Origin of the sequence: Acidiphilium sp. PA (assembly GCF_026191915.1) — a bacterium.
Classification (GTDB): Bacteria; Pseudomonadota; Alphaproteobacteria; order Acetobacterales; family Acetobacteraceae; genus Acidiphilium.
The window spans coordinates 55,346-111,521 of record NZ_JAIMBY010000001.1 but is presented as its reverse complement, the minus strand read 5'-3'; the positions used below and the strand labels follow the sequence as shown (position 1 = coordinate 111,521).

The window sequence follows — 56,176 nt, the reverse complement described above, 5'->3', positions numbered from 1 at the left end:
ACCGGCGAGATTTTTCCTGCGCGCCTTGCGATCGCCGGGCTCAAGCACCAGGCGCTGCGCTACGGCGAAAACCCCCATCAGGTCGCCGCCTTCTACAAGACCGGCGACCGTCCTGGCGTGGCGACCGCGCGGCAGTTGCAGGGCAAGGAATTGTCCTACAACAATATTAACGATACCGATGCTGCCTATGAATGTGTCGCCGAGTTCGAGCGTCCGGCCGTCGTCATCGTCAAGCACGCGAACCCTTGTGGTGTGGCGACAGGTGCCGACCTCGCGCAAGCCTGGGATCGTGCCCTCGCCTGCGATCCGGTCAGCGCCTTTGGCGGCATCATCGCCGTCAACCGCCGTCTCGATGCCGTATCAGCTGAAAAAATGGCTAGTATTTTCTCCGAAGTGATCATCGCACCCGACGCTGAACCCGAAGCGATCGCCCTGCTTGCCCGTAAGAAAAACCTCCGCCTCCTGATCGCCGGGGCCGTGCCGGACCCCAGTTCCGATGGGCTGACATTTCGTAGCGTCGCAGGCGGTTATTTGGTGCAGACCCGTGATGCCGGCCGCATCGCGCGCGATGACCTGAAAATCGTGACCCAGCGCGCGCCGAGCAATGCGGAGTTCGACGATCTTCTGTTCGCGTTCCGCGTGGCGAAGCACGTCAAATCAAACGCGATCATCTATGCGCGCGCCGGTGCCACCACAGGGATCGGTGCCGGTCAGATGAGCCGAGTGGATTCCTCACGTATCGCCGTCCTGAAAGGGGGGGAGAGCATTGCCGGCTCGGTTGTCGCCTCCGATGCGTTTTTCCCCTTTGCCGATGGCCTGATCGCAGCGATCGAAGCGGGGGCGACCGCCGTCATTCAGCCCGGTGGGTCGATCCGCGATGCGGAGGTGATCGCCGCGGCCGATGCAGCCGGCATCGCGATGGTCTTCACCGGTATGCGGCATTTCCGCCATTGAGCCCGCACCCCCCCGGCAAGATTTTCGGCGAGGCAACGGGTCCCCAGCGCCTCGGCCTGCCTGATCCGGCCCGCATGAGCGAAGCCCAGCGCGCCGCCCATGATGCCATCGCCGCCGGCCCGCGCGGCAAGGTCGAGGGCCCGCTTGCGGTCTGGCTGCACAGCGCCGAGCTCGCCAACCGCGCCCAAGCGCTTGGCGAATACTGCCGCTTCGGCTCCTCCCTGCCGCCGCGCCTGTCCGAACTCGCCATCCTGGTCATGGGTGCCTTCTGGCAAGCCGGGTTCGAATGGCACGTCCATGCCCCGATCGCCGAGGCGGCCGGGATTGCACCTGCGATCATCGCGGCCGTCAAGGCGGGCGATCAACCGATCTTCACCGAACCTGACGCCCAGGCGGTCCACGATTTTGCGCGCGAACTGCTCCACACTCGCGCGATATCCGACGAGACCTATGCAATAGCCCGCCACGCAATCGGCGACCGTGGCGTGGTCGACCTGGTCGGTGTGCTCGGCTACTACGGGCTGATTTCAATGACAATAAAAGCGTTTAGAGTTGGTATTCCGGAATAAGTTATAATAATTAGACAAAATTTTATTATTTAAGTAACGATGTAGAAATTTCTGTCAGTATTTCTTACATCTATCCAGATATGAAACGATTAAGAGTTTGAAAAATAAACATTAATTATTTGGCACGAAGTTTGCTTAGGAATGTCAGGCTTAACCTTCTATAGGACATTCCGATGAAAAGACTTTTGCTCGCTTCCGTATTCAGTGTCGCTTCCATCGCCGGTTTTGCATCGGCCGCCCTGGCTGGTCCAATCGCACCGTTGCTGACCCTGGGTTATTCGATCAACGGCGGATCAATTACCACTCTGGCGTCAGGTTATGGTATCGTAACGACGGGATCAATTAGCAACGCCGTTGTGCAGGCCACCGTTACCGGTCAAACCAACTTCGGCCAGTTCGTCAATTTTGATCTTAATATCGATGGGGGTGGGTCCATCACGGCGCCGGTAACGGTCTACCTGACGGAGAGTGGTCTTACGGGCGCAGAAATTCAATCAATTTCCGGTCAATTGACAAATAATACAAACAACACGCCTGCCGCAGCGTCGCTCGAATATACGCTTTACGGCTCTTCGACCAACGCGATTTACAGCGGTACGGTGCTCGGCAGCAAAACCATCTCCGGTCTCAACGTCGCCAACGTTTATGATGGCGCATACAATACCGGGACTGATCTTTACTCCATCACGCAGGCCATCACCATCACGCCGAACGTCTCTGGCGACACGTCTGTGAGTCTTGACGGGTCTGTGAACGTCCCCGAACCTGGTTCCCTTGCGCTGCTTGGCACCGGTCTGCTCGGCCTGGGCCTCGCCTTGCGCCGCCGTAACCGTAATCGCGCCTGATCAGCCGCGCCAACGCGCGATCCTGGCGCGTGTCGCCAGGATCGCCGCGGCCATGCTCCAGCGCGGGGCCGCGGTGATCCAGTGCATCGTCACACTGCGATCGGCGAGGCTGGTCTTGTACCGGTCATCCCCCGCCAGAAAATCATAACCGTCCAGCCCACGCGCCTGATAATGCCGCATCGCCGCGACGTGGCATACCAGCCCGGGCTTTTCGTGGGGTTGCGCGGGATTGTACGCAAACCCGCTCTGATAGGCGCTGACACGGCCGCGCCAGACGAAATTATACAGATACCCGATGACGCGCGCCCCTGCCGCCACCCGCAACACATCCACCACGCCGCACGCAACACCGCGTGCCACCAGCGCCGTGTGAAACCGCTCAAATCCGCGCGCCGCGAACGCCCCTGCTTTGCCGCGCGCCTCCCACGTCTGCCGGTGCCAATCCGCCAACGCCGCCAGCCAAGCATCGGCCTGCCCTACCGTTGCAGCCCGCGCCACAATGATCGGACCGCTGACCTCATACCGCCGCCACGCCCGATTGATCTGCTGGCGGGTATTGGCCGAAACAAGATCGAGGCAGTCGGCGCCGGTCGCGCGCAACCGCGCAAGGTCACGCCAGGGTGCCACGCGCTGCATCCCGCCATCCGTGACGCCGGCGCGCTGCGCCGCCGCCGCATCATCGGGGCCCACACCTGACAGGCGCAACATCGAGCCTAACCCGGCGTGCGGCCGCAACGCAGCTTCGAACCACGCCGCCCGCGCCGCCGGCCGGTCCCGCACCACCAGGGGCCCGTTATGTTCGATGAAAACGTTGTCTTCATCCGCGACTCCTGTTTCGGCGAGACAATACTGGCTCAGCCCGAATCGCCGTTGGCCATGCCCGAGCAGCCCGATCGCAACGATCCGTCCCTCCGCCTCGATCGTCAGTACCAGCGCGCGGCGAAACCGCTCATCGAACCGGCAGCCCAGCCATAACCACGATTGGAACACCGAACCATCGGCCTCGGCCTCGACCCGCCGCCACAGATCCCCCAATTGCTGCCCGTCCCCAGCTGGGCGAAGCGTCGCCACCATCCCGCCGCCGGTTGTCCATCGCTTGTTCGACCCGGCCATCCATGTCATCGTGTCATCGTATTGGAATTGCCGAAAGCCGCAATGTTCCCGGATATCCTGCCTAACCCCCGCCCCGTGAGCATGCGCAAGCCCATCAGGGTCGCCACCGTGCTGATCGATACGGAGGAAGATTTTGATTGGGCGGACCCCACCGAAGGCACGGACTACGCCACCGCCTACCTGACCCGCATCGCGGATCTGCAGCCGATCTTCACGGCGCACGGCGTGGTGCCGACCTATCTGGTCACCTACCCCATCCTCGAAAATCCCGATCTCGTGCGCCTGTTCGCCCGCTACCGCGATCGCGGTGAAGCGGCGCTGGGCATCCAGCTCCACCCTTGGGTGACGCCGCCGTTCGAAGGGTATGGCACTCCCGCGCAATCCTTCGGCGGCAATCTCGCGCCGGAGGTCGAAGCCCGCAAGCTCGCCGCACTGGGCACGCGCTTCACCGCCTGTTTTGGTGCCGCGCCGCTGGTGTTCCGCGCCGGCCGCTACGGCCTCAGCCGTCAGACCGCTACCCTGATCGAGCAGGCTGGCATCCTGATCGATACCAGCATCGCGCCGCGAACCTCGATGCTCGATGAAGCCGGCCCCGACTACAGCCGGATCGATTTTTCCCCGTTCTGGTTCGGTGCCCGGCGGCCGATCCTCGAGCTGCCGCTCGGCCGCGCCATCGTCGGCTGGGGCGGCAGTGTCGGCAGCCGGCTCTACCGAGCCTTGATCCGTTCGAACGGCGCCTGGGCACCGCTCGCCGGCTTGCTCGCGCGGATCGGCTGCGCTGAACGTATCACCCTCTCACCGGAGGGCAATGACCCGCGGGCCATGATCCGCCTGGTCAGGGGCCTGCTCAACCGCGACCAGAGTATTCTGCCGCTCAGTTTCCATAGCTCCTCGGTGGCTCCCGGCCGCAATCCTTATGTCCGTTCGCGCGCCGATCTGCACCGTTTCTACGACGACCTCTCGTCGATCCTCTGCATCCTGTCCGATGATTTCGCCTGCCGCTTCGCCGCCACCACCGATATCCTCGCCTTACTCGATCAACCCCTCGACCCGGGTTGCCGGTAATGAGCGCGCCCGACGGCATCATTCTGATCGCGAATAACTTTCCACCCGTGCAAGGTGGCTCGGCGGTCGTCTACGGCGCGCTCGCCCGCGAAGCGGCGCCAGTGGTCAGCGTGCTGGCACCGCGCGTCAGCTATACCGATGGCCTGCCTTTGATCGGCTGGCGTGAACACGACCGTGCTGCTGCGCAACCCCGATCCGGTGCGCCCGGCTACCGCGTTCAACGGCTCGGCCTGCTGCGCACCCCGATCGGCGGTCCGCAGCGCGGCGGTGTGGGGCGGCTGCGCTTCATCGTCCGAGATTTGATGATCCGGTTGCGTATTCTTGGGGCGCTTCGCGCCATGCTCAGTTCCGGGCGAATCCGGGCGGTCTGCATCGGCGAACTTGTGCCTTCGGGTTGGCTGTTCGCCGTGCTGCGCCGCTGGCCCGGCGTGCGGCGCATTGTCTATATCCATGGCGAGGAAATTACCACGCGCGACGATTACGACCCCGATTGGTCCCGCCGCCGCCGCAGCCTTGCGGCCGCCGATGCCATCATCGTGGTCAGCCGCTTCACCGCCGAAGCGGTCCGCACCCTGCTCGCCGGTACGCCGGCGCCGCCAATCGTCCTGATCGAAAACGGCGTCGATTTCCGCCGCTTCTCATCGAGCGCGCGGCGCCCTGACCTGGTCGCGCACTACGGTCTGGAGGATAAATTCGTCTATGTCTCGGTGTGCCGCCTGCTCGAAAAAAAGGGCATCGACCATGCGATCCGCGCCTTCGCCTTGGTCTGGGCCGATCACCGGGAATGCCGGTTTCTGGTTGTTGGCGCCGGCCCCTATGCCGATAATCTGCGTGCCATCGCCGCCGAATCCGGTGTGGCCGATGCGGTCATCTTCGCCGGCGCTGTCGCGGATGTCGATCTGGCGGACCATTATGCGCTGGGCGATGTGTTCGTAATGCCCAACCGCGCGCTGCCCTCGGGCGATACCGAAGGCTTCGGCCTGGTGTTCCTGGAAGCCAATGCCGCGGGCCTGCCGGTGATCGCCGGACGCGATGGCGGCAGCGTCGATGCTGTGACGGATGGGGTCAACGGCCTCGTCGTCGACGGCCACGCCATCCCGACGATCGAAGACGCGATGCGCCGGCTACACGATGATCCCGCCCTGCGCGCCCGTATCGCCGCCCAGGGACTTGCCTGCGCCCAAGCCGCGGACTGGCAGGTCAAGGCGCGTGACTTCGTCGCTGCCTGCCTCGACCGCGCGCCCGGCCCTCGTTCCGGGTGACCCAGCATGACGGCGGATGACAGCACGGCCGGTCCGGCGCGCTTCCTCGCCTGGTCCGCGCTCGATGCAGGGACGATCGCCCGCTTCGTTCACCCCACGGTCGACCTGTTCGCAAGCCACCTCTGGTTTGATCTGCTGGCCCGCGCCGCCGCGCCGCCCGGCCTCGCGCCCGGATGCGTCGCCATCGCCGATGCGGTAATTCCGGTCTGGTGCCGGCGGGGGAGGGTGGTTGGCGGCCTGTCGAGCCCCTATTCGCTCGTCTTCACTCCGCCGCTCGGCACCGCACCGGCTACTGTCGGCGGCGCTTTTGCCCGCATCGCCCGCCGCCACGGTACACTCCGGCTCGATGCCCTCGATGCCGCACAACCGGGGCTCGCCCCATTCCTCGATGCGGTTGCAGCCAGCGGCATCATCGTCCAGCGCTTCAGCCATTTCGGTAATTGGCATGCCCCGGTCGAAACCGCCGAGTTCGACGCCTGGCTCGCCACCCGCCCGGGCCGCTTGCGCAGCACCATCACTCGCAAACTCAAACGCGCGCGGGGTGTCACATCGTTCAGTTTCATCGACTCCGATGCGGGCCTTGCTGCCGGCATCAGCGCCTTCGAACAGGTCTACGCCATGTCCTGGAAACAAGCTGAACCCTTCGCTGCGTTCAACGCCGCCTGCATGCGCAGCCTTGCCGACGCCGGTCTGTTGCGTCTTGGCATTCTCGCGACACCATCGGGCCCGATCGCCGCGCAATACTGGGCGGTGTCCGGCGGCAGCGCCATGCTGTTGAAACTCGCGCATGACGAAGCCCATACCGCCTTATCCCCTGGAACCGTCCTGACCGCGCAAATGCTCGCCGCCATTCTGGCCCGGGACCGCCCCGCCAGGCTCGATTTCGGTCGTGGCGATGATCCCTATAAACGCCTCTGGGTCGATCAGCGGCACGAACGAATCGGCGCCCTGCTGATCAATCCGCGCCGACCGGCGGGCGTGCTCGCACTGGTGCGCGGTCAGGTTGGTGCGTTAAGACGTCGGCTCAGAAAACGGAAGGACAAGACTTAAGCAAGCGCTTCTTTTTTAAAAAAGAAGCAAAAAACTTTTGGTCCTATAGGGCTGTGCCGGTGCCAACGCCCGTGTCCCGGATTAAGAAAATTTTTTTGCTGCTTTCTTCCAAAAAGGCAGTACTTCCCTACCCCTTCTGCCGAACCAGGACCCATTCTGCATGCGTATTCTCTACAGCCACCGGATCCAGTCGCGCGATGGCCAATCGGTCCATGTCGAAGACCTCGTCGCGGCTTTCCGTGCCGCGGGCCATGAGGTTCTGGTGGTCGGCCCCTCATTTTACGAGTCGACCGGTTTCGGCGCCGAAACCACCTGGGTCGCCAGGCTGCGCGCCGCCCTGCCTGGCGCAATCGGGGAACTGGCCGAACTGGCTTACAACATCCCCGCCTGGTGGCGGCTGCGCGGAGCGGCGGCCGCCTTCAACCCTGATCTCATCTACGAACGTTATAATTTGTTCTACCTCGCCGGCATGTGGCTCGCGCGTGAGCGCAAAATCCCGTTTCTGGTCGAAGTCAATTCACCGCTCGCCGAAGAACGCATCGCCCATGGGGGGCTGAAACTGCACGGTTTGGCCCGTTGGACGGAGCGTGCGGTGTGGCGCGCCGCGACCCGTGTGTTCGCCGTCACTAAGGTGCTCGGCGCGCGTATCACCGCAGTCGGCGTCGATCCCTCCAACCTCGTCATCACGCCCAACGGCATCAACCTCGACCGTTTCCCGCCCCGCCCCCCAACCACGGGTCGCCGCGCGGTGCTCGGCTTCATTGGTTTCGTCCGACCCTGGCACGGTATCGAACCGGTGATCACCGCGCTGGCCGAAAGTCCCGACAAATTCGATTTCGTCATTGCCGGCGAAGGTCCCGCCCGGCCGATCCTCGAATCCATGGTTGCATCGGCGGGCCTCGCCGCTCACGTCAGCTTCGCCGGTCTGGTCGCGCGCGAGGCGGTGCCCGCCTTCCTTGCCGGTATCGATATCGCGCTGCAACCCCGTGCGGTCGACTATGCCTCGCCGCTCAAACTGTTCGAATATATGGCGGCCGGCTGCGCCATCGTGGCGCCGGATCAACCCAATCTCCGTGAGATCCTGGTGGACGGCGAGACCGCTCTGTTGTTCGAGCCGGAAAACTGGGCCGCGCTCTGGGCCTGTATCGCTCGTCTTGCAGCCGATCCCGCACTGCGGACCCGCCTCGGGCAGGCCGCACGCGCCGAGGTGATCGGCCGTGACTACACCTGGGCCGGTAACGCGCGCCGGGTTATCGCATCGCTGCCGTCATGAGCCGTAAGCAACGCATCCTGCATATCTTTCCGAGTTTCGCCGCCGGTGGCGCACAGATGCGCATGGCGGCACTTGCCAATCATTTCGGTGCACGCTTCACTCACACGATCATCGCGCTCGATAACGACACGGGTTGCAGCGACCGGCTGGAGCCGGCTCTTGACGTCGTATTTCCCGCCGTACCGTCTGTGAGTCAGCCGCTGCCACAGCGCCTCCGTACGATCGCCGCCGCCATCCGCGCTCACCAGCCTGATCTGCTGGTGACCAGCAACTGGGGCGCGATCGAATGGGCGATCGCCAACCAGCTTGGTCCCCGCATCCGCCATATCCACACCGAAGATGGCTTCGGCCGTGACGAGCGTGACCGTCAGTTGCGCCGCCGGGTTTGGACGCGCCGGCTGTTTCTCCGCGCGAGCACCACAATCGTTCCCTCGCAGACTTTGTTGAACACGGCGGCGACCGTATGGCGGCTGCCTGCCCGGACCCTTCATTACATCCCCAACGGCATCGATCTCGCCAAATTTGTCCCCGCCGGGCGACCGGTCGGCGGCCCTGCCGTGATCGGTTGTGTCGCCGCCCTGCGGCCGGAGAAAAATCTGGCTCGCTTGCTGCAAGCCGCCGCAATCGCGCGGCGCCACCACGCATTCGATCTGGTGCTGGTGGGGGATGGGCCGGATCGCGCAGCGCTGGAAACCATGGCGCGCGAGCTGAGCCTGCCGGTGCGCTTCCTGGGCGCGCTAGCCGATCCCGCACCGGTTTATCGCGATTTTTCGATGTTCGCCTTGAGCTCGGACACCGAGCAGATGCCTCTTTCGGTGATGGAGGCGATGGCGTCCGGACTGCCCATCGCCGCGACGCGCGTGGGCGATATCGCGCGCATGGTCGCACCGGATAACCTCGATTTTCTGACACCGCGCGATCCGCAGGCGCTGGCCGCGGCCATGGTCGCCCTGCTGGCGGACCCGGCACGGCAGGCTGTGATCGGTTTTGCGAACCGTGGTCACGCTGAACAGCATTTCGATTTCAGTGTGATGGCCGCGCGATGGGAAGCGCTCATGATACCAAACGATTCCATCGAGCAGCGCGACAGCCTCTAGAAAATTCGCATTCCGATCTCGATGATCGCCCACCAGAACATGAGCGCCAGAGCAATCATCACCGGAATTGCGATGCGCAAACTAAGCCGCTCATGATCGCCCGTTCCAAGTCCAGGCTGGACCTCACCTTCGTACTGATCCCAGGTTCGACGATCGGGCCGTACGAAGACGGTCCGTCGGCGCGAACCAAGCGCCCAGCCGCGCCGGCGGGTCTGTTCGCCAAAGCCACCCGCGCTATGGGGGCGCTTCGTCATGACGTGCGACAAGGAACGATAGATGAGCACTCCGGTGGAACGATAGACAATGCCAATATCCATGAAGTTTTTCCCAAAAAATGACTATTACACCATTTTTAAGTTTCGTCTTGATTGTTTATATTAAAAATATGTTAACACGTAGTTAATTGTTTTGAGGAAAAAGAAGGGCGACTGACCTGAGCCTTCGTTGTTTGCGTATCGGGCAGCCCCGTTTCGTGGTATCTTCCTGCTATTATTAGCGTTTTGACGTCGGACGCCAATTAATCTGGCGGTAGAACGCGACGTATAGGGAGATTTGAGCACATGTGTGGCTTCACCGGATTGTTTGCCCCGCGAACCGCGCGGCCCAACGCGCGCGCTATCGATCCAGCGCTGCTGCATCGCATGACAGCGGCCATCGCTCATCGTGGTCCGGACGACGAGGGATTTTACACCGAACCAGGAATCGGGCTCGGGTTTCGCCGCCTCGCCATCATCGATCTGGCGGCCGGTCATCAGCCGATGGCCAACGAGGACGGAACGGTCATCATTGCCTTCAACGGCGAGATTTATAATTTTCAGTCCCTGCGCGACGAGTTGCTCGGTCTCGGCCATGTCTTCGCGACGCATTGCGATACCGAGGTGATCATCCACGGCTGGGAAAGCTGGGGCCTCGCCGTACTCGACCGGCTGGACGGTTTCTTTGCCTTCGCATTATGGGACCGCCAGCAGGCAACACTACTGCTGGCCCGTGACCGGCTCGGCAAAAAACCACTCTACTATGGCACCGCGCCGGACGGTACATTGGCCTTCGGCTCGGAACTCGCCGCTCTGACGCCGGTTCCCGGCCTGACCGACCGGCTCGATCCCGTTGCGCTCGAAGATTATCTGGCCTTCGGCTACGTCCCGGACCCGGCCTCGATCTATCAGCGCATCCGCAAACTGCCGCCCGCGCATTTCATGCTGATCGAGGCGGGCACCCCGCTGCCGCCGCCCCGCCGCTACTGGACCCTGCCGCAACCCACCACGCCGCCCGCAGGCCTCGCTGATGCCGCGGCCGAGTTGCGTACCAGGCTCGACAAGGCGGTCGCCGCCCGGATGATCGCTGATGTGCCACTCGGCGCGTTTCTGTCGGGCGGGGTCGATTCCAGCGCCATCGTCGCCCTGGCTGCGCGTCATGCCAAATCGCCGCTGCAAAGCTTCACGATCGGATTTCCCGGCGCGACCGATGAACGCGCCACAGCCGCCGCCATGGCGGCGCATTGCGGCGTGGTCCACACATCCGAAGTGGTCGCACCGACCGACGTGATCGACGCCGCCCGCCACCAGGCCGAGGTGTTCGGCGAACCTTTCGGTGATCATTCCTCCGTTCCCAGTCTTGCCGTCGCCAGGCTGGCGCGCACCGGCGTCAAGGTCGCCCTGTCCGGCGACGGGGGCGATGAGGTGTTCGGTGGCTACCGCCGTTATCGCTGGCATGCCATCGCCGATCAGGCCCGCCGCCTGTTGCCCGATCGCGCCCGGCGCGCTTTGCTCGCCCCGATCGCCGCCGCGTATCCCAAGCTCGACCGCGCGCCAGCCTGGCTGCGCGCAAAAACCACGCTCACCGAAATCAGCCTCGATTCCGCCCACGGCTACTACCGGACAATTTGCAAACTGCAGGATGCCGAACGGCGCGGCCTGATGTCGCCCGCATTACGATCCATGCTCGATGGTCACGACCCTGCCGCCGGCATCGTCGCCGCCCTCGATACTGACGCCGATCCCCTGCGCGCCGCCCAGATGGTCGATCTCGCAACCTATCTGCCGGGCGATATTCTGGTGAAAGTCGACCGCACCAGCATGCGCAGCGGCGTCGAAGTCCGTTCGCCGCTGCTCGATCCCGCGCTGCTCGCCTGGGGCATGGGTTTGCCATCGGCGCTCAAGCTGCGCGCCGGCCAGGGCAAATCGGTGCTGCGAACAGCCGTTTCACCGCTGCTGCCGCGCGCTGTGCTCGATCGGCCCAAACAAGGGTTCGTCGCGCCGATCTCCGCCGAATTGCGCCGCGTGGCACCGCGCCTGCGCGGCACCCTGCTCGGTCCCGCGATGCTCGATACGGGCTGGTTCGACGGTACGGCGATCGGCCGCATGATCGACCAGCACGAAGCGGGGCAGCACGATCATGGCTGGAAACTCTGGCACCTGCTGGTGCTGGAAGGGTTTCTGGCCCGCCACACCGGCGCCCCCATGCCGGACGCCACCCCCGTTCTGGTCGCCTGACTACATGACCGATCCGATCGATCTCCCGGCCGACGCCGGGCTGAAAAGCCTCGCCCGTGAAGGCTCCGTCCTCTCGCGCACGGCGCGCGGTGCAGGCTGGATCGTTGGCTGGCGGTTCATCAACCGCATTCTCGGGCTGATGAGCACGTTGATTCTGGTGCGGCTGCTCGCCCCCTCCGCATTCGGGATCGTAGCCCTCTCGATGAATTTGATGTTCAGCCTTGCCCAGTTGTCCGAGGTCGGCATCCAGGGCGCGATCATCCGCAACGAACGCCCAGACCGCGAACTATACGATACCGGCTTCACCATCAACGCGATCCGTGGTTTCGCCACCGGCATCATCATTGCGGCGTTCGCCGTCCCGATTGCCGGGTTTTTTCACAATCCGGATATGGTCGACGTGCTCTATGTCGTAGCGATCGGTAGCTGCGTCAGCGCGCTCGAAAACATCGGCGTGGTCGACTTCGTCCGCTTCATCGCGTTCGACAAGGAATTCCAATACAAATTGGTGCCGCGGATCATATCGGTGATTTCCGGCATCGCGCTCGCCTTCTGGTTGCGCAATTACTGGGCCTTGGTGTTTGCAATCCTGATCAACCAGGTCGCGACGGTGGCGATCAGTTACTGGATCCACCCTTACCGCCCAAGCTTGACCCTGTCCGGCTGGCGGCGGATTTCGGGCTATTCCAGCATGATCTGGTTGATCAATCTGGTCGGTGTCGTGCAGGGTGCGACCAGCAACATTGTGATCGGGCGGGTTTCCGGCACCGCTGATGTCGGCGTCTACGGCGTGGGGACCGAAATTTCCGGCCTGCCGAGTTCGGAACTGATCGGCCCGCTCTGCCGCGCCGCTTTCGCCGGTTTTTCCGAGGCGCGGCAGGGCGGCGACAACGGTGCCGTGATGATGCTGCGTCTGCTGGGGCTGATGGCCCTGATCACCGTACCCGCCGGTTTCGGCCTGTCGCTGATCGCCTACCCGATCATCAAGCTCGGCTTCGGCGCGAAATGGCTCGGCGCGGTGCCGATTCTGGAGATTTTCGGGATTGCCACGACCGTGACGATCTTTGGCTCGATCGCGGGCACCTTGTTCGCGGTGCAAGCCTGGCTCAAGGCCAGCCTGAAACTCGATATCGGGCTCACCATCCTGCGCGTCGGCCTGTTGCTCATATTGGTGCCACGCTACGGGCTGATCGGCGCGGCGGTCTCTGTCTCGACCGTCGATGTGGTCGCCCAGACGGCCTATTTCATGGTGATGACACGACGGCTGCGCGTCGGCGTGATCGCGATTTTCGCACGCATCTGGCGCACGCTGATTGGCGCTGGCGTGATGACGACCGTGCTGCTGGCGGCGCATCTCGGCTGGGGCCCCTGGGCCGGACGCAACCCGATTTTGGCCATGCACATGGTAGGGGCCATCGCACTCGGGGTCGCAAGTTACGGCCTGACCGTTGCAAGCCTCTGGTTGTTCAGCGGCCGGCCCGATGGGGCAGAAGCCGATCTGCTGCTTTCGGTGCGCCGCCTGCTGAAGCGGTGAACGATCGGTCGCCGCGGGCGATGTCAACCGCCCTGGTCAAATCTTCAGGCGCGCGAGCGTACCAGCCGCGCGGCCCGCAGGGCGAGCAGCACGGCTAGCAAGGGCGGCAACGCGATCACCGCCTGCCACCACGCCGTCAACGCGGCCGCCGTTGCGGCCCCCGTCAGATACAATGACATCGCGCCGATCTGACGCCAGGTGATCGGCTTCAGCCCGCCGCTCTGCATTCCAGGGCGAAGTGCGCGGATCACACCCATCATGATCATCGTCAACGTCGTGGTGAACACCACGGTCGGGATTCCTGGCAGATCGATCGCGCGCGCCGCAACGCTCTGAATACCCATCGCACCCGCCGCCAACAGGATCAGCACGAACAACGGTGCATGATATACCGGGTGCGGCAGCACCGCCCACAGCACCGCGACACCGACGAGACAAACCGATTCGATCAGCAACAACCGGTGAACCTGTGTTGCGGATGATGCGATCTTGTCATGCAGCACCGTCGCGCTGCCACTGCCGATCGCGAAGCCCACAAGGGCTGCCAGCGATCGGGCAGCATCGAGCAGATGGCCTCTGCCGAGCGCCAGACCCAGCAGTGCGGTGTTCCCGGTCATCGCCGAGGTGAACACATCGTGCAGCTTGAGGAAGGCGAACACGTCGGCGCTGCCGGCGGCGAACGCCAGCGCACCGATGATCCGGTCCGCTGGCGTCAGAGTTGGTGTGTTTGCATGGTCCATACGGCGGGTCTATTCCACATCCCCCGCCGATTGGACAGCATTGCCGAAGACGGTTTCGTCGTCTTATTCAGCAGCCACCATCGCGCTGCGCCGCGTTGCGGCGCTCACCACGGCGAGCACCACGATATTAGCGATCAACGCGATGATGCCGACGTTCAAATCCTTGATCGCCTGCGGCAGAAACGGCATCAGGCTGCCGACCGAGGCATGGCTGAACGTGAGCCAGGCCGCGACGCCGACGCCGACCACGATCCCCGCCATCGCCCCCTGGCGGGTTGCGCCGGAATTGGGAAACAGGCTGGCCACCAGGGCCGGGAACATCTGTGTCACGAAACTGTAGCCGACCAGCAGGAGCGTCACGATGGTCGAGTTGCCGGTCAGCGTGAAGAAGACGGCAATCGCCATCACCACCGGCACCAGACATTTTGCCAGAAACACGATCTGATCATCGGTCGCGTTCTTGTTGTAGGCACCGTAGAGATTCCGTGCGGTCAGCGTGGCCGCGGTCATCGTGATCATCGAACCGGGGACCAGGGCGGTGAGCACGCCGGCGGCGCCGATGACGCCGACCGCCCATGGTGGCAAGGTCGCGACCACCAGCTTGAACAGCGCGAGATTGCTGGCGGCGCCTTTAAGGGTTGGTAGTTTCAGGACCGCAGCGAAGCCGACGAAATAGACGAATAACAGGATCAGCTGATAAATCGGCAAGACCATCGCGTTCTTGCGGAACACCTTTGCCTCGCGGGCGGTGTAGCAGCTCGCCAGCGAATGCGGCCACATGAAGAAGCCCAATGCGGTCAGCAGCACGGTCGAGACGAACCACCAGACCGACTGGCCCTTGGGCGCGAAGGTGAGGAAGCCGGGCCTGGCCTTGGCGATTTCCGTAAACATCGCACCAACGCCGCCGTACAGATGGATTGGCAGATAAATACCCAGGAACAGCACGACCGACAGGATCATGATGTCCTTCGCGACGGCGGTCCATGCCGAGCCGCGTACTCCCGAGATGATGACATAAACCGTGACCACGGCGGCGCCGATCAGAACGGCCACGGTGTTGGATACGCCGCCATAGCCCGCGGCGACGACGATGATGCCAAGGCCAGTGAGCTGAAGGACCAGGTAGGGGATGAGGGCGACGATGTCGACCAGAGCGACGATGATGCCAAGTGCCGGACTATCGTACTTATGTGCAAAGAAATCCGGCTGGGAAACCAGATGATGCTGCTTGGCGTAAGTCCAGACCTTCGGCAGCATGAAATAGCCGAGCACATAGGCGATCGTGCCGTAGGCGAGGATGTAATAGGCCGGTGCTCCCTGACCGTAGGCGAACCCCGAGGCGCCGAGGAAGGTGAACGTGGTATAGATTTCGCCGGCCAATAGCAGAAACACCAGAACGAATCCGAAGCCGCGATTGCCGACGGTCCATTCCTCGAGTCCCATGGCGTGGCCGCTCCGTGCGCCGATGCCGAGCAACAATGCCAATACAGCCGTGAGGCCGAGCAGAACGAGGGCGATGGTCATCGCGCGTCTCCCCGGTTGGCGGGATCGATCGCGTAGACGATACCCATGACGATCGCGAGCAGTACGATCCAGACCGAGATCCATCCGAGCGGGAACGGCATACCCAGAATCAGCGGGTATACGTGGTTATGCACAACCGGCCCTGCCAACATCAAAACGCACGGAACGACAGCAAGCCATTGAAATGGTTTCATAATTGCCCCCTTGTTATGTGTGCCCAGCGCTTCCTCGCGATACTGTGTGCCGAGACGCGGTTGCTGACAAGCGGTGGAGAGGGACGGGGGCTGGAATTCGCGTTTATCGCCCCTTCAGGCGTGATGGTGTACCCGCCCGCCCCGGTCCCGATCGGGCCGGTGCGATCGGGACGATCAGACGGGACCTCTACCGCCGGCGGACAAGATCGTTGATAAAGCCAAGCTTTTCGATCACCGCGGGCGAGAGGATGAACGGATAGAGGTCACCGTGTCCCATGCTGCGCGCCAGGCTGTTCATGGCGAATGTCAGCGGTAGCCACATCGCCACCATCTCCTCGATGGACGTCGCGCGATACGGGTCGAAATCGGCCGCCAACGGCGCCGTACCGGCGGCTTCACCGGGCGGCTGAACCCGCAGGCCGAAAGCGGTCGCCGTTTCGATCGTATCGACGATGTGCAGATATTGCGCCCAGGTCTCCGCGAAATCCTCCCACGGATGCGCCGTGGCATAGGCGCTGATATAATGGTCCTGCCAGTCCGGTGGCGCGCCTTCGGCGTAGTGGCGCTTCAGCGCTTCGGCATAATCTTGCCGGTCATCGCCGAACAAGGCACGGCATTCGGCGAGTTTGTCGCCGTCGCGCACCAGGATGTCCCAGTAGAAATGACCAATTTCGTGGCGGAAATGGCCCAGCAGGGTCCGGTAGGGTTCACCCATCGCGGCGCGGTTGCGCTCGCGAATTGCGTCTTCCGCCTCCTCGATATTCAGGACGATCACGCCCTCGTCATGGCCGGTCAACGGCTTCGGCTTGCCCGCGACGGGCGCGAGGAAGCGGAACTCCAAACCATGGGCCGGATCTTCGATACGGTCCGGAATCGGTAAGCCGAGTCGACGCAACGTGTAAATCAGCCAATGTTCCGCTGCCTCTATCTTGCGGAACCGCGCCAAATTCGTCGTATCGTCGAGATCCGGCACGATCCGGTTGAACCGGCATGCCTCGCACAGCGCCGCACCGTCACCCAACTCGGCAGGCACCACCCAGTTGCACGCATCATACAAAGCGTTCGCGCAGAACCGGACGCGCCGCTCAGGCGTCGCCAGCGGTTGCCACAGCCCGGACGCGCCCGCCTCATTATCCAGACACACCAATGCGCTCAGCGTATCTGCATCAGGCAGATAGCCGAGCCAATGATGGCAGGATTGGCAGTACCGGTTTTCAAAATAAAGCCGGGCACCGCAAGATTGGCAAAGAAAAAGTCGCATAACGCATGCCCCGGTCGGGGCAGTTTCGCCCAGATTACTTGATCTTGGCTTCCTTGAAAGCCACGTGCTTGCGCACCACCGGGTCGTATTTCCGGAACTCGAGCTTGCCCGTCTGTGCCTTCGCATTCTTGCGCGTCACATAGAAAAAGCCGGTGTCGGCGGTGGAAATCAGTTTGATCTGGACAGTGCTTGATTTGGCCATGAGTGTTCTCCGATGCGGGGGATATGAGGGACGCGACCGTCCCGGTCAAGTCCCGTGCGCGGAGGGGCTGGGTGGCGGAGTTCCCGATGCCGCCAGCAGCGGCCGGACCAAGGCGGCATGATACGCAACCGGATCGTCGATCAAGGCGGTGGCTGCCGCGAAATAACCGTTCGCACCCACTGCGGCAGGGCAGGAATCCCGTAACGCCAGGATTTCGGCCAGCGGTATCGGCGCCCTTGCGGCACGTGTTTCCGCCAGCGGTTTCGCAAGCATGTTATCGCCCGCCTGCAGCGTGGCGAGCTGCTGGTCGAGCACGTTGGTGCCCAAACTGACGCACACCTGTGGAAACACCCCCAACCCCTGCAGCGGCCAACCGCGGGGTGCGATCATCCGGCTCCACGTTACATATAGTTCGCCGCCGCCCGGTAAAGTGGTCAGGCTCTGCACCAGGCCTTTGCCCAATGTCGCGCTGCCGACCACGACGGCGCGGTCGTTATCAGCGAGCGCTGCCGAAAACACCTCGGCCGCGCTCGCTGTGGCTCCATCGACGAGAATGATGACCGGCAGACCGCGCGCGAGATCCGCCCCCTCGGCATGAAATAATTTATCCGCCGCCGGATCGCGGCCGATCGTGCGAATGATCGTGCCATGGCTGAGCAACGTGTCGATACTGAGCACCGACTGCCGCAACACCCCACCACGATTGCCGCGCAGATCGATCACGATCCCTTTTGGCTCCGGTGTTGCCGAAACCAGCGCACCCAGGGCTGCCGCAAATTGTTCGCCGGTGTCGTGGTCGAAGCCGATGACCCGGATCACCGCGATCCCATTGTCCATCGCGCCGAAGACGCTCTGGATCGGTACCAGCCCCCGGGTCAGGCGGATGGTCTGAGGCAGGCTCTTGGGCGGGCGCACCGTTATCCGGATCGTCGAGCCGAGCTTGCCGGTCAAACGCCCCTGCAGCGCGGCGAGATGTTGTCCCGCCGTCGTCTGACCGTCGATCGCGAGAACAGCCATGCCGGGCGCCATTCCGGCCTGGTCGGCCGGGCCGGACGGGGCCACCCGCGCGATCAGGATCGCGCTTCCCTGGCGGCCCAGCGTCAGTCCGAGTCCGGCATGACCAAGCCGCATCGCCCGATCTTCAGCGGCCTCGTGCGGTGCCTCGTAGCGCGAATACGGGTCGAAATGATTGAACAACTCGTCGAAAAAACTTCGAATCACGCCTTCGGTGCCGGCCCGCGCCAGTGCGGGCGAGGCGGTGAACGCATGCGCCGCCACAGCGGCACAGGCATCGCCCCACGCAGCGGCATCCGCCGGCGGTGGGGCATTGGCCGCGAACAGCACGCGATTCGGGCCATAAAGCAGCAATTTACCCGCTTGTTTCTGCACCGTCAGGTCCGGATCGAGCGCGGTGATACCCGACAACCCCCAGACCGCCATTTGCGGAATGCTCAGCGGTTCGAGCGTGCGCGGTGCGATGAATGCAAGCGCCGCACCCCACACGGCGCCCGCGCGCGCCTGATCGAACGCCGGTGCAGCCGCATACGCGCCGCACAATGGCAGCACGACGCAGAGCAGCGAGACTGCCCGCCAGAACGATCGTGCCTTGCGTTTGCTCATCGCTGCTTGCGCTTGACTGATTTCGGCGCGCGGCCGGGCGATTTGTTCCGCTTGCCGCGGGGGTTTCTGCCTTCCTTGCCGGAAAATCGTCCGGCTTCCGGCCGGTCGGGGCGCGCCCGGCCGCCCTCTATCATTGAAAACAGCAATCCGCCGGTCACCGGCTTGGCCTCGCGCAGGCGCACCGTGACCGGATCGGCCAGATGAAACACTACCCGGCTGCGTTTGCCCGACAGCGTGCTGGTCGCCTCGTCGAAATGCCAGAAATCATCTGCCAGCAGTGCCATCGGGATAAAGCCTGAAGCGCCGGTCTCGTTCAGCGTCACGAACAGGCCAAACCGAGTCACCCCGGCGATCCGCGCGGCGAAATCCTCACCGATCCGCTCGGTCAGATACGCCGCCAGATACCGATCGGTCGATTGCCGCTCGGCATCCGTCGCGCGGCGTTCCGTGATCGTGATGCCCTGGGCGATCGCCGAAAACTCGGCACCGGCTTCGGCGGTCAGCCCGTCGCTGCCCAGCTTCAACCCGGCGATCAGCGCGCGATGCACCAGCAAATCCGCATACCGGCGGATCGGTGAGGTGAAATGCGCGTAGGATTTCAGCGCGAGGCCGAAATGCCCGATATTTTCGGGCGAATATTCCGCCTGCGACTGGCTGCGCAGCACGGTTTCATTGACCAGCGGTGCGGCATCGGTCCCGGCGACCAGCTTGAGGATATGGTCCAGATCGCGCGGGATCAGCTGGTCGCTCTGCTTGAGCGAAATATCGAACGTCGCCAGCAGCGAGCGCAGCGCATCGAGTTTTTCGGGCGAGGGCGGCGCGTGGATGCGGTACATGCAGGGCTGGCGCAGCCGCTCCAGCTCCTCCGCCGCCGAGACATTGGCGAGGATCATGAACTCCTCGATCAAGCGGTGACTGTCCAGCCGGGCGCGCGGCACCACGCTCGCGACCCTCCCGTCCTCGGTCAGGGTGATCTGGCGCTCCGGCAAATCCAGATCGAGCGTGCCGCGCGCCTGCCGCGCCGCGAACAACGCCCGGTAAGCGGCATACAAATGATCGAGCGTACCCTTGGGCAGATCGGCGCTCGATCCCGCATCATGCGCCGTCTGTACCGCCTCATAGGTCATGCGCGCGAAGCTGCGCATGAGGCCGCGGCCGAACCGATGCCACTGTTTGCGCCCCTCGGCATCGATCGTCATCTCAACGAACAGGCACCCGCGATCCTCGTTCGGCCGGAGGCTGCACCAGCCGTTCGACAGGGCCTCCGGCAGCATCGGCACGACCCGATCCGGGAAATACACGGAATTGCCGCGCAGCCGGGCTTCGCGGTCGAGCGTTTTGCCCGGCCGGACATAATGCGCGACATCGGCAATCGCGACGATCAGGCGGAACCCCGATCCATCGGGCTCGGCGAACACCGCATCGTCGAAATCACGCGCATCGGCCCCATCGATCGTGATCAGCGGCACGCCCCGCAGATCGGTCCGCTTGCCCAAACGGGTCGCCCTGGCGGACTCGGCTTCGTCGATCGCGGCCTGCGGGAAATCGACCGGAATGCCGAGCGAGGCGATCGCGATCAGACTGATCGAACGCGCATCGCCCATCTTGCCGAGATGCTCAATGATCCGGGCCGGCTTGGCCCCATGGCCGAAGGCGGGCAGGGGGGTCGCGCGCACGACATCGCCGCTGGCCGCGCCGTTGGTTTCACCCACCGGCACCATCCATTCCGAGCGGCTTTTGCGCTCGACCGGCTCGATCCAGCCACCTTGTGTTTCATTGGACTTCGCTGCCCGGAACACACCGATGATGGTCGCCGGCTCGTCATCGAGGCGCTTGAGCGTACGCCCCTCGTACCGATCGCCGTCGATTCGCCGCAGCCGTGCCAGTACCCGTGCGCCGGGCGCGAGTGCGGGTTGGCCGCGCTGTTCGGGTTGCATGAAAATGATCGGTGGCCGTCCGTTCTGGTCCCAGCCGACCGGTCGCGCCAGCGGGTCGCCATCGCGATCGGTGCCGGTGATCTCGACCACGCAGCGCTCGGGCAACACTTCGGCCCCGCGCACCTGCTTGCCGCCCGCGCGTACCAGGGCGCCATCACGCTCGAGCGTGCGTAGTAGCGCGCGCAACGCAGGTTTCTGGTCCGGCGTCAGGCCGAACGCGCGCGCAATATCGCCCTTGCCGAGCCTGGTGCCCGCCTCGCTCAAAAACTGGCGCAGCACGGCCGCGCTGGGCAAGCCTGGCTCGGGCGTGCCGTATCCGGGCTTTACGGGTCTTCGTGTCATGCCGACGGCGTGCCTTCGTTGGGGTTCCGATCGACGGATTGCATGGCGATCGCGCCGTCCAGAAACCAGAGCCTCTGGGTTTGGTTCACAGTGTCGCCCCACGCGTCAGCTGATCTGTTCAATCGGTTCGACATACCGCCAATGTGGCGCGCCGACAACGCTGAGGCAGCGTTGCGCCCGGCACCACACAGCAAGTTTTCCAACTATGGCGTTCTTGCCACAATCAGCCGGTCGAGCGAGGCGTTGAACAGGGCCCCGAGTAACAGCGTATAGGCGGTGAGATAAAACCACATCATCAACCCGATGATGGTGGCCAAGGGGCCATAGGTGTGGCTGTAGGCGGCAAACTGCCCGACGTAGACGGCAAACCCATAGGACAGGATCAGCCACAGCAGAATGGCGACGGCAACGCCCGGGATCACGGTATGACCAAGGTCACGCCGGAACGCCGGGCCATAGCGATACAGCAGGCCGAGGGCGACGGCCATGAACGCCATCATCAGCAAAAACCCGATCACGATGGCAAGAATGGCCGACTCTTTGCCCAGGCCGAAAAATGTGAACAGCAGCGGCAAGCCCACCAGCACGCCGATCGCGATGACCGCGGCTAGGATCGCAACCAGCGTCATACCCAGCGTCACCAGCTGAAACCGGATGATGCCGCGTGACTCGTCGCGCTTGTGGATCACGTTCAGCGCATAGATCAGCGCCTTGGTGCCGGAGGCGGTAGAATACAGGGTAAACACCAACGAAATGGCGAGCCCGATACCCAGGCTGGTCTTGCCGCCGGAGACCAGTTGCTGGATTCGTCCCGCAATCAATTGAAACGCCGCCGGCGGCATCAGATGCTTCAGATAGAGCAGTTGCGGTTCGACCGTGATCGGGTTGAACGCCAGACCGTACAATGAAATCAGCGTCGTGATCGCGGGAAACAACGCGAGCGTTGCATAGAACGCGCAACCGGCCGCCACCAGCGACATCTCGCCGCTCAGCAGCGACATCACGGCGGTTTTCAGGCCGTTCCACCACAAAGACGCATCGACCCGCGCCTTCAAGAGCCCCTCGCCAGAAATTTCCTGATGGCATCGATCGTGGGAGTATCCATCAAGGCCGGTGCGTGGCCCGCGTCCGGCACCGTGAGCGTCGTGGCCCCGGCGCTCGCCATGCTGCCAAATGTCGCTTCGGTAAGCAGATCGCTGTGTTCGCCCCTGATCGCCATCACCGGCACACGGATCGCCTGCCAGATCGCGGACAGATCGGCATCCATCGGCACCGAGGCGCGGATCGGATCGGCGATTGCGGGGTCATAGTGCAGGGCAAACCTGCCACCAGCGGCAGGGCGGGCCGAATACCGTGCCAGATGCCGCCATTGGGCATCGCTCAGCTGGCCGAATGGCGCATGAACGAGCCGCAGATGCGCTTCGAGCGCGCCGATGTCGACAAAGGTGTCAGGGACCTTGATCATGTAGTCACGGATCCGCGTCAGCGCCGCCGCCGGGATCAACGGGCCGATATCGTTCAGAACGAGCCGCGTGACCGGGGTATGCGGCGCGGCGGCGACCATCATGCCGCAAATACCGCCGAGCGAAGTACCCACCCAGGCGACCGGCTTGTTCAGATAGGCCAGCAGATGCGCCAGCGCCACGACATAGCTCGGTGGCTGATACTGGCTCGCGTCGGCCAGCCAGTCGGATCGGCCTCGACCCGGCAGATCGGGGCAGATCACGTGATAATCCTCGGCCAGCGCCTCGGCCAGGGTGTCGAAATCCCGCCCGTTCCGCGTCAATCCATGGACGCAGACAACCGCTGGCGCTGCCGGATTGCCGAATTCGACAAACGCCAGGCGGTGAAAATCAGCGCCTAAAAGATACGGAATCGCGGCCTGCCGTGCCATGCGCGCGAAGCGTCAAATGATCTGGTCGCGGCGCAATGCCGCGCGTTCGGAGGCATTCAGTCCAAGCATGTCGGTCAAAACCTCATCGGTGTGCTCACCCAACATGGGGGGCGGCAACCGATAATCCACCGGTGTTGCCGACAAACGCACCGGATTTGCGACCAGCTTCACCGGATTGCCGTCTTTCCCCGCGATCTCAATCAGATTGCCGCGCGCAACGACATGCGGATCGGCGAACACTTGTTCGAGTGTGTTGATCGGACCGCAGCCGACTTTGATCGCTTCCAGTTCGGTAAGCCACCACGCCGAGTCGTGGGCGGCCAGCACATTGGCGAGGGTTTCAGTCACAAACGCGCGATTGGCCACTCGCGCTGCGTTCGTTACGAACCGGGCGTCGGTGAGCAGATGGTCGAGACCAAATCGCTGGCAGAAGCGCGCGAAGGTCGCATCATTGCCGATCGACAGCACGATATGGCCATCGGCCGTCGCGAAAACCTGATAGGGCACGATGTTGGGGTGTTGATTGCCCAAGCGGGGCGGGTTCTGGCCGGAAGCCAGATAGTTCATGCCCTGGTTCGCGAGCCACGCCACATTGGTATCGAGCATGCCGATATCGACCTGCTGCCCCAGACCTGTCGCTTCCCGGTGACGCAGGGCGGCAAGCACGCCGATGGCGCCGTAAAGCCCGGCAAACAGGTCCGCCACCGGCACGCCCACTTTCATCGGCTGCCCATCGGGCTCGCCGGTCAAGGACATCACCCCGCCCATCGCCTGGATCAGGCTGTCATAACCCGGCCGTTCCGCATAGGGTCCGGTCTGGCCAAAGCCAGTGATCGAGCAATAAATCAAACCGGGATGCAGCTTGCCGAGTTGCTCATAGCCAAGCCCGTAGCGAGCCAGCGTGCCGACTTTGAAGTTTTCGACCAATATTTCGCACTGCGCGACTAGATCACGCGCGAGTTTCTGGCCCGCCGGTTTGGCGATATCGATGGTGACCGATCGCTTGTTTCGGTTCGCCCCCGCGAAATAGGCGCTCTGATCGGTGCCAGGCATCGCCGGCGGCACGAATCCCCTGGTGTCGTCGCCGCTGCCGGGTTTCTCGACCTTGATGACCGAGGCACCCAGATCGGCCAGCATCTGCACGCAGGTTGGCCCGGCCAGCACACGGGTCAGATCGAATACGGTCAGGCCGGCCAGCGGCCCTGATGGCTTCGGTGCCTGGGTGGAATTGACGTGCGACATGAACGACCTCCGAGAGTGGGAGTGTCGGCATAGCGGACCGCCTCGTTCAAGGTCAAAACGGCTTGGCCATCGGGCGAAAGAGCGGACGGGACACGCGCAAGAGAAGCACTTCAATTTCCGACGAGACTTGGCAACCAGATGTCGATTGCCTTGGCGTCGGCCTACGACAACGACCCTACGCCTGGTTCGACAAATAATGCTTCCCTTGCCGTGCGACCCAACCACATGCCTCTGCGGCGGCTGTTTTCAGCCGCGCAGACGGTGCCGTGGCAGAGGCGCACATGTGCGCAGCGCCAAGCGAACGAGCCGGTTTGCCACAATGGGCAAACCGGCTCGTTCGGCATCCTGGGCAAGTGAGATAAGCCGATCGGTCAGAATTAGAGGGCTGACGATCGGGGTATGATGGTCGGCGATTTTCGCCGTCGCATAATCGGACATCGTGGGTTTTTCCTTTTGACAGACCAGCCTTTTTGGCTGACCCCAACACACCACGCCGAAATTACGTTTCGGTTAACAAAAAGGATCACACACGAAAATAACTTTCCGTTGCGGTTCAGCGTTCATTTTCGTCGGCGTCGCGCTCCACCTCGATATCGGTCTCGATAGCGTCGGCGTCATCTTCCAGATCGTCTGCATCCTCGAGAATGTCCTCATCGGCCCCATCGTCCACCGCGTCGACTTCGACATCGTCGCCCGGCACCAGTGCCGCTTTCGGGGATTTTTTGGCATCATCGGGGATTGGCGCATTACGCTTGAGCTTCGGCTGCTCGATCGGCTGCTCGGTACCGCATTTCGGGCAGACGGCCGGCGATTTGCCGAGATCGAAAAACCGCGCGCCACAGGAGACGCAGGTATGTTTATCGCCAAGTTCCGGCTTCGGCATGAGCCCCTCGTGCATATAAGGAAATGGTCGCTTCAGGGCGCGCGCCATGCCACCCATCGTCCGCTATGTCAAACGCGCCACATCATGCTAAGCGCCGCGCCATGAGCTCCGAAACCCCGCACGCCTACCGTTCCCACCGACCCGCCGCGCGGCTGAGCGGTTCAATCACCGTGCCGGGCGATAAGTCGATCTCCCATCGCGCGTTGATGTTCGCCGGCCTCGCGATCGGTGAAACCCGCATCACCGGCTTGCTCGAAGGTGAGGACGTGCTCCGCACCGCCGCCGCCATGCGTGCCCTAGGCGCGACCGTGCGGCGCGATGCGGATGGCGCGTGGGTTGTCGCCGGCACTGGCATCGGCGGGTTGCATAGCCCGGATGATGTGCTCGACATGGGCAATTCCGGCACCGCCGCACGGCTGCTCTGCGGCGTTCTGGCCAGCCATGACATTTTCGCGGTGATGACCGGCGATGCCTCGCTGCGCCGCCGGCCGATGCGCCGCGTCATCGATCCGCTGGCGGCGTGCGGTGCGGTATTCGCCGCGCGCGAGGGCGGTCGCCTGCCGCTCGCTGTAACCGGTGCGGCCGATGCACAGCCGTTGAGCTATCGCCTGCCCGTGGCCTCCGCGCAGGTGAAATCGGCGCTGCTGCTTGCCGGGTTGAACGCGCGCGGCATCACTGAGGTCGAAGAGCCGGAGCCGACGCGCGATCATTCCGAAAACATGCTGCGTCATTTCGGCGCCGTGCTCAGCGTCGTGCCGCACGGCGCGGGCAAGCTGATCCGCCTGCAGGGCCAGCCCGAGTTGATGGCAGCCGATATCACTGTGCCCGGCGATCCATCCTCGGCGGCGTTTCCCATCGTGGCCGCGCTGCTGGTCCCCGGCTCGCGCATTACGATCGCAGGGGTCAATTTGAACCCGTTGCGCACCGGCCTGTTCACCACTCTGCTCGAAATGGGCGCCGATATCACGATCACCAACAAGCGCGAGGCCGGTGGTGAGCCGGTCGGCGATCTGATCGTTGTTGCCTCGACGCTGCGCGGCATCGACGTGCCAGCCGCGCGCGCCCCCTCGATGATCGATGAGTATCCGATTCTGGCGGTGGCCTGCGCCCTGGCGCGTGGCCCGTCACGGCTGCGCGGACTCGGCGAATTGCGGGTCAAGGAAAGCGACCGCCTGGCCGCAACGCTTGCGATGCTGCGGGTCAACGGCGCGCATGTCGAGGTCGAGGGCGATGACATGATCATCGCCGGTGGCGCCAACCGGCTGGGCGGCGGCACCGTGCTGACGCAGATGGACCATCGCCTCGCGATGAGCGCCCTGGTGCTGGGCATGGCCGCGGAGGCGCCGGTGACGATCGACGATGCCCGCTTCATCGACACCAGTTTCCCCGGCTTTATGGGCCTGATGCAAAGCCTGGGTGCCGCAATCAAGGCTGAGGCGGAGGCTGCATGAAACCGATCGTCATCGCCATCGATGGTCCGGCGGCATCTGGCAAGGGCACGTTGGCCCGGCGCCTGGCGGCAGCCTTCAACCTGCCCTATCTCGACACCGGCCTGCTCTATCGTGTGGTCGGCCGCCGCGTGCTCGACCACGGCGGCAATCCGACCGATCCCGACATCGCCACGGCTCAGGCGCGCGGACTCGGTCGTCTCGACCTCGGGCGCGATGATCTGCGCACGCCAGAGGTCGATCTGGCGGCTAGTGCGGTCGCCTCGATCGCCACCGTGCGCGCCGCCCTGCTCGATTTTCAGCGCAATTTCGCCGCCAACGCCGGCGCCGTCCTCGATGGGCGCGACATTGGCACCATCGTGTTCCCGCAGGCCGCGGTAAAACTTTTCGTCACCGCCTCGCTCGACGTGCGCGCCCAACGCCGGTTCGCCGAGCGCCAGGCGCAGGGTCTTGCCGCGACGCTCGATGCAGTGCGTGCCGACCTCGCAGCCCGTGACGAGGCCGACCGGACACGCGCCGCCGCCCCGTTGCGCCCGGCGGACGATGCCCATGTGCTCGATACCAGCACGCTCGATGCCGACCACGCCTTCGCCGCCGCCGCGGCATGGGTCAATCAGGCCTTGGCGAAAGTATAACCCGTTGTTTGGGCTTCTGTGGCAGAAGGGTAGCGCAATCCAACGAATCGAGGCCGGCACGTGACTGATCTGTTCGACCAATCCGCCGCATCGGCGGCATATACCGCCAAGGACATCGAGGTTCTGGAAGGACTGGAGCCGGTCCGCCGGCGCCCTGGCATGTACATCGGTGGCACCGATGAAGGCGCGCTGCATCACCTCGCCGCCGAACTGCTCGACAACGCGATGGACGAGGCGGTCGCGGGGCATGCCTCGATGATCGAAATGAGTCTCGCTGCCGGCAACTGGCTGAGCGTGCGCGACAACGGCCGTGGCTACCCGATCGATCCCCATCCGAAATTCAAGGACAAATCCGCCCTCGAAGTCATTCTGACCACGCTGCACTCCGGCGCCAAGTTCTCCGGTAAAGCCTACGCGACGTCGGGCGGGTTGCACGGTGTGGGCAGTTCGGTCGTCAATGCGTTGTCCGAGCGCCTGGAGGTCGAAGTTGTGCGCGACCGCGTCCTATGGAAGCAGGATTACGCCCGCGGCAAGCCGCTGACGCCGCTGATCAATGCCGGCCCGATGGCGAATCGGCGCGGCACGCTGATCCGCTTCACGCCTGACCCTGAAATTTTCGGCACGCTGCGGCTGAGTGCGACACGGCTGTATCGCTTATGCCGTTCAAAAGCCTACCTGTTCCGCGGCGTACGCATCCGTTGGTCGTGCGATCCGGCGCTGATCCCGCCGGGCAGCGACATCCCTTCCCAGGCCGAACTGCATTTTCCCGGCGGCCTTGCCGATTCGCTAGCCGAGGAACTCGGTAGTGCATCCAAACTGGTCGTGCCCGTCTGGGCCGGGCTGGCCGATCTACCGGATGCAGCCGGGCGGATCGAATGGGCATGCGCCTGGCTGGATAACGGCGATGCCGCGCTCGATACCTATTGCAACACCATCCCGACGCCGCAGGGCGGCACGCATGAGGCGGGGTTTCGGGCGGCGCTGCTGAAGGGGTTGCGCGGCTTCGGCGAGCAGCGCGGCAACAAGCGCACCAGCGTGATCACCGGCGAGGATGTCACGGGCACCCTGTCGGCCAAGCTTTCGCTGTTCATCCGCGATCCGCAGTTTCAGGGCCAGACCAAGGAAAAACTCACCTCGCCGGAAGCCCAGAAGGTCACCGAGGCCGCGCTGCGCGACCGGTTCGAGCATTTCCTCGCTGGCGATCCTGCGAGTGCCGACAATCTGCTGGCCTATGTGATCGAGCGCGCCGAAGAGCGCATCCGGCGCCGCGAAGCAAAGGATACGCCGCGGAAATCGGCGACCAGGCGGTTGCGTCTGCCGGGCAAGCTGACCGATTGCACGCGGGAATCGCGCGAGGACACCGAGATTTTCCTCGTCGAAGGCGACTCCGCCGGCGGCTCGGCCAAGCAGGCGCGCAACCGTGAGACTCAGGCCGTGTTGCCACTGCGGGGCAAGATCCTGAACGTCGCTTCGGCATCGACCGAAAAGCTGCGGCAGAATCAGGAGCTGAAGGACCTGATCGAGGCGCTGGGTTGCGGTGTGGGCGAGCGGTTCCGGCTCGACCAGCTGCGCTACGGCCGCATCATCATCATGACGGATGCCGATGTCGATGGGGCGCATATCGCATCGCTGTTGATGACGTTCTTTTACCGCGAACTGCCGGAGTTGATCCGTGCCGGCCATGTGTTTCTGGCGCAGCCGCCCTTGTTCCGCCTGACGCAGGGCAGTAAATCGGTCTATGCAATGGACGATGCGGAGCGGGACCGGTTGCTGAAAACCGCTTTCAAGGGCAGTGCAAAGGTCGAGATCAGCCGCTTCAAAGGCCTCGGCGAAATGCCGCCAGCGATGCTGAAAGAGACCACGATGGACCCCAAACGGCGGGTGCTGCTGCGGGTAATGACGCTGCCGGAGGCGCGGGCGGAGACGGCCGATATGGTCGAGAGCCTGATGGGGCGCAAGCCGGAGTTACGGTTCCGGTTCATTCAGGATCGGGCGGCGGGAGCGGGGGAGCTGGATGTTTAGAGCGCCCGTAGGAATGGAGTAGTCGCTCAGGCCTTGATCAATTCGGTGGTTACCGCAACGCGGTGAACTGACGAATGATGTCGCCCGCGCGTGGAAAATCCGCCCGCATCGTTGCGGGTCCTTTCTTGCGGCGTTCACCAATCAACGACTCGAGATCGGCAACGTCGGGGCTCCATGATATATCACTGACTCGAGCGATTTCGCGCAGAAAACTGGTTTGATGATCACCCGCGCCGCGCGGATTGGGAAACGCGACAAAGGGTTTTCGCGCGATCAAAAGCTGAATCACTGTCGCACCCCCATGCGACACGACTAATGTTGCCTGATCGATCAGGTCGGCAATACTGGGGCGCCCGATAAACTGCTCGCCGTTCACAAGTTGATATTTAGACTGTCCGGCTTGGCAGACCAGCGGCTCGCCGAGCTGACCTTCACCGGCGAGCCGGTCGATCTCACGCAATAACTCGTCGAACGGCATGGTGGTGCCGACTGTCACAAAGATCATAAAATACTGCCCAATTCACCGGCGGGATAGCGTTCCTGCAGCCTGGGCCATTGCACGAGAAAGCGTGACGACAGGCGAAGGTGATAAACCAGGCGGCCGGTGTTCGAGAGTTTATCGACGCGCGTGATACTCTCGATGTAGATGGATTTGCAGCCCATCAATCGGCCGGCGAGCAGCATTGGCACAGCGTGGCTACAGCCGATTGCGATGATAACATCGATCGCTTCGGTGCGGAGCGCGCGGTGCGTCGTCATGAAAGTCTTTCTGAATGCGGCAATGCTTCGAATATATGAGCGCTGGGTCATCGAGGAAAACGAGGGTACTTCGTAGCGCACGCCAGACGGGATACCGGGCTCACCCGGTTCGCCGCCGAATCTGGTTGTTAGGTAAACGAAACGAAAATCAGGTCCGATTTCCCGCAAAAGGCATTTCGTTTCGAAGGTAAACCCACCACCCGAAAGGATGACCAATGCGACCGGTTTCGAATTCTTTGTCATAAATTTAACTGAAAAAACCCAATCCTATTTAAACCTCGTTCTACTATTTTGCATGTCTAGAACTCAATATCAATTCGCCGCCAGCATAGTGTCGGTCCCGGATTCCATCAAACCGAAAACATATTCTAAAACACACAACCTTTGAAATTGAGATGGATCTTTGATTTTTTCCGGCTGAACAAAACAACGCAGAGTAGACGAGTTCAGTTTGATTGTTGCCGCAAGATATTGGTCAGATATTTCTATCGGAAATTGCCCCCATTTCGCTAAAAAAGCCTTCATTTTAAAATTATACGGTCTGGCTACAATTGGCTGCATGAGAAGTCTTAAATCGCCCGATCGCCGCCGCCACGGCGGATCGCGGTCGAATGCATAACCATGGGACGACATATGCGCCGCCATTGTGGGCGACAGTTCATTGATCAAGCGTCCCTGAAACACGCCGAAATGCTTCCAGGCCAGCGGCACCTGCAGCGCCGTGCTTACGATCGAGGGCTCCAGGTACGGGGTTGCGCGATAGCCGAAGCGATTGTCGAGGCTGGTGTCGCGTCCGAACCAGGAGCGGCAGCGCAGATGGGGGTACAGGCTCTGAACATGCGCGCAGGTAAGGTGCGGACGTTCGAGGTCGAACAAGGTGATGATTTTCCGGCTGAGGTTGATTTCATATTCGGCCTGGAGTCGCGGATCGACCAGAATGGCGGGGTCATAGCCGCTGAAGAACGCGCGGACGAAGCTTTTCACGCTCATGGATTGGCCGCGGAATTTGAAGAAATTACGAAATACCTCACCGCCGCCGCCATTCATGATAACGCCGTCGCCGGCGCAACGGTCGATCCGGGCGTAGTTTTCGGAATCTGAGCAGAACATCCAGTATTGGGAAAACCCATCGTTCATTTCGGCACTGGCCCGCAGCATTTCGGGAAAGGTTTCGAGGGTGACCGGGCGGATGCGGGTCTTGTCGATATGTTCGAAGCTGACACCTTCCGCGCGGGCCAGCGCAGCGGCGTGGCGGACGTCCGGTGCGTCTTCTGCGCCATAAACGAAGAGATGCGGATCGACGCCACAGTCGCGCGCGAGGGCGAGCAGGAGGCGGCTGTCGTACCCACCGGAGAAACTGATGCGGATGCGATTATCGAACGCCGAGGCATAATCGCGCATCGTGGCGCGCAGGCTGGCGAGGCTGCGTTCGATCAACTCCCCGATCGGCGCCGGGCGTTCGGGCTCGATCAGGCGGGGACGGGCGATGTGTCGGCGGTTGGTATCGGCGAAGTCAATAGTTTCACCGAGGTCGAGCCGGTCGATTTCGGTGACCGGCGTGCCGGTGCCGAGGGTGACGCCGCCGATGACGTATTCGAGACATTCGGCGGCACGGATGCTGCGGCGCGGCAGACAAGCGGCAAGCGCCAGAAACGCCGTACTGAACAGGGTGCGGCGGTCGTCGATATAGAGTTCGTACGTGCCGTGCGGGTCGGCATGAAGTGTGGTTCGTCCCTCTCGGCTGATCAGCAAAAGATAGGCGCCGCGGCATCGATCCAAAGGCGGCTCGGGATGCATGCAGTACGCGCGCAGAGCCTCGATTCCGGTTTTACCTTGGAACAGAAACGTGCCGACGGCGAGTGCGAAATCGCGATTTTCGAAGTGCAGGATGGTCGGTGCCGATCGGCGATACTTCGGGTAGACGTCGATCAGCAGGTGATCGGTCTCGATGGTCACCGGGTCGGTCAGCCCGGCACGCGCGAAAAGCGGGCGAGCGAGGCCGGCCAGGGTTTGACGCCGTGCCAGGGTCGGATCAGCAGTGATAAACAGCCCGCCCACGGTCGTCAGCGAGCCTTGCGCGGCGAGAGTGGGACAATCCAGAATTGTTCGGTGGTTTCGTAGCCTTGCATGTCGAGGAACGGAGCGCCGCTGTGTAGCAACCAATCATAGGCTTGCAAGGCCTTGCTTGAATGGGTCGTATTGTAAATGCTGGCAAGCGCGGCTAGGCGTGTCAGTCCGTAATCTCCGGCGCTGTGCGCCCATCCGGTTCCGTTCGATTGACCGCCGGCACGGGTGGCTTCATCGAGTTCAGCCCAAGTCATTACCGGTTGTTTTGTTTTCGGATTCTGAATGAACAAATTATAGGCGATGCCGTTTCGTCGGTTGTAGCCGGGTCCCTGAGGCAGCAGGCTACCTGCGAGGAAATGAGTTTCCCAATCGAGCACCTGCCGTGCTCCCGGAACACCCTGATCAGTCATTGTTGCCATTGTCGTCGCGAAATAATCCTGTTGCCATGGCGCGATGGCGGCCGAACCGCTGCCGTAGGTACCGATAATGTAGCCATACGGTGCGCCCTCCTGCACGGTCCAGACCGGGATATGGTTTTTCAGATACGCCATGTTGTTGGCAATCATTTGTTTGAAATAGCCCCGCATCGGTGATCCATCGGGGTCGATGTACGCCGCATCGGCAACTTCACGCAGGCTCCAGGCAGCACCGCGCACCTGCTCACTGGGGCCAACGATGATCCCCTGACCGCCGTTGCGTGCTTGCGCCGCCGGCCATTGGCCGACTTCTGAATAGTCAGCTTCGGCATTCTGCTGATCGAGGAAGTAACGGCGTCCCGTCATCAGATAGGGAATGAAGCTCAAATCTGGTTCATGAGCGACGTCGGCGTGCCACCCGGTTTTGCCGCTGACCTGTTGGGTCAGTCCGACCGTCGAGGAACGAGGACCGCCGCGACCATCGACCCACAGATTGGGGATATCCGCTGTGGTCACAAATTCGCCTGTTTTGGGATAGAAAAAATGCCACGGCACCGCACCAGCGGTATCCGCCTGGCCCATCGCATATTCCGCGGCAACCGGGTTCTGGGTGATCAACCAGATCGTGTTGGCTGCGTTGGTCGGGCCGATGTCGCCACGACCGCCCACTCCCGGCATGTATTGCGTGACGCCGTTCACCGCCAATGGTGCATCCCATCCCGGTGCCGTGATCGATTTCAACTCGCTAACGAGTGTGCCGCGCGTCATTCCGACGTTCAACTGATACGCCGGCACAATGCCGATCCGCTCCATCGCCGCGACATCGTGCACCACGTTGATCGGGGCGCGGCCGCCGGAGCGGATGATGGTGTGCCAGTCCTGGTACTGGAACTGGTGGATGTGCGGCACGGCAAAGACCGGTTTGCCGTTCTGGGCGATGATGATGCCGTAGGTTTCGGTACCCCCTTTCGGGCTCATCGCGATGTCGTTGTTCAGTTGCACATCCGCGGCCACGCCGCCGCTCGCGTATGCGCGGATATCCAGCACCAGCCGCAGCGAACCCTGGATATGCCGCGAGACCCGCGTCTCCGATACCAGCGGGCCGGCGAGCCAGGGCGAAGTCTGCCCGGTGGCCTTGGCCTTGGCGAGCAGCTTGGCGGCGTACACGGTCACGTAGCGCGTCGGCATGCCAGGGTCGTTCAGCGCGAGGGTGATCGTGATATCGTGTTTTTTCAGCGCGGGCAGGATCGCGACGCTGCCCGGGGTCGGTGCACCCTTACGCAGCATGATCGATGCATCGGCCCCGCCGGCCATCGCCGGGGCACGCAGCGTCACCACGCCGAACAACACCGAACCATCAGGATAGCGATTCTTGACATCGATCTGGGCCGGTTCGGGCTTGCCGCCGACGATTGCGGTGATCGCCTCGCCTTTGGGCAGTTGCCCGCGCCCGAACACGGTGCCGAAGGTGATGTAGCGCGGCGTAATCGCGTGGGTCAGGGTGTTCTCCAGCACCACACCGACCAGGTCGCCCGGGCCGGTGGGTTGCGGCACGGCCGGTGCGCGGATCAGGTCCCCGGCCAGAGCGGTACCATTGATCGCAGGCGCCGCGCTGCATGCAAGACATACCCAGGCGATGCCTGCCCTGATCCGCCGATGCCGTGTCATGCAACCTCCGTGTATGTCGCTGCGCTATCGTGCCCGAACTGGCGATGCGGCGCCAGAGCGCCTAGCCGGCCGGGTCGGTTTCGATCGGCCAGTCCATCGCGGCGAGCCGGCCTGGTGCCAGCCGCGACATGATGATGCCGAGACCGAACAACACCGCCGCGCACCCACCCGCCCAGAGCGCCGGGCCGTGGTCGAGCACGCCAAACCCCAGCAGCGCCATGACGGCGAACGCCCCCACCATCGCGAACAAAAGCGTCACGCCCTTGCCGCCGAGTTCCCGCCAGAGCAGCGGTATTGACGGCAAGTGGCTGGCACCAAACATCGCGCCGAAGGTGCAAAGCGCCACCGGAATTGCCTGGATCGGCTTCACAATCCCGAGCGACAAGGCCACCACGGTGACGACAATCGCGTTGATCAGGCCGATTTCGATCGTATTGGTGCGAAACGCCCGCACCATGGCGGCGGCGAAACCGCTGCGGCCGCCATAACGCCCCGCCATATAAAGCGCGGGCCAGTCACCACGGCTGATCAGCCATTGGCCGCTGCCAAACAACCCGAGCGCCACGCCGAACCCGATCGATAGCGGTGCCTGCTTGATCAGCGCGGCCATGAACCCGTGGCCGGTGATCCAGGCGAAGGCCGGGATATAAAGCAGCAGCACACCGATTTGAATGCAGGTGACGATCAGCAGGCCGATCGGGCCGAGCGCGATGCCGAGCATGGCAGGCACCGGCTGCACCGGCATGAAGCCGGGTTTCCAGGTCATGATCTGTCCGATTGGCCGCAGGATCATGCGCAGAGCGCCGGCTCGCGGCGCGGCGGCGGCACGATCGGCGCGATCCGCTTGCGCTTCGTCCTCGCGCGCCGCCCGCGCCGGAAAATAGCGCAGGCCCGACACGGCAAGCGAAACGGCAAGGCCGGCGATCAGCAACGCGACCGGGACCGGCGCAAAGACCACGTATGAGAGATAATGCGGCTGTGATCCGATGAACATGACGGGCAGAAACAGGAGTCCCCGAAGCCTCGCGATCCCCTTGGCCTGTCCGGTCGCCCCCGCACTGCTGAACGCGCCGCCAGTCGCCATGGCGAGCGCGGCCAGCGCGAGGGCGCCGGCAATGGGTGCGCCGAACCCTATCAACGGGGTCGCGAACAGGGCAGTCAGGATCACCAGGATGATGGCAACCGCGCTGAACTCGGCCAATTTCAGATCGGGGATGGCGGTTGCAAGATTGGACCGCACCTGCCGCCAATAATGCACCATAAAACAGGCCGGCACGTAGAATGCGACATACCACCAGAAAAACAGGAACATCGAGCGATGCAGGAACAGCGCCTCAATACCGCCAATCGCCACGGTCGCCGCCGCCTTCGGCGCGCTCATCGCACCCGCGGCCAGCATGCAACTGGCGGAGGCCAGCATCGGGTTCTCGCGCACGAACACCGGTGAAGCGTAGTTGCGTAGCGCGGCCGCGGCCAGGCGTGGCTTCATCGGGTCATTTCCAGAAATGCCGTCTCCAGATCGGGGATGCGCACGTCGGGTGCCGCCCCGAGCGTCGCGGCCAGCGCGGCGGCGCTCGCATCGTCCCAGCCATCGACCAGCAAGTCGCCCGTGTCACGATCTTCCGCAAGGCACGAGACGTGTTGCGGCAACGCGTCGCGTGGCGCGGCCACCCAGCGCGCCGAGGTGCGGAACCGCGCCATCGGCGTATCGTGGATGATCCGGCCGTGCCGCATGAAAATCGCGCGGGTCGCGATTTTTTCGAGGTCGGAGAGAATATGCGAGGAAATCAGCACGCTGCGCCCCTCCTGCGCGCAAAACTTGGTCAGCAGCGCCATGAAATCGCGGCGCGCCTGCGGGTCGAGGCTCGCGACCGGCTCATCCAGGATCAACAGATCCGGCGCATGGCGCATCGCCAGCACGATCGCGAGGCGCTGTTTCTGGCCGCCGGAGAGGGATTTGACCCGCGCGTTCAGGTCGAGCCCGGCCCAGTCGAGCAGCCAGGCCGGCGGCGTTCCCGGCTCCTGCGCGTAGAATTTGCCGAGATAGGCGATCAGCTCGCCCACCCGGAACCAGCCGAATCCGCTCATGGTCTGCGGCACGAAGCCGGTGCGGCCGCGCAGCGCCGGCGACAATTCGGCTGCCGTTTCGCCAAACAGTCTGATCGAGCCGGCGGAGGGCAGCAGAAACCCGAGCAGGCAGCCGATCAACGTGGTCTTGCCCGCACCGTTCGGACCGAGCAGACCGACGATTTCACCGGGCCCGACGGTGAACGTCACGTCGGCCAGCGCAATCCGCGTGCCGAACTGCTTGCCCAGCGCCTCGGCGGCGATGAACGGTGCCGCGTATCCTCCAGACATTATGCCCCTCCTGCGTTTGACGCAGGCTAACGGGCCGCTGTCGCGTCAGTCAAAGCAAACGCTGCGTCTCTATGAAAAAGACGCTGAAAATTTTCGTGAATTGGGGACCATGACATCGCTCAGCGGCGCAGGATGGTGCGGCCGGCGAAGCGGCCGGCGGTGCCCAGCTCCGCTTCGATCCGCATCAGCTGGTTATATTTCGCGGTGCGGTCGCTGCGCGCGAGGCTGCCGGTCTTGATCTGCCCCGCGTTCACCGCAACCGCGATATCCGCGATCGTCGCGTCCTCGGTCTCGCCCGAACGGTGGCTGATGATGGTCGCCATGCCGGCACGATGGGCGAGCTCGATGGCCTCGAGCGTCTCGGACAATGTGCCGATCTGGTTGACCTTCACCAGGATCGCGTTAGCCGATCGCGCCTCGATACCCCGGCGCAGCCGGGCCGGGTTGGTGACGAACAGATCATCGCCGACCACCTGCATGGTACCGCCGAGTACGCTGGTGAAATGCGCCCAGCCTTCCCAATCATCCTCGGCCAGCGGATCCTCGACTGAGATGATCGGGAATTTTTTGGCGAGAGAAGCGATGTAATCGGTCATGCCGGCGGCATCGAGCACTTTGCCCTCGCCTTCCAGGTGGTATTTACTGTCCCTAAAGAACTCGGTCGCCGCGCAGTCGAGCGCGAAAGCGATGTCTTCGCCAGGTTTGTAGCCCGCCTGTTCGACCGCCTTGCTGATGAAGCCGAGCGCCTCTTCGGCCGATTTCAGGCCGGGGGCAAAGCCGCCCTCATCGCCGACATTGGTGTTGTGCCCGGCATCATGCAGGATTTTCTTCAGCGTGTGAAACACTTCAGCGCCCATCCGCACCGCGTCGGCCACGCTTGCGGCACCAACCGGCTGGATCATGAACTCCTGGATGTCGATCGGGTTATCGGCATGTTGGCCGCCGTTGATGATATTCATCATCGGCACCGGCAGCGTGCGCGCGAAACTGCCCCCGACATACCGGTAGAGCGGCACACCGAGATCATCCGCCGCGGCTTTGGCCACTGCGAGCGACACGCCGAGAATTGCATTGGCGCCAAGACGGGATTTGTTCGGCGTGCCGTCCAGCTCGATCATCAACGCGTCGATCATGACCTGCTCGGATGCATCCATGCCGCCGATCGCATCGAAAATCTCGCGCTCGACCGCCGCGACCGCCTTGGTCACACCCTTGCCGCCATAGCGCGATTTATCACCATCGCGCAGCTCAACCGCTTCATGCGCGCCGGTCGAAGCACCGGAGGGCACAGCGGCCCGGCCCATGGCACCCGAATCGAGCATCACGTCGACTTCGACGGTGGGGTTCCCCCGGCTGTCCAGAATTTCGCGTGCGACGATATCGGCGATGGCGCTCATGGCGGCTCCCACTGGTTAAGGCCCGGGCAAATGCGGCGCCCGGCGCAAGACGTGCGGGAAATACGACAAGCGGGGAGGGCGCGCAATTACCGGAGCAGGAACATGCCCTCGACCTCGACCGCACCATCGAGCGGCAGGGAAGCAACGCCGATGGTTGAGCGCGCATGCCGCCCGGCATCGCCGAACACCGCGACCGCGAGATCCGAGGCGCCGTTCATAACCTTGGCCGCATCGGTGAAAAACGGCGTCGCCGCGATGAAGCCGCCCAGCCGCACCACCTGCGCCACCGAGCCCAGCCCTTCGGGCAGGCTCGCCTGCAACTGAGCGAGCACATTGATCATGCAGAGCTGTGCCGCGCGCACGCCCTCGGCAATATCGACCTCCTGGCCCAGTTTGCCGGTCACGGCGACCTGACCGTTCTCATACGGCAACTGACCGCTGACAATGGCGAACCCGCCCGCGATCACCACCGGCACATAATTGGCAACGGCTTTGGCGGGGGTCGGAAGCACGATGCCGAGTTCGGCCAGGCGCTCAGTGGGGCTCATTCTCAACTCACCAGTTTCAGGACGGGGCGCTGGCGCCGCGGCCGGCTGCCCTCACTTGCCGGCAGATCGAGCGGCAGTAACGGTGCGTCCGGGGCCTCACGGGACGCTGCCGCCGCATCGTCATTGGTTGCCGTCGCAAGATCGTGGCGATCGAGATAATTCGACGCCAGATGGCGGAACACGTAGTCGATCAGCGAACTCGCCTGGGTAATCTCAGCATCGCCCTCAACCGCGCCGGCGTTGCCGAACCGGGTGAACGCGAATTCATCGACGAACTCATCGAGCGGCACGCCGTGCTGCAAGCCAAGGCTGACGGCGATGGCAAACGCCTCGGCCAGCCCGCGAAACGCCGCGGATTCGCGCGGCAAGGTCAGGAATATCTCACCCAGCCGGCCATCCGGATACTCGCCGGTGCGCAGAAATACCTTGTGACCGGCGATGCTGACTTTCTGCGTATAGCCCCCACGCCGGGCGGGCAGTTTGCCGCGGGCAGTAGTGCCCCGCGCCGTGGTGCGAACCGGCAGGCTGGTCTGCAACGGCGGCAGGATCGTGCAGAACGGCGCGATGGCATCATGCATCGCCTGCAGCCCGGCCCGATCCGCGATGCCGAACGGATCGGCGCCGCCCATGCTGACCGCCAGCGCATCCTCGGCGGTGCGGCCGGATGCCGCCAGACGGGCGCGCGACCAGGCGGCCAGCTTCCCCTCGCCGTTCAGCGCCGACAGCGGTGCCGCGATGCCGATCGTCTCCACCCCGAGCAGCGCCTCGACCGGCCCCGGCGGTAACAGGCCGGTCAGGCTCAGGTGCTGGCGCAGGCCGAGGGCTTGGGCCTGCCCCTGCGCGCGCGCCGCCGCTGCGCGGACGGACTCGACCGGGCAGGTTCGCGGCAGCGGCGCGGTGCTGATCGGGCAACCGGGCGCCATGCCGCGCGCGAGAAGCGCGGCGGAGGCGATATCGGCCTCCGCCGCGAGCAGGGCGGCAAGGGTCGCCGCAAGCGATCGCGCGGCCTCGCTGTCGTAATCGAGGTCGAGCCGCGCCAGCAGCATGGCCAGGTCGGCCATGCCGAGCGCGAGGCGCTGGGCCGATGGGTTACCGAGGCTCAGCGCGATCACCGCGGTGCGAACCGCCGCGCCAAACCCGTCGGTATCGAACTGCTGCGCATCGTCGAGAAACTGCGACACGTTGAAAATGAAGCCGGGGATCGGTTCCGCCGCGCCGCGCCAGATGCCGGGGGAGGGCGCGCCACGCTGGCCGATCAGCAGCGTATGCAGCACATGCGTGATATCATGCTCGATCCCGGCCGCCGCGGCGCGCGCCGCGATCGGATCGATCCAGGCGGATGCCGTCGCCGGTGCCTCGATCAAGCGGGGCGATGCCCGCAGCGCAACCAGGCCGCCAGCCGCCTGCTCAGGCCAGACCACCGGGATGATCGCCGGTTCCGGCGCCGCATCCGGGTCGGCTCCGATTTCCAAACGCCGCATGCGAATGCCCCGCCAGGGCAGCGGCGGGTGGGAGCGGTACGGGCCGGCGCGATCTTTGAGCATGGCGCGACCCTAGTCCCTTCGTAGCGCCGTTTCCAGCGTGATTCCGCGTGATGTTGTGGATATCGAAGGCCATCTCCACAAAATGTTGTGGATAACCGTACGGTCTGGTGCAGTGCGGCATGGATGGACCGATCGGACCGGTTCCTTTATAGAGACAAGCATGAACGCAACCGACGACACTGTGGCGGGCGAAGGCGCGCGGCACGATGGCAGAAACCAGGCGTTGCGGCCGGAGGCGCCCAGCTTGGCTTCGTTGGGCGGCTGGCGGGCGCTGATCAACAATCCCGGCCTCATCCTCGATACGCTGCGCCATGGCGGGGCCGTCGGCCAGGACGCGCTGGGCAACCGCTATTTCGAGGAACGCCGGCCGACCCGGCCGGACGGCCGGGCGCGCCGCTGGGTGGTCTACGCCGGTCGGGCGCGCGATGCCTCGCTGGTGCCGCCCGAATGGCACGCATGGCTGCATTTCACGACCGACGCACCGCTGTCCGACGCCAATCGCCGTCCTTGGCAACGGCCCCACGAACCGAACATGACGGGCACGCCGTTCGCCTACCGTCCGAAAGGGCACGATTACGCCGGCGGGATACGTCCCCATGTCTCCGCCGATTACGAACCATGGACGCCGGACGCCTGAAGCAGCAGGCGCCGGGTTTCCCGTGATCTCGTCCGCAGACCCCATCGTAAGCCCGCCAGCCAGAAAGTAGCAGATGCAGAGTCGTTTTTCCGAAATAATCGCCGGTCTGGTCGTCCTTGTCGCCGTCGCTGCCTTCCTGGTTTTCGCTTTCTCCCGCACACACACCCAAACGAGGGACGGGTACATGCTGCACGCCCAGTTCGGCAGCATCGGCCCCCTGAAAGTCGGTTCGCCGGTGAAGATCGCGGGTGTGACGGTCGGCAAGGTCGCCGCGACGACGCTCAATCAGACGACATACGCGGCGATCGTCGATTTCGATATCAATTCAGGTGTAAAAATCCCCAAAGACAGCAGCGCCGCAATCGAAAGCGCATCATTGCTGGGCGGTGACTACCTGTCGATCGCGCCGGGTGGGTCGGATACCATGCTCAAGCCGGGCGGCGCGATCGTTGTGACGCAATCAGCGATCAACATTGAATCACTGCTCGGCAAATTCGTGTTCAGCGCAGCTAACTTCGCGAGCACTGCGGCCAAGGGCAAGCCCGGTCAGTCAGGCGCGAACGCGCAGAACGCGGGTGCGAAACCGAACCTACCCGGGTTAACCCCAGGCAATAAAACACCGTGATCGGCAAAATCGTTCACGGCGTGGCAGCACTGTCCCTGGGGCTGATGCCGTGGGCGGCTGCGCAGACCAGTCAACCCACCAGCCTGGCGCCCGTGCCGCTGTCACCCTCGATCATGGCCGTGCCGAACGCGCCTTTGCCGGCACCGGCTCCCTCATTACCGGCCCCAGCTCAATCGAAGTCACTGCCCGCGCCCGATTTGCCAGCACCGAACCTGCCGGCTGGCACCCTGACGATGCCGCCACCGCCCCTGACCACCCCGGGTCAATCCGCGGTGGTCGGCGGTACGCCGTCGACCGCGGAAGGCGGCGCGCCCGCGCAGGTCAAGCCCATCTGGAAGCCGCGCCGTACGGTTCTGCTCGACGTCCTCGACAAGGAGGATGGGGCCGTTCACAGGATCGACGTGCCGGTGGGATCGAGCGCCTCCGAAGGCAGATTGTCGATCGAAGTGGGCGCATGTGTCGTCAGGCCGAAGGACATGACGGCGGATGCGGCAACGTTTCTCACAGTCACGTCGAAACCTGTGCAGGGAAACGGATCGTCAACAGGTGATACCCCTCTGTTTCGAGGATGGCTGATCCGCTCCGAACCGGGTGCCACGGTGGTCGGTGATGCGGCAGTGACATTCCGGTTGATCGGCTGCGGCAGCAGCTGACCGACGGTGTCTCCAATGCATCAAACTGTAAATACCGCTGATGTGACAAGATCTTAATTGACAAGGGCGTATCAGAAGTAGATCAGATTATTGTATCTTGCGCTGGACGTTCCAATTTCCTGCCGAACGATGTTAACGAATGGAGGCTTTATGAATTATCGCTCAATACTGTTTGCCGCAACCTGCGGTGCAGCTATCGTTGCGGCCGCGCCGATGGCGCATGCGCAGATGGCGGGTGGCCCGGCGCCGGTGACCGGTCCGTATGTGGATCTCGGCCTCGGCACCAATCTGATGCAGACCCAGAAGTACACCTATGCCCAGCCGAACAGTGGCCAGACCGGTCACTTCGTATTCCGCCCTGACTATGCGGGTCAGATCGGCGTCGGTTATGGCCTCGACAACGGCTTCCGCGTCGAGCTCGATGGCAATTTTTTCCGCAACAGCGCCGTGAAGGCCGATGATAACGTCAACGGCAACAATCGTGTGCACGGCGGCGTCAACACCTACGGCGTATTGCTGAACGGCTATTACGACATTCCGACCGGCACGAATTTCGTTCCCTTCGTCGGCGGCGGTGTCGGCTACGAATGGCAGAAGTTCCAGCACATTGGCGTTCCGGCCCCTTATGGCGACAGCTATAGCGGCACCTACGGCAGCTTCGCGTTCGATGTCGGTGCGGGCGTTGCATACAACATTCCGCAGGTTCCCGGCCTCGCGCTGACCGCTCAGTATCAGTACACCGAGCTGACGCATCAGCGTAAATACAACGACACCGCCGTGCCGAATACCTTCATCGGCGTTGGTCACTCGGGCAACCACGAAATCCTGCTCGGCGCCCGTTACGAGCTGTTCCCGCCCGCGCCTCCGCCGCCGCCTGCTCCGGCCCCGACCCCGGTTGCAGCACCGGCGCCGGCACCGGCACGGACCTATCTGGTGTTCTTCAACTGGAACAAGGCCAATCTGACCCCGCGCGCCACCCAGATCGTGGCCGAGGCGGCACAGGCATCGCAGACGACGCATGTGACCAGCCTGAACGTGAATGGCTACACCGACACGTCGGGGACCCCGGCGTATAACGAGAAACTCTCGTATCGCCGTGCCGACAACGTCGCCGCCCAGCTGGTGACCGATGGCGTGCCGAAGAGCGACATCGTGATCAAGGGCTACGGCGAGACGCATCTGCTGGTACCCACGGGTCCCGGCGTGCGCGAGCCGCAGAACCGCCGCGTGGAAATCATCCTCCACTGATCGCCACACGATCGACTGCGAAAAACCCCGGCCTCGGCCGGGGTTTTTTGTGGGCGGCGGTTGCGCCGGTTACCATTCTGTCATATTTGGCACGGTGTGCTCCAATTATGTGACTTGTGCGCCACAGCCTGTTGAAATCAGGCGATCTGCCGTAGAACCCGGCCTGTTGCACCTCCTCCAGCGCGGTTCCCGGTGCTAAGTAGCGGCTGTCGTTTGGTATTGCCTGTTCGAATGTTTCAACACGGGTCCGGGCGCACGAGGAGACAACAGATGAAATTACGCACAACCCTGCTTGCCGCCAGCTTTATTGCTGGTCCGGCCTTGCTGCCGATCGCGGCCAAGGCGCAGCCGGTCACCGGCCCCTATATCAGTGCTGGTCTCGGCTACAACATGCTCAACAGCCGCAAGGTCAAGAGCGTCGCGATCGATGGCATCAGCACCAACCTCGGCGCAAAAGCCTTGTTCAGCAACGGCTTCACTGGTGAAGCGTCGGTTGGTTATGGTTTCGGCAACGGTTTCCGCGTTGAACTCGAAGGCGATTACTTCAACAATCAAGTCAAGAAGCTCGATGTCGGCCCGTCGCAATTCGTTGCCAGCGGCAATGAGAAAAAGTTCGGCGCCATGGTCAACGCCCTCTACGATTTTGACGTCGGCGTTCCCTACGTCTATCCGTTCGTCGGTGTTGGCGCTGGCTATCAGTTTCTCGACTGGCGCAACGTGAACATTCCGGGGACCGGCAGCTACATCAATGGCACGCCCGGCTCATTCGCATACCAGGGCATCGCCGGCCTGTCGTTCCCGATCCCGGGCGCACCTGGCCTCTCGGCCAATGTTCAGTATCGCTATATGTCGACCATCGGCAGTCAGCACTACAAGGGAATCCAGGACGGCATTCCCGCGACTTTCAAGGTTGGCCGCGACTCGAACAACATGATCCTGGTTGGAATGAGCTACGAATTGTTCCCGCCGGCACCGCCCGCGCCGCCTGCTCCGGCCCCGACCCCGGTTGCAGCACCGGCGCCGGCACCGGCACGGACCTATCTGGTGTTCTTCAACTGGAACAAGGCCAATCTGACCCCGCGCGCCACCCAGATCGTGGCCGAGGCAGCGCAGGCATCGCAGACGACGCATGTGACCAGCCTGAACGTGAATGGCTACACCGACACGTCGGGGACCCCGGCGTATAACGAGAAACTCTCGTATCGCCGTGCCGACAACGTCGCCGCCCAGCTGGTGACCGATGGCGTGCCGAAGAGCGACATCGTGATCAAGGGCTACGGCGAGACGCATCTGCTGGTACCCACGGGTCCCGGCGTGCGCGAGCCGCAGAACCGCCGCGTGGAAATCATCCTCCACTGATCGCCACACGATCGACTGCGAAAAACCCCGGCCTCGGCCGGGGTTTTTTTGTGGGCGATCAATGCGTCTGTGCAGCGCCTGTGGCTTGGTTGCAACGCAAGTCTCAAATACGGCAGGAGCGCCCGGCAATCCCTGATTTGACGCGGGCCAGATGCTATCTATCGGAGCACAATCGGGCGGCGCCCCGGCGTCGGGCCGCGATACGAAACAGGAGACCGCGAATGAAGTTGCGCAAAATATTGATGGGTAGCAGTGTTGTCGCGGGCCTGTCCCTCGTGCCGATTGCCGCCAAAGCGCAACCGGTCACCGGCCCTTACGTGAGCGCGGGCGTCGGATACAATGTCATGAACAGCCGCGAGACCAAAGGCTACGCAATCGACGGGATCGAGACCAATCTGCATCAGCGCACGGTCTTCAAACATGGCTTCACCGGCGAGGCGTCGGTGGGTTACGGCTTTGGCAATGGATTTCGCGTCGAACTCGAAGGCGATTATTTCGATAACCAGGCCCATAAGGTCGACAGTGCAATCGGGCAGGTTCCCGCAAGCGGAACCGAACGCAAATACGGCGCGATGCTGAACGGATTATACGATTTCGATATCAGCAGCCCTTACATCTACCCCTTTATCGGCGCGGGCGTAGGCTACCAGTTTCTGGATCTGCGCAACGTGAAAACCCCGGCAGACGGCGCTTCCATCACCAGCACACCGGGTGCATTCGCCTATCAGGCCATTGTCGGCCTATCGTTCCCGATCCCCGGGGCGATCGGTCTTTCCGCAACCGTCCAGTACCGGTATCTCGCGACGGTCGGCAACGAGCATTACAAAGGCACCCAAGACGGCGTTCCGGCGACATTCAGGGTCGGGCCGGATTCCAACAACATGGTCCTGCTCGGCCTGAACTACGATTTGTTCGTGCCCATGCCCCCCGCGCCGCCCGCTCCGGCCCCGACCCCGGTTGCAGCACCGGCGCCGGCACCGGCGCGGACCTATCTGGTGTTCTTCAACTGGAACAAGGCCAATCTGACCCCGCGCGCCACCCAGATCGTGGCCGAGGCGGCACAGGCATCGCAGACGACGCATGTGACCAGCCTGAACGTGAATGGCTACACCGACACGTCGGGGACCTCGGCCTATAACGAGAAGCTCTCGTATCGCCGCGCCGACAACGTCGCTGCCCAGCTGGTGACCGATGGCGTGCCGAAGAGTGACATCGTCATCAAGGGCTACGGCGAGACGCATCTGCTGGTACCCACGGGTCCCGGCGTGCGCGAGCCGCAGAACCGCCGCGTGGAAATCATCCTCCACTGATTGCCACACGATCGACTGCGACAAACCCCGGCCTCGGCCGGGGTTTTTTAATCCAGGAACAGCGCCTGCAGACGTTCGCGGCCGCTGGCGCTGATACCGATGGCGTCGAAATATCCCGCGGGTCCGCCCCAGATCTGGTCGATCGCACCGAAAGCAGCGGCAAGATAGGCCGGATCTGTGCGGCCCAACTGATCGAGCGTGCCGGGGTCGATCGCGCGCCCCAGCACCATGCCCAAGGTCCGCGCGAAATGTCGGGTTTCAACCGCGATGTCGATGCGGTTCGCGGTTTCCTGATAATCGGTGGTGATCGCTGCACGCTCGATCCCCAGCGCGGTCAGAATCAACGCAACCGCAACGCCGGTCCGGTCCTTACCGACGTGGCAATGCAGCAGGATTGGGATACCCCATCCGCTCGCGGCGGCCGCAAGCGCCGCTTGGAGCACCGGCGCAAGCAGACGCGGCAATGATCCGTAAAGGTCCAGCATCGCCCGCCGCGCACCATCCGGCCCAGGCTCGCGCGCCAACCGGTCTATCAGGGGCTGCATGCCCGCTTCCCGGTCGCTTTCGGCCGGCATCGCGATGGTCCGAGCCGGTGCCAGCGCGGGCCAGACCGTCGGAAACCGCCGCCGCTCAGACGCGCTGCGCAAATCGCAAATAAGTTTGATGCCGAGCGGTTCGATCGCCGCGGTATCATCCCGCGTCAGTGACGCAAGCGCACCCGATCGATAGATAAGGCCCGGTCGCAGCCGCCGCCCGCCGCCCGCCGGCAAGGGATCGACAGCACGAAAATTAGGAGCGCCGGCCAGCAAACTCACGGTTTCGGCGCGAGACGCTCCATCCGGCGGAAGGCGCTGCTTTCGACGATGCCGCATTCGAGCACCACGATCGGCTGGATCGCCGGAGTCTGGCGCGCAAAATCGTCCAATTCGGATTGCGACTTCAATGCAAGGACGTGATCGAACAACGTCTTGCTCTGGTCGCAAAATTCGCTGCCTTCATGAATCCCCGCCGAGGATTGCACATTCGCCAGGCTGGTGACGTAACTATCCTCATAGGTATGAAACAGCCGGCCATGCTCCTCGCGGAAGTAGGCATCCACCGAATGTTGCTCGTCCAGAATATGCGCGTGAAACTTGTTCATGAACGTATCGTAATCGCTGCGCTGGTCGCAGGTGAGGGCGCTGACCATCAACGTGCTTTTCAGCCCAATGACGTCGAGCGCCTGCTGCGTGCTGGGCACCATGCAGGCCAGGGCGTTGCCGCCCATGAAGGTCGCGGCGACAAGGCCGAAAGCGATGCGGCTGGCGATACGGCGCATGAAAATCCCCACACAATGAACCGAAGCGGTCGGACCGTGATCCGACCATCTTCACTTAGTCTTGGAACTATCGAAAAGTAAAGTAAATTATGGCGCTCAGGCCGCAGCCTCGTTGAACTGCAGTACCGGTGTGACATTGGTGAAATTTGGCACGTCACCCATAATCGCAGCGCCGTGCGCCGCCGCAGCCTTGCCGAACGCCGCCATGCTCTCGAATTCGAGCAGCGTGATCACACCGAACTGCGGCGCGGCGCCATCCGGACCCGGCACGCCCTTCATCACCCGGGCGCTGTGCAGCCCCATCGAGCCCCACAGGTCATGGACCATCTTCATATGGGTGGCATGATAATAGCCCATGTCGAACCTGGAGTCGGCCGTTTGTGGATACAGCACTGCAATCGTGATCATGGTGGTTCCCTCGTTAAGTTTGCACCATACTGCCGTGCGCTTGAAACCGATGCAAGCCGGGCGCTAGACTTTGGCCACCCGCAACGCGTTCGTGCTGCCGCTCTGGCCGAACGGCACGCCCGCCACCACCACCAGCTCTTCGCCGGCCTGCACGAAACCCTCCTGGCGCGCCAGCCGCACCGAAAGATTGACGGCCTCGGTCATCGAAAACACCTGATCGGTCACCAGCGCGTGTATCCCCCACACCAGCGCGAGCCGCCGCGCGGTGTCGATCGAGGGTGTCAGCCCGATCACCGGGCAGTGCGGCCGCTCGCGCGCCACCCGCAGCCCGCTCGCCCCGGAATTGGTGAATGCCGCGATCACCCGAGCGCCGATGGTATGCGCCACCTGGTCGGCCGCGCGGGCGATGGCATCGGCCGATGAATGTTCCAGATCCGGGCGTTTGGCATCGATGCCAAGGCGCCAGTCCTCGTCGCGCTCCACCCGTGCTATGATCCGATCCATCATGTTGACCGCTTCCCGCGGATACTGACCCGCGGCGCTTTCGGCCGACAGCATCACGGCATCCGCCCCGTCGAACACCGCCGTCGCAACGTCCGAGGCTTCGGCGCGGGTCGGCGCGGGGGCCGAAATCATGCTCTCCAGCATCTGCGTCGCCACCACAACCGGCAGGCCGCGTGTGCGCGCCGCGCGGATGATCCGCTTCTGGGCGATCGGCACCTCCTCGGGCGGCAACTCCACACCCAGGTCGCCGCGCGCTACCATCACCGCGTCCGACGCGTCCATGATCGCGTCCAGATTATCAAGCGCCTGCGGTTTTTCCATCTTGGTCATGATCAAGGCGCGCCCCGCCGCGATCGCCTTGGCTTCCAGCACGTCTTCGGCGCGCTGCACGAAGGACAGGCCGATGTATTCGACACCATGCTGCAACGCGAATTCCAGATCGATCCGATCCTTTGCGGTCAGCGCCGGAATCGGCAGCACCACATCCGGCACATTGACCCCTTTGCGATCCGACAGCGGCCCGCCGTTGACCACTTCGGTCAGCAGATGATCCTCGCGTTTGCGCAGCACCCGCAGGCGCAGCTTGCCGTCATCGAGCAGCAGCGTCGCCCCGATGCTCGCCGCCGCGATGATCTCGGGATGTGGCAGATTGACACGCCGCGTATCGCCGGGTGCCGGGTTGAGGTCGAGCTGAAACTCCGAACCGGTCTGCAACTGGATGCGCCCGCCGCGGAACTGGCCGACGCGTAGCTTCGGGCCCTGAATATCCGCCAGAATCCCGATCGGCCGGTCGAATTTATGCTCCAGCGCACGGATCATCTCGATCCGTGCGGCATGATCCTCATGGCTGCCGTGGCTGAAATTGAGCCGGAACACATCGGCTCCCGCCTCGAACAACTGCCCGAGCATTTCGAGCGTGGAGCTTGCCGGGCCGAGGGTCGCGATGATTTTCGTGCGCCGGTGCCGCCTGAGCCGAGATGCCATTTTTGTCCCCTTTGGTCGCGCTGGAGCGCTGGTTCTGCTAAACCACCGTATGGCAAACAAGTGCCGCGCTGGCCACACGCCGCACCGGTAAGGAGATGGACGTTATGGACATGACCACAATCGACGATGCAACCCGCACCGCGCTCGAAGCCGCCGCCTTTCGCCGCCTCGTCGCGCATCTGCGCGAGCGGACCGACGTACAGAATATCGACCTGATGAACCTCGCCGGGTTCTGCCGCAACTGCCTCTCCCGCTGGTATCGCGAGGCGGCGGCCGAGCGCGGCATCACGATCGCCGATCCGGCCGCGCGCGAAATCGTGTATGGCATGCCTTACAAGGATTGGCAGGCACTGCACCAGAAAAGCGCATCCCCGGAGCAGCAGGCCGCGTTCGCCGCGGCGGACAAGTCCGGCCATTGACCGGGTGGCGGCGCGGCTCTATCCCGCCCGCTCCCCTCAGGCTGGAGACCCCCGATGGCATTCGATACCGCTGACCACGCCACCGCAGACCATGCAACCACCGGCAATATCGCCGCCGATCGGCTGAAAAGCATCGTCGAGCGAATCGAGCGCCTCGAAGAAGAACGCAAGGCGCTGGCCTCCGACATCAAGGATATCTATTCCGAGGCCAAGTCCGCCGGGTTCGACGTCAAGGTCCTGCGCCAGTTGATCCGCATGCGCAAACAGGAACCCGCCGAGGTCGAGGAACAGGAAATGCTGATCGATGTCTATCGCCGCGCGCTCGGCATGGTCTGAACGGTTCATGTTGTTTTGGTAATATTACCGGAATTGCGATGATCCACTCTCGATCCGGTTGCGCGCTCGCCTATCTGTGATGCACGAAAGGCCGGTCCGATCCGGCCGCCGCACAACACAGACGAGGAGCGAAGCAATGGTCGATCACAATCGCGTTGAAGGCGCCGCCAAGCAGGTCAAGGGCAGTGTCAAGGAAGCCGTCGGCAAGGTGACCGGCAACCGGCAGACCGAAGCCCAGGGTAAGGCCGAGCAGGTGGCCGGCAAAGCCCAGGGCAAGGTCGGCGAAGCCAAGGACAAGGTCCGCGACGCCGTCAAGCGCTGACCTCGTCTTTTCCGAGTGCCGGCCAGCCGCCGGCCCCCGCCGGTCGGTGGCCGTATTTCCACCTCACAAAGGGATGACTTCACATGGGTATTATCGCGTGGCTCGTTCTCGGCCTGATCGCCGGCTTCATCGCCAGCAAGCTGGTCAACAAGCAGGGTGAGGGCATCGTGCTCGACATGGTGCTCGGCATCATCGGCGCGATCGTCGGCGGCTTCATCTTCAACGCCTTCGGCAGCGTCGGCGTCACCGGCTTCAACATATACAGTCTGATCGTCGCGGTGATCGGCGCGGTGGTGGTCCTGGTGATCTACCACGCCCTGGTCGGTGGCCGCCGGCGGATCTGAACGGAAATCCAGGGGCCATGCCCCTGGGTGGTTCGCGCGCAGCGCAAGCCTAGGCCTTCAGCAGCCGCGCCGCCTCGACCGCGAAATACGTCAACACACCTGAAGCCCCTGCGCGGCGAAAGCCGAGCAGGGTTTCCAATATGCCCCGCTCGCGATCGATCAGACCCAGTTCCATCGCCGAGGCGAGCATCGCGTACTCGCCCGACACCTGATACGCGAACACCGGCACATGAAACGCATCGTGCACGCGCCGCACGATATCAAGATACGGCATGCCGGGCTTGACCATGACCATATCGGCCCCCTCGTCGAGATCCATCGCGACTTCGCGCAGCGCCTCGTCCGAATTCGCCGGGTTCATCTGGTAGGTCTTCTTGTCGCCCCGCAGCGCCGCGTTCGACCCGAGTGCCTCGCGAAACGGTCCATAGAACGCCGACGCATATTTGGCCGCATAGCTCATGATCCTGGTATGGATCAGCCCTTCTGAATCGAGGGCCGCGCGAATAGTGCCGATCCGCCCGTCCATCATGTCCGACGGCGCGATGATATCAATCCCCGCCAGCGCCTGGTTGACGGCCTGACGCTCGAGAATCGCGACCGATTCGTCATTCGCGACATAATTATCCCGCAACACACCGTCATGGCCATGATCGGTATAAGGATCGAGCGCCACATCGCCGATCAACCCGAGGTCGGGAAACGCCGCCTTCAGCAGCCTCGCCGCCCGGCAGATCAGATTGTCGGGATTGAGCGCCTCGGTGCCTTCCGCGTCCTTCAACGCCGGCGGTGTGGCGGGAAACAGCGCGATCGCCGGAATGCCGAGCGTCGCCGCTTCCTCCACATGCGCGGCGAGCCGATCGAGCCCGACCCGCACCACACCGGGCATCGAATTCACCGGCGTCGGTTCGCCATCGCCCTCGCGCACGAAGATCGGCCAGATCAGATGATCGACCGACAGGCTGGTTTCGGCCACCATCCGCCGGGTCCAGGCATCGATGCGGTTGCGCCTGAGGCGTGTGGTCGGGAAACTGCCGGTGATCATGCTGGAACTCCTCATCTCTGGGCGTGATCACGCCATCGCGCGAAGCGGCGGATTGCGCAAGTTCCCTCCGGCTCCGGCCGCTCATCCTGTCACATCTGACCGCGCGATAAGGCATGTTTCATCCCGCACGGTCCGCGTGCTAAAGCCGCGCGATGAGCATTGCGAAAACCCTGATCGTCGGCGCCGACCACGCCGGCTATGCCCTGAAAGACACGCTCGCCAAGGCGGCCCGCGACGCCGGCTGGATCGTGATCGACTGCGGCACCAACGACCCCGCCAGCGTCGATTACCCCGATATCGCCCACGCGGTGAGCGACCGGATCGAAGCGGGCGAGGCAAACCTCGGCCTGCTGGTCTGCGGCTCGGGCATCGGCATGGCGATCGCCGCCAACCGCCACCCCGGCATCCGCTGCGCCCAGGCGCATGACGCGACCGAAGCGCGGTTGTCACGCTCGCACAACAACGCCAATATACTCGCCCTCGGTGCGCGCATCACCGGTGAGGTCGTGGCGCTCGACGCGCTGCACGCCTTCCTTTCGACCGATTATCAAGGCGGGCGGCACGATCTGCGGCTCGCAAAACTCAACCCGGAGCGGACCCGATGAACCAGCAGACCCCGATTGCAAGCATGGACCGGTTTTTCAACGCATCGCTCGCGGAAACCGACCCCGATCTCGCCGCCGCCATCGCGCAGGAACTGGCGCGCCAGCAGGACGGCATTGAACTGATCGCCTCGGAAAACATCGTCTCGCGCGCCGTGCTCGAAGCCCAGGGCTCCGTGCTGACCAACAAATATGCCGAAGGCTATCCCGGCAAGCGCTACTACGGCGGCTGTGCCGCGGTCGACATCGCCGAACAACTCGCGATCGACCGGGCCAAGCAATTGTTCGGGTGCGAATACGCGAACGTCCAGCCCCATTCCGGCGCGCAGGCCAACCAGGCGGTGTTCCTCGCGCTGCTGAACGCGGGCGACACCATTCTCGGCATGTCGCTCGCGGCCGGCGGCCACCTTACCCACGGCGCGGCGCCCAACCTGTCCGGCAAATGGTTCAAGCCGGTGCAATACGGCGTACGCCGCGAAGACGGCGTGCTCGACTACGAAGAGCTCGAACGCCTGGCGCGCGAACACAAGCCGCGCATCATCATCGCCGGCGGCTCCGCCTATCCCCGCGTGATCGACTTCGCCCGCATCCGCAAGGTGGCCGATGAGGTCGGCGCCTATTTCATGGTCGACATGGCCCATTTCGCCGGCCTCGTCGCGGCCGGTGTGTTTCCCTCGCCGCTGCCGCACGCGCATGTCGTCACCACCACGACCCACAAGACCCTGCGCGGCCCGCGCGGCGGCATGATCCTGAGCAACGACCTCGAGCTCGGCAAAAAGTTCAACGCGGCCGTATTCCCCGGCCTGCAGGGCGGCCCGCTGATGCACGTGATCGCGGCGAAAGCGGTCGCCTTCGGTGAAGCGCTGCGTCCCGAGTTCCGCGCCTATCAGAAAGCCCTCGCTGAAAACGCCAAGGTGCTCGCCGCAACGCTGGTCGAGGGCGGTGTCGACATCGTCACTGGTGGCACCGATTCGCATCTGATGCTGGTCGATCTGCGGCCGAAAAACGTCACCGGCAAGGCCGCCGAAGCCTCGCTCGAGCGCGCGCACATGACCGCGAACAAAAACGCCATTCCGTTCGATCCGGCCAAACCCGCCGTGACCTCCGGCATTCGTCTCGGCACGCCCGCCGCGACCACGCGCGGCTTCGGTGCCGCCGAATTCCGCCTGGTCGGCCAATATATCGTCGAGGTCCTCGATGGTCTGTCGGCCTCGAACGACGGCGCGAACAGCGCGGTCGAAGCCGCCGTCGGTGCGAAAGTGCTGGACCTCTGCAAGCGTTTCCCGATCTATCGGTAAGGCCCGATGCGCTGCCCGTTCTGTGGCGAGGCCGATACGCAGGTCAAGGATAGCCGCCCGAGCGAAGACGGCAGCGCCATTCGCCGGCGGCGGTTCTGCCCGCAATGCAGCCAGCGCTTCACCACGGTCGAACGCGTGCAGCTGCGCGAACTGGTCGTGGTCAAGGCCGATCAGCGCCGCGTCGCTTTCGACCGCGACAAGCTGGCCCGTTCGGTACGGATCGCCCTGCGCAAACGTCCGGTCGAGGACGAACGGATCGAGCGGATCGTCAACGGCATCGTGCGCAAGCTCGAAGCCTCCGGCGATGCCGAGATTGCCTCCACCGCGATCGGCGAACTGGTGATGGACACGCTCAAGGAGGTCGATGCGGTCGCCTATGTCCGCTTCGCCTCGGTCTATCGCGATTTCCGTGAAGCCAAGGATTTCAAGACCTTCCTCGGCGCAATGGACCCGCCGAAATGACCGATGCCGATTGCATGGCCGCGGCCATCGGCCTGGCAAGGCGCGGCCTGGGCGAGACGGCACCCAACCCCAGCGTCGGCTGCGTCGTCGTCAACGCCGGCATTGTCGTGGGGCGTGGCCGCACGGCGCCGGGCGGCCGGCCGCATGCCGAGACGCAGGCGCTCGCCATGGCCGGAGCCGCCGCGCGGGGGGCGACCGTTCATGTCACGCTCGAACCCTGCGCGCATCACGGCCGCACGCCGCCCTGCGCGCAAGCCCTGATCGATGCCGGGGTGGCGCGCGTGGTCGTTGCGATGCGCGACCCCAATCCCCGGGTGAACGGGGCCGGACTCGCCATGCTGCGCGCCGCCGGCATCGCAGTGACCGAGGGGATCGGCTTGCCGGCGGCGCTGGCGGTGAATGCCGGGTTCGTCTCCCTGATCGAGCATGGCCGGCCCGCAGTCACGCTCAAACTCGCCACCTCGCTCGATGGCCGCATCGCGACACGCACCGGCGACAGCCAATGGATCACCGGCGATGCCTCCCGCCGCACCGCCCACGCGCTGCGCGGCGCGCATGACGCCGTGATGATCGGCGTCGGCACCGCCCTGGCCGACGATCCCGAACTGACCTGCCGGATCGATGGGTTTCGTGCCGCACCATTGATCCGCATCGTGGTCGATTCACATCTGCGCCTGCCCCTGAACAGCCGCCTCGCGCGCGGCGCCGATACCCATCCGCTGTGGATCATCCATCGCGACGGCGCCGATCCCGCCCGGCACGATGCTTTCGCCGCGCTCGGCGCCCGCCTGTTCGCGGTGCCCGCCGCCGAAACCGGCGTCGATCCGCTCGCCGCCCTGCGCGCACTCGGCGCCGCGGGCATCACGCGGTTGCTGGTCGAAGGCGGCGGCAGCCTTGCGGCCTCGTTGCTGCGTGCCGATCTGGTCGACCAGATCGCCTGGTTCACCGCCCCGCTCGTGATCGGCGGCGACGGCATTGCCGCGATCGCCGGGTTCGGCGTCGCGGCGCTCGCGGCCGCGAAACGACTGACCATGCTGAGCGCAAACGCCAGCGGTGCGGACCGCCTGGCAACCTATCGGAGACAGGACTGATGTTTACCGGGATCATCACCGCCGTCGGGCGGCTGACCAGCAAATCCCCGCCGACCGGCGAGCGCGACGCCCGTTTCGTGATCGGCGTGCCGGATCGCAATGCCGCCTGGGCCGATCTCGACCGGATCGCGCTCGGTGCCTCGATCAATTGCTCGGGCTGCTGCCTCACCGTGGTCGAGGCCGGCAGCGACTGGTTCGCGGTCGATGTCTCCGGCGAGACCCTGTCGAAGACCACCCTCGGCGCCTGGACCGAACAGAGCCCGATCAATCTGGAGCGCGCCCTGAGGATGGGCGATGAGCTCGGCGGTCACGTGGTATCCGGCCATGTCGATGGTCTGGGCACCGTCATATCGACGACGCCGGAACACGGCTCGACCCGCTGGCGGTTCAGCGTGCCGCAGGCGCTCGCGCGGTTCATTGCCCCCAAGGGTAGCGTTGCGATCAATGGCGTGTCACTCACCGTCAACGAGGTTGAGGGCAACACCTTCGGCGTCAATATCATCCCGCATACCGAACGTGTCACCAATTTCGGCACGCTGGCGGTAGGCGATGCGGTGAATGTCGAAATAGACATGCTGGCCCGCTATGTCGCGCGGCTGGCGGAGGTTTCGTGATGGATCAGAGCAAGATGAACGCAATGCAGACCGCATCGCTGCAGACCTATTTGTCCTCGGCCGCTGAAATCATCGATGAAGCGCGCGCCGGGCGCATGTTCATCCTGGTGGACGACGAAGATCGCGAAAACGAAGGCGATCTCGTGATCCCCGCCCAGTTCGCGACGCCGGATGCGGTGAATTTCATGGCCAAACATGCCCGCGGCCTGATCTGCCTCGCCTTGACCAAGGCGCGCTGCGAGACGCTAGGGCTGAAAATGATGGCGCAATCGAACGGTTCGCGCCACGAAACCGCCTTCACCGTCTCGATCGAGGCGCGCGAGGGTGTCACCACCGGCATCTCGGCGGCTGACCGGGCGCGCACCATCGCGGTCGCGATCAATCCGGAATCCAGCGCCGCCGATATCACGACACCGGGCCATATCTTCCCCCTGATGGCGCGGGACGGCGGTACCCTGGTGCGCACGGGCCACACCGAAGCCGCGGTCGATATCGCGCGGCTCGCCGGCCTCACCCCGGCCGGCGTGATCTGCGAGATCATGAACGAGGACGGCACGATGGCGCGGCTGCCCGACCTCGTGAGCTTCGCCCAATACCACAACCTCAAACTCGGCACGATCGCCGATCTGATCGGCTATCGCCGGC

58 protein-coding genes (2 of these 58 cut by a window edge) are annotated in these 56,176 nt (G+C 63.6%); 29 read left to right on the top strand and 29 right to left on the bottom strand.

The genetic code is table 11. The features are described from left to right. The 3 genes from purH to AruPA_RS00555 form a co-directional block, all read left to right on the top strand. Positions 1 to 954, top strand: the 3' portion of a protein-coding gene (gene purH / locus AruPA_RS00565; RefSeq protein ID WP_265634153.1) for a bifunctional phosphoribosylaminoimidazolecarboxamide formyltransferase/IMP cyclohydrolase. Its footprint begins 639 nt before the window's first position; the window shows 954 of its 1,593 coding nt (coding positions 640-1,593); the start codon falls outside the window, past its left edge; its stop codon occupies positions 952 to 954. After that, positions 951 to 1,523, top strand: a complete 573-nt coding sequence (locus tag AruPA_RS00560) for a carboxymuconolactone decarboxylase family protein (protein ID WP_265634151.1) — start codon at positions 951 to 953, stop codon at positions 1,521 to 1,523. Before purH ends, AruPA_RS00560 begins: the two co-directional genes overlap by 4 nt. Before the next feature lie 173 nt (positions 1,524 to 1,696). Then, on the top strand, positions 1,697 to 2,368 hold the full coding sequence (locus AruPA_RS00555) for a PEP-CTERM sorting domain-containing protein (protein WP_265634148.1): 672 nt from the start codon (positions 1,697 to 1,699) through the stop codon (positions 2,366 to 2,368). Here the strand turns inward: AruPA_RS00555 and AruPA_RS00550 are convergent, their stop codons facing one another. Beyond that, entirely contained in the window at positions 2,369 to 3,490 is a 1,122-nt protein-coding gene (locus tag AruPA_RS00550) for a GNAT family N-acetyltransferase (protein WP_265634147.1), read from the bottom strand. A gap of 72 nt (positions 3,491 to 3,562) precedes the next feature. Here AruPA_RS00550 and AruPA_RS00545 point away from each other — a divergent pair, with 72 nt between their 5' ends. The 5 genes from AruPA_RS00545 (at position 3,563) to AruPA_RS00525 (ending at position 9,228) form a co-directional block, all read left to right on the top strand. Next, positions 3,563 to 4,546, top strand: a complete 984-nt coding sequence (locus AruPA_RS00545; RefSeq protein ID WP_265634146.1) for a hypothetical protein — start codon at positions 3,563 to 3,565, stop codon at positions 4,544 to 4,546. After that, positions 4,546 to 5,808, top strand: coding sequence for a glycosyltransferase family 4 protein (locus tag AruPA_RS00540; protein ID WP_265634144.1), 1,263 nt, complete (start codon positions 4,546 to 4,548; stop codon positions 5,806 to 5,808). Before AruPA_RS00545 ends, AruPA_RS00540 begins: the two co-directional genes overlap by 1 nt. A gap of 6 nt (positions 5,809 to 5,814) precedes the next feature. Beyond that, positions 5,815 to 6,858, top strand: coding sequence for a GNAT family N-acetyltransferase (locus AruPA_RS00535; protein ID WP_265634142.1), 1,044 nt, complete (start codon positions 5,815 to 5,817; stop codon positions 6,856 to 6,858). 160 nt (positions 6,859 to 7,018) lie between these two features. Then, the gene (locus AruPA_RS00530; RefSeq protein WP_265634141.1) at positions 7,019 to 8,131 is read left to right on the top strand and encodes a glycosyltransferase family 4 protein; all 1,113 of its coding nucleotides are present in this window, start codon (positions 7,019 to 7,021) and stop codon (positions 8,129 to 8,131) included. Beyond that, entirely contained in the window at positions 8,128 to 9,228 is a 1,101-nt protein-coding gene (locus AruPA_RS00525; protein ID WP_265634139.1) for a glycosyltransferase family 4 protein, read from the top strand. Before AruPA_RS00530 ends, AruPA_RS00525 begins: the two co-directional genes overlap by 4 nt. Here the strand turns inward: AruPA_RS00525 and AruPA_RS00520 are convergent. After that, the gene (locus AruPA_RS00520) at positions 9,225 to 9,545 is read right to left on the bottom strand and encodes a hypothetical protein (protein ID WP_265634137.1); all 321 of its coding nucleotides are present in this window, start codon (positions 9,543 to 9,545) and stop codon (positions 9,225 to 9,227) included. The genes AruPA_RS00525 and AruPA_RS00520 overlap by 4 nt on opposite strands. Before the next feature lie 243 nt (positions 9,546 to 9,788). Between AruPA_RS00520 and asnB the strand changes: the two genes are divergently transcribed. Together asnB and AruPA_RS00510 are read left to right on the top strand one after the other, a co-directional pair. Continuing rightward, on the top strand, positions 9,789 to 11,720 hold the full coding sequence (asnB, locus tag AruPA_RS00515; protein WP_265634135.1) for an asparagine synthase (glutamine-hydrolyzing): 1,932 nt from the start codon (positions 9,789 to 9,791) through the stop codon (positions 11,718 to 11,720). Positions 11,721 to 11,724: 4 nt separating this feature from the next. After that, complete coding sequence (locus AruPA_RS00510; RefSeq protein ID WP_265634133.1) at positions 11,725 to 13,254, top strand: oligosaccharide flippase family protein; 1,530 nt, start codon at positions 11,725 to 11,727, stop codon at positions 13,252 to 13,254. A gap of 44 nt (positions 13,255 to 13,298) precedes the next feature. Here the strand turns inward: AruPA_RS00510 and AruPA_RS00505 are convergent, their stop codons facing one another. The 12 genes from AruPA_RS00505 to AruPA_RS00450 form a co-directional block, all read right to left on the bottom strand. Next, positions 13,299 to 13,994: a YoaK family protein gene (locus AruPA_RS00505; RefSeq protein WP_265634131.1), complete on the bottom strand. Its 696-nt coding sequence runs from the start codon at positions 13,992 to 13,994 to the stop codon at positions 13,299 to 13,301. A gap of 63 nt (positions 13,995 to 14,057) precedes the next feature. Next, a complete protein-coding gene (locus AruPA_RS00500) occupies positions 14,058 to 15,518 on the bottom strand; it encodes a sodium:solute symporter (RefSeq protein ID WP_265634129.1) in 1,461 nt (486 codons plus the stop codon). Beyond that, on the bottom strand, positions 15,515 to 15,712 hold the full coding sequence (locus AruPA_RS00495) for a DUF3311 domain-containing protein (RefSeq protein WP_265634127.1): 198 nt from the start codon (positions 15,710 to 15,712) through the stop codon (positions 15,515 to 15,517). Before AruPA_RS00495 ends, AruPA_RS00500 begins: the two co-directional genes overlap by 4 nt. Before the next feature lie 187 nt (positions 15,713 to 15,899). Further along, positions 15,900 to 16,973 carry a putative zinc-binding metallopeptidase gene (locus AruPA_RS00490; protein ID WP_265634125.1) on the bottom strand — a complete coding sequence of 358 codons (1,074 nt, stop codon included), beginning with the start codon at positions 16,971 to 16,973 and terminating at the stop codon, positions 15,900 to 15,902. Positions 16,974 to 17,007: 34 nt separating this feature from the next. After that, positions 17,008 to 17,175 (bottom strand): 50S ribosomal protein L33, encoded by a 168-nt coding sequence (gene rpmG / locus AruPA_RS00485; protein WP_029310534.1) that lies wholly within the window; start codon positions 17,173 to 17,175, stop codon positions 17,008 to 17,010. A 45-nt stretch (positions 17,176 to 17,220) separates the two neighbouring features. Continuing rightward, positions 17,221 to 18,795 (bottom strand): S41 family peptidase, encoded by a 1,575-nt coding sequence (locus tag AruPA_RS00480; RefSeq protein ID WP_265634122.1) that lies wholly within the window; start codon positions 18,793 to 18,795, stop codon positions 17,221 to 17,223. Beyond that, complete coding sequence (gene rnr / locus AruPA_RS00475; RefSeq protein WP_265634120.1) at positions 18,792 to 21,074, bottom strand: ribonuclease R; 2,283 nt, start codon at positions 21,072 to 21,074, stop codon at positions 18,792 to 18,794. Before rnr ends, AruPA_RS00480 begins: the two co-directional genes overlap by 4 nt. A gap of 203 nt (positions 21,075 to 21,277) precedes the next feature. Continuing rightward, positions 21,278 to 22,129 (bottom strand): YihY/virulence factor BrkB family protein, encoded by an 852-nt coding sequence (locus tag AruPA_RS00470; protein WP_265634119.1) that lies wholly within the window; start codon positions 22,127 to 22,129, stop codon positions 21,278 to 21,280. Then, positions 22,126 to 22,968 (bottom strand): alpha/beta fold hydrolase, encoded by an 843-nt coding sequence (locus AruPA_RS00465; RefSeq protein ID WP_265634118.1) that lies wholly within the window; start codon positions 22,966 to 22,968, stop codon positions 22,126 to 22,128. The genes AruPA_RS00470 and AruPA_RS00465 overlap by 4 nt, the downstream gene beginning before the upstream one ends. Positions 22,969 to 22,980: 12 nt before the next feature. Further along, positions 22,981 to 24,210, bottom strand: coding sequence for a CaiB/BaiF CoA-transferase family protein (locus tag AruPA_RS00460; RefSeq protein ID WP_265634117.1), 1,230 nt, complete (start codon positions 24,208 to 24,210; stop codon positions 22,981 to 22,983). A 246-nt stretch (positions 24,211 to 24,456) separates the two neighbouring features. Next, entirely contained in the window at positions 24,457 to 24,648 is a 192-nt protein-coding gene (locus AruPA_RS00455) for a hypothetical protein (RefSeq protein ID WP_139333983.1), read from the bottom strand. 115 nt (positions 24,649 to 24,763) lie between these two features. Next, complete coding sequence (locus AruPA_RS00450; protein WP_408858551.1) at positions 24,764 to 25,141, bottom strand: FYDLN acid domain-containing protein; 378 nt, start codon at positions 25,139 to 25,141, stop codon at positions 24,764 to 24,766. Positions 25,142 to 25,194: 53 nt separating this feature from the next. On the opposite strand from AruPA_RS00450, the gene aroA reads away from it, so the two are divergent. From aroA to parE, 3 genes are read left to right on the top strand one after another with little or no spacing between them, the layout of a single operon-like run. After that, entirely contained in the window at positions 25,195 to 26,544 is a 1,350-nt protein-coding gene (aroA, locus tag AruPA_RS00445; protein ID WP_265634116.1) for a 3-phosphoshikimate 1-carboxyvinyltransferase, read from the top strand. After that, complete coding sequence (locus tag AruPA_RS00440) at positions 26,541 to 27,176, top strand: d(CMP) kinase (protein WP_265634115.1); 636 nt, start codon at positions 26,541 to 26,543, stop codon at positions 27,174 to 27,176. Before aroA ends, AruPA_RS00440 begins: the two co-directional genes overlap by 4 nt. A 60-nt stretch (positions 27,177 to 27,236) precedes the next feature. Further along, positions 27,237 to 29,198 (top strand): DNA topoisomerase IV subunit B, encoded by a 1,962-nt coding sequence (gene parE, locus AruPA_RS00435; protein ID WP_265634113.1) that lies wholly within the window; start codon positions 27,237 to 27,239, stop codon positions 29,196 to 29,198. Between the two features lie 49 nt (positions 29,199 to 29,247). Here the strand turns inward: parE and AruPA_RS00430 are convergent, their stop codons facing one another. The 9 genes from AruPA_RS00430 to AruPA_RS00390 form a co-directional block, all read right to left on the bottom strand. Continuing rightward, positions 29,248 to 29,703 carry a glycosyltransferase gene (locus AruPA_RS00430; RefSeq protein ID WP_265634112.1) on the bottom strand — a complete coding sequence of 152 codons (456 nt, stop codon included), beginning with the start codon at positions 29,701 to 29,703 and terminating at the stop codon, positions 29,248 to 29,250. Further along, positions 29,700 to 30,200 (bottom strand): hypothetical protein, encoded by a 501-nt coding sequence (locus AruPA_RS00425; protein WP_265634111.1) that lies wholly within the window; start codon positions 30,198 to 30,200, stop codon positions 29,700 to 29,702. The genes AruPA_RS00430 and AruPA_RS00425 overlap by 4 nt, the downstream gene beginning before the upstream one ends. Positions 30,201 to 30,269: 69 nt before the next feature. Then, complete coding sequence (locus tag AruPA_RS00420) at positions 30,270 to 32,015, bottom strand: hypothetical protein (RefSeq protein ID WP_265634110.1); 1,746 nt, start codon at positions 32,013 to 32,015, stop codon at positions 30,270 to 30,272. Positions 32,016 to 32,020: 5 nt separating this feature from the next. Then, positions 32,021 to 34,108, bottom strand: coding sequence for a hypothetical protein (locus AruPA_RS00415; protein WP_265634109.1), 2,088 nt, complete (start codon positions 34,106 to 34,108; stop codon positions 32,021 to 32,023). 61 nt (positions 34,109 to 34,169) lie between these two features. Then, positions 34,170 to 35,597, bottom strand: coding sequence for a hypothetical protein (locus tag AruPA_RS00410; RefSeq protein ID WP_265634108.1), 1,428 nt, complete (start codon positions 35,595 to 35,597; stop codon positions 34,170 to 34,172). After that, complete coding sequence (locus AruPA_RS00405; RefSeq protein ID WP_265634107.1) at positions 35,594 to 36,466, bottom strand: ABC transporter ATP-binding protein; 873 nt, start codon at positions 36,464 to 36,466, stop codon at positions 35,594 to 35,596. The genes AruPA_RS00410 and AruPA_RS00405 overlap by 4 nt, the downstream gene beginning before the upstream one ends. A 119-nt stretch (positions 36,467 to 36,585) precedes the next feature. Beyond that, positions 36,586 to 37,863 (bottom strand): phosphopyruvate hydratase, encoded by a 1,278-nt coding sequence (eno, locus tag AruPA_RS00400; protein ID WP_265634106.1) that lies wholly within the window; start codon positions 37,861 to 37,863, stop codon positions 36,586 to 36,588. An 86-nt stretch (positions 37,864 to 37,949) separates the two neighbouring features. Further along, on the bottom strand, positions 37,950 to 38,411 hold the full coding sequence (locus tag AruPA_RS00395; protein WP_265634105.1) for a RidA family protein: 462 nt from the start codon (positions 38,409 to 38,411) through the stop codon (positions 37,950 to 37,952). Positions 38,412 to 38,413: 2 nt separating this feature from the next. Next, entirely contained in the window at positions 38,414 to 39,955 is a 1,542-nt protein-coding gene (locus AruPA_RS00390; protein ID WP_265634104.1) for a TSCPD domain-containing protein, read from the bottom strand. 160 nt (positions 39,956 to 40,115) lie between these two features. On the opposite strand from AruPA_RS00390, the gene AruPA_RS00385 reads away from it, so the two are divergent. From AruPA_RS00385 to AruPA_RS00360, 6 genes are all read left to right on the top strand, one after another. Continuing rightward, a complete protein-coding gene (locus tag AruPA_RS00385; RefSeq protein WP_322784377.1) occupies positions 40,116 to 40,592 on the top strand; it encodes an NADH:ubiquinone oxidoreductase subunit NDUFA12 in 477 nt (158 codons plus the stop codon). Positions 40,593 to 40,665: 73 nt separating this feature from the next. Then, positions 40,666 to 41,217, top strand: a complete 552-nt coding sequence (gene mlaD, locus AruPA_RS00380; protein WP_265634103.1) for an outer membrane lipid asymmetry maintenance protein MlaD — start codon at positions 40,666 to 40,668, stop codon at positions 41,215 to 41,217. Next, on the top strand, positions 41,214 to 41,870 hold the full coding sequence (locus tag AruPA_RS00375) for a DUF2155 domain-containing protein (RefSeq protein WP_265634102.1): 657 nt from the start codon (positions 41,214 to 41,216) through the stop codon (positions 41,868 to 41,870). The genes mlaD and AruPA_RS00375 overlap by 4 nt, the downstream gene beginning before the upstream one ends. A 150-nt stretch (positions 41,871 to 42,020) precedes the next feature. Continuing rightward, entirely contained in the window at positions 42,021 to 43,118 is a 1,098-nt protein-coding gene (locus AruPA_RS00370; protein ID WP_265634100.1) for an OmpA family protein, read from the top strand. 270 nt (positions 43,119 to 43,388) lie between these two features. Then, positions 43,389 to 44,477, top strand: coding sequence for an OmpA family protein (locus tag AruPA_RS00365; RefSeq protein ID WP_265634098.1), 1,089 nt, complete (start codon positions 43,389 to 43,391; stop codon positions 44,475 to 44,477). Positions 44,478 to 44,698: 221 nt separating this feature from the next. Next, positions 44,699 to 45,787 carry an OmpA family protein gene (locus AruPA_RS00360; protein WP_265634096.1) on the top strand — a complete coding sequence of 363 codons (1,089 nt, stop codon included), beginning with the start codon at positions 44,699 to 44,701 and terminating at the stop codon, positions 45,785 to 45,787. 47 nt (positions 45,788 to 45,834) lie between these two features. Here AruPA_RS00360 and AruPA_RS00355 read toward each other — a convergent pair whose 3' ends face one another. From AruPA_RS00355 to AruPA_RS21740, 5 genes are all read right to left on the bottom strand, one after another. Next, a complete protein-coding gene (locus tag AruPA_RS00355; RefSeq protein WP_265634094.1) occupies positions 45,835 to 46,602 on the bottom strand; it encodes a tyrosine-protein phosphatase in 768 nt (255 codons plus the stop codon). Next, entirely contained in the window at positions 46,599 to 47,105 is a 507-nt protein-coding gene (locus tag AruPA_RS00350) for a hypothetical protein (RefSeq protein WP_265634092.1), read from the bottom strand. Before AruPA_RS00350 ends, AruPA_RS00355 begins: the two co-directional genes overlap by 4 nt. A gap of 96 nt (positions 47,106 to 47,201) precedes the next feature. After that, positions 47,202 to 47,513 (bottom strand): EthD family reductase, encoded by a 312-nt coding sequence (locus AruPA_RS00345; protein WP_265634090.1) that lies wholly within the window; start codon positions 47,511 to 47,513, stop codon positions 47,202 to 47,204. Positions 47,514 to 47,576: 63 nt separating this feature from the next. Next, the gene (gene pyk, locus AruPA_RS00340; RefSeq protein ID WP_408858561.1) at positions 47,577 to 48,926 is read right to left on the bottom strand and encodes a pyruvate kinase; all 1,350 of its coding nucleotides are present in this window, start codon (positions 48,924 to 48,926) and stop codon (positions 47,577 to 47,579) included. Continuing rightward, the gene (locus tag AruPA_RS21740; RefSeq protein WP_408858560.1) at positions 48,833 to 49,261 is read right to left on the bottom strand and encodes a hypothetical protein; all 429 of its coding nucleotides are present in this window, start codon (positions 49,259 to 49,261) and stop codon (positions 48,833 to 48,835) included. Before AruPA_RS21740 ends, pyk begins: the two co-directional genes overlap by 94 nt. Here AruPA_RS21740 and AruPA_RS00335 point away from each other — a divergent pair. The 4 genes from AruPA_RS00335 to AruPA_RS00320 all read left to right on the top strand — a co-directional run bounded on the left by AruPA_RS00335 (position 49,181) and on the right by AruPA_RS00320 (position 50,422). Beyond that, entirely contained in the window at positions 49,181 to 49,420 is a 240-nt protein-coding gene (locus tag AruPA_RS00335) for a DUF1244 domain-containing protein (RefSeq protein ID WP_408858559.1), read from the top strand. The two genes, AruPA_RS21740 and AruPA_RS00335, sit on opposite strands and share 81 nt — an antisense overlap. 54 nt (positions 49,421 to 49,474) lie before the next feature. Next, on the top strand, positions 49,475 to 49,756 hold the full coding sequence (locus AruPA_RS00330) for a DUF2312 domain-containing protein (RefSeq protein ID WP_265634086.1): 282 nt from the start codon (positions 49,475 to 49,477) through the stop codon (positions 49,754 to 49,756). 136 nt (positions 49,757 to 49,892) lie between these two features. Next, positions 49,893 to 50,078, top strand: coding sequence for a CsbD family protein (locus AruPA_RS00325; protein ID WP_265634084.1), 186 nt, complete (start codon positions 49,893 to 49,895; stop codon positions 50,076 to 50,078). An 83-nt stretch (positions 50,079 to 50,161) separates the two neighbouring features. After that, complete coding sequence (locus tag AruPA_RS00320; RefSeq protein ID WP_029310567.1) at positions 50,162 to 50,422, top strand: GlsB/YeaQ/YmgE family stress response membrane protein; 261 nt, start codon at positions 50,162 to 50,164, stop codon at positions 50,420 to 50,422. 49 nt (positions 50,423 to 50,471) lie between these two features. Here the strand turns inward: AruPA_RS00320 and hemB are convergent, their stop codons facing one another. Beyond that, positions 50,472 to 51,464, bottom strand: coding sequence for a porphobilinogen synthase (gene hemB / locus AruPA_RS00315; protein ID WP_265634083.1), 993 nt, complete (start codon positions 51,462 to 51,464; stop codon positions 50,472 to 50,474). 152 nt (positions 51,465 to 51,616) lie between these two features. Here hemB and rpiB point away from each other — a divergent pair, with 152 nt between their 5' ends. The 6 genes in view from rpiB to ribB are tightly spaced (at most 14 nt apart) and all read left to right on the top strand, a layout consistent with a single transcriptional unit that may run on beyond the window. Then, positions 51,617 to 52,069: a ribose 5-phosphate isomerase B gene (gene rpiB, locus AruPA_RS00310; RefSeq protein WP_265634081.1), complete on the top strand. Its 453-nt coding sequence runs from the start codon at positions 51,617 to 51,619 to the stop codon at positions 52,067 to 52,069. Continuing rightward, positions 52,066 to 53,364 (top strand): serine hydroxymethyltransferase, encoded by a 1,299-nt coding sequence (gene glyA / locus AruPA_RS00305; RefSeq protein WP_408858550.1) that lies wholly within the window; start codon positions 52,066 to 52,068, stop codon positions 53,362 to 53,364. Before rpiB ends, glyA begins: the two co-directional genes overlap by 4 nt. Positions 53,365 to 53,370: 6 nt before the next feature. Then, positions 53,371 to 53,826 carry a transcriptional regulator NrdR gene (nrdR, locus tag AruPA_RS00300; protein ID WP_029310571.1) on the top strand — a complete coding sequence of 152 codons (456 nt, stop codon included), beginning with the start codon at positions 53,371 to 53,373 and terminating at the stop codon, positions 53,824 to 53,826. Continuing rightward, complete coding sequence (ribD, locus tag AruPA_RS00295) at positions 53,823 to 54,917, top strand: bifunctional diaminohydroxyphosphoribosylaminopyrimidine deaminase/5-amino-6-(5-phosphoribosylamino)uracil reductase RibD (RefSeq protein WP_265634075.1); 1,095 nt, start codon at positions 53,823 to 53,825, stop codon at positions 54,915 to 54,917. The genes nrdR and ribD overlap by 4 nt, the downstream gene beginning before the upstream one ends. Further along, positions 54,917 to 55,531, top strand: coding sequence for a riboflavin synthase (locus AruPA_RS00290; protein WP_265634073.1), 615 nt, complete (start codon positions 54,917 to 54,919; stop codon positions 55,529 to 55,531). The genes ribD and AruPA_RS00290 overlap by 1 nt, the downstream gene beginning before the upstream one ends. Positions 55,532 to 55,545: 14 nt before the next feature. After that, positions 55,546 to 56,176: the 5' portion of a 3,4-dihydroxy-2-butanone-4-phosphate synthase gene (ribB, locus tag AruPA_RS00285; protein ID WP_265635094.1), read on the top strand. The gene runs 497 nt beyond the window's last position; only the first 631 of its 1,128 coding nucleotides appear in the window; its start codon is at positions 55,546 to 55,548; the stop codon falls past the right edge of the window.

Excerpts from the sequence above, each read along its gene's own strand:
- AruPA_RS00555 (WP_265634148.1), top strand. The coding sequence starts at position 1,697 with ATGAAAAGACTTTTGCTCGCTTCCGTATTCAGTGTCGCTTCCATCGCC.
- AruPA_RS00550 (WP_265634147.1), bottom strand. The coding sequence starts at position 3,490 with ATGACATGGATGGCCGGGTCGAACAAGCGATGGACAACCGGCGGCGGG.
- AruPA_RS00545 (WP_265634146.1), top strand. The coding sequence starts at position 3,563 with ATGCGCAAGCCCATCAGGGTCGCCACCGTGCTGATCGATACGGAGGAA.
- AruPA_RS00540 (WP_265634144.1), top strand. The coding sequence starts at position 4,546 with ATGAGCGCGCCCGACGGCATCATTCTGATCGCGAATAACTTTCCACCC.
- AruPA_RS00535 (WP_265634142.1), top strand. The coding sequence starts at position 5,815 with ATGACGGCGGATGACAGCACGGCCGGTCCGGCGCGCTTCCTCGCCTGG.
- AruPA_RS00530 (WP_265634141.1), top strand. The coding sequence starts at position 7,019 with ATGCGTATTCTCTACAGCCACCGGATCCAGTCGCGCGATGGCCAATCG.
- AruPA_RS00525 (WP_265634139.1), top strand. The coding sequence starts at position 8,128 with ATGAGCCGTAAGCAACGCATCCTGCATATCTTTCCGAGTTTCGCCGCC.
- AruPA_RS00520 (WP_265634137.1), bottom strand. The coding sequence starts at position 9,545 with ATGGATATTGGCATTGTCTATCGTTCCACCGGAGTGCTCATCTATCGT.
- asnB (WP_265634135.1), top strand. The coding sequence starts at position 9,789 with ATGTGTGGCTTCACCGGATTGTTTGCCCCGCGAACCGCGCGGCCCAAC.
- AruPA_RS00510 (WP_265634133.1), top strand. The coding sequence starts at position 11,725 with ATGACCGATCCGATCGATCTCCCGGCCGACGCCGGGCTGAAAAGCCTC.
- AruPA_RS00505 (WP_265634131.1), bottom strand. The coding sequence starts at position 13,994 with ATGGACCATGCAAACACACCAACTCTGACGCCAGCGGACCGGATCATC.
- AruPA_RS00500 (WP_265634129.1), bottom strand. The coding sequence starts at position 15,518 with ATGACCATCGCCCTCGTTCTGCTCGGCCTCACGGCTGTATTGGCATTG.
- AruPA_RS00495 (WP_265634127.1), bottom strand. The coding sequence starts at position 15,712 with ATGAAACCATTTCAATGGCTTGCTGTCGTTCCGTGCGTTTTGATGTTG.
- AruPA_RS00490 (WP_265634125.1), bottom strand. The coding sequence starts at position 16,973 with ATGCGACTTTTTCTTTGCCAATCTTGCGGTGCCCGGCTTTATTTTGAA.
- rpmG (WP_029310534.1), bottom strand. The coding sequence starts at position 17,175 with ATGGCCAAATCAAGCACTGTCCAGATCAAACTGATTTCCACCGCCGAC.
- AruPA_RS00480 (WP_265634122.1), bottom strand. The coding sequence starts at position 18,795 with ATGAGCAAACGCAAGGCACGATCGTTCTGGCGGGCAGTCTCGCTGCTC.
- rnr (WP_265634120.1), bottom strand. The coding sequence starts at position 21,074 with ATGACACGAAGACCCGTAAAGCCCGGATACGGCACGCCCGAGCCAGGC.
- AruPA_RS00465 (WP_265634118.1), bottom strand. The coding sequence starts at position 22,968 with ATGGCACGGCAGGCCGCGATTCCGTATCTTTTAGGCGCTGATTTTCAC.
- AruPA_RS00460 (WP_265634117.1), bottom strand. The coding sequence starts at position 24,210 with ATGTCGCACGTCAATTCCACCCAGGCACCGAAGCCATCAGGGCCGCTG.
- AruPA_RS00455 (WP_139333983.1), bottom strand. The coding sequence starts at position 24,648 with ATGTCCGATTATGCGACGGCGAAAATCGCCGACCATCATACCCCGATC.
- AruPA_RS00450 (WP_408858551.1), bottom strand. The coding sequence starts at position 25,141 with ATGGCGCGCGCCCTGAAGCGACCATTTCCTTATATGCACGAGGGGCTC.
- aroA (WP_265634116.1), top strand. The coding sequence starts at position 25,195 with ATGAGCTCCGAAACCCCGCACGCCTACCGTTCCCACCGACCCGCCGCG.
- AruPA_RS00440 (WP_265634115.1), top strand. The coding sequence starts at position 26,541 with ATGAAACCGATCGTCATCGCCATCGATGGTCCGGCGGCATCTGGCAAG.
- AruPA_RS00430 (WP_265634112.1), bottom strand. The coding sequence starts at position 29,703 with ATGATCTTTGTGACAGTCGGCACCACCATGCCGTTCGACGAGTTATTG.
- AruPA_RS00425 (WP_265634111.1), bottom strand. The coding sequence starts at position 30,200 with ATGACAAAGAATTCGAAACCGGTCGCATTGGTCATCCTTTCGGGTGGT.
- AruPA_RS00415 (WP_265634109.1), bottom strand. The coding sequence starts at position 34,108 with ATGACACGGCATCGGCGGATCAGGGCAGGCATCGCCTGGGTATGTCTT.
- AruPA_RS00410 (WP_265634108.1), bottom strand. The coding sequence starts at position 35,597 with ATGAAGCCACGCCTGGCCGCGGCCGCGCTACGCAACTACGCTTCACCG.
- AruPA_RS00405 (WP_265634107.1), bottom strand. The coding sequence starts at position 36,466 with ATGTCTGGAGGATACGCGGCACCGTTCATCGCCGCCGAGGCGCTGGGC.
- eno (WP_265634106.1), bottom strand. The coding sequence starts at position 37,863 with ATGAGCGCCATCGCCGATATCGTCGCACGCGAAATTCTGGACAGCCGG.
- AruPA_RS00395 (WP_265634105.1), bottom strand. The coding sequence starts at position 38,411 with ATGAGCCCCACTGAGCGCCTGGCCGAACTCGGCATCGTGCTTCCGACC.
- AruPA_RS00390 (WP_265634104.1), bottom strand. The coding sequence starts at position 39,955 with ATGCTCAAAGATCGCGCCGGCCCGTACCGCTCCCACCCGCCGCTGCCC.
- AruPA_RS00385 (WP_322784377.1), top strand. The coding sequence starts at position 40,116 with ATGAACGCAACCGACGACACTGTGGCGGGCGAAGGCGCGCGGCACGAT.
- mlaD (WP_265634103.1), top strand. The coding sequence starts at position 40,666 with ATGCAGAGTCGTTTTTCCGAAATAATCGCCGGTCTGGTCGTCCTTGTC.
- AruPA_RS00370 (WP_265634100.1), top strand. The coding sequence starts at position 42,021 with ATGAATTATCGCTCAATACTGTTTGCCGCAACCTGCGGTGCAGCTATC.
- AruPA_RS00365 (WP_265634098.1), top strand. The coding sequence starts at position 43,389 with ATGAAATTACGCACAACCCTGCTTGCCGCCAGCTTTATTGCTGGTCCG.
- AruPA_RS00360 (WP_265634096.1), top strand. The coding sequence starts at position 44,699 with ATGAAGTTGCGCAAAATATTGATGGGTAGCAGTGTTGTCGCGGGCCTG.
- AruPA_RS00350 (WP_265634092.1), bottom strand. The coding sequence starts at position 47,105 with ATGCGCCGTATCGCCAGCCGCATCGCTTTCGGCCTTGTCGCCGCGACC.
- AruPA_RS00345 (WP_265634090.1), bottom strand. The coding sequence starts at position 47,513 with ATGATCACGATTGCAGTGCTGTATCCACAAACGGCCGACTCCAGGTTC.
- pyk (WP_408858561.1), bottom strand. The coding sequence starts at position 48,926 with ATGCTCGGGCAGTTGTTCGAGGCGGGAGCCGATGTGTTCCGGCTCAAT.
- AruPA_RS00330 (WP_265634086.1), top strand. The coding sequence starts at position 49,475 with ATGGCATTCGATACCGCTGACCACGCCACCGCAGACCATGCAACCACC.
- AruPA_RS00325 (WP_265634084.1), top strand. The coding sequence starts at position 49,893 with ATGGTCGATCACAATCGCGTTGAAGGCGCCGCCAAGCAGGTCAAGGGC.
- AruPA_RS00320 (WP_029310567.1), top strand. The coding sequence starts at position 50,162 with ATGGGTATTATCGCGTGGCTCGTTCTCGGCCTGATCGCCGGCTTCATC.
- hemB (WP_265634083.1), bottom strand. The coding sequence starts at position 51,464 with ATGATCACCGGCAGTTTCCCGACCACACGCCTCAGGCGCAACCGCATC.
- rpiB (WP_265634081.1), top strand. The coding sequence starts at position 51,617 with ATGAGCATTGCGAAAACCCTGATCGTCGGCGCCGACCACGCCGGCTAT.
- glyA (WP_408858550.1), top strand. The coding sequence starts at position 52,066 with ATGAACCAGCAGACCCCGATTGCAAGCATGGACCGGTTTTTCAACGCA.
- nrdR (WP_029310571.1), top strand. The coding sequence starts at position 53,371 with ATGCGCTGCCCGTTCTGTGGCGAGGCCGATACGCAGGTCAAGGATAGC.
- ribD (WP_265634075.1), top strand. The coding sequence starts at position 53,823 with ATGACCGATGCCGATTGCATGGCCGCGGCCATCGGCCTGGCAAGGCGC.
- AruPA_RS00290 (WP_265634073.1), top strand. The coding sequence starts at position 54,917 with ATGTTTACCGGGATCATCACCGCCGTCGGGCGGCTGACCAGCAAATCC.